Source organism: Nonomuraea sp. NPDC000554, assembly GCF_040300065.1.
Classification (GTDB): Bacteria; Actinomycetota; Actinomycetes; order Streptosporangiales; family Streptosporangiaceae; genus Nonomuraea.
The window spans coordinates 168,436-224,646 of sequence record NZ_JBEPDC010000003.1 but is presented as its reverse complement, the minus strand read 5'-3'; the positions used below and the strand labels follow the sequence as shown (position 1 = coordinate 224,646).

Genomic DNA, 56,211 nt, shown 5'->3' with positions numbered 1-56,211 from the left:
GCCGGTGCTGCAGCCCGTCCTGAACCGCACCGCCGACTCGGCGCACTTCCGCCGCAACAACTCCGGACTCGACCCCGAAACGCTGGTGGCCGAGGGACGCGCCCTGCTGCAGACCGGCCCGCTGCCAAGAAGGGATCTCGCCAGGCACCTCGCGACCCTCCACCCGGGCCGCGACAGCCGAATCCTGGCCGGTGAGATCGAGCTGCGCACCCCGCTCATCCACGATCCGGCCACCGCGTCCTGGGGCGGCTGGGGCACCCGCTCATCGGTCGCCGTCAGCGCCGCTCCTATCGACGCCCTTCACCCCGCCGCCCTCCGCGACTTGATTCGCCGCTACCTGGCCGCCTTCGGCCCCGCCACCGTGGCGGACGTCCAGGCGTGGTGCGGGTTGACCCGGCTGGACCAGATCATCTCGGAGATGGGCGCCGACCTGCGCCACTACACCGGCCCCGACGGCCAGCGCCTGCTCGACCTGCCCGACGCCCTGCTCCCCGACCCTGACACCCCCGCCCCGGTGCGGCTGCTGCCCGCCTACGACAACGCCCTCCTGGGCTACGCCGACCGCAGCCGCATCATCGCTGACGCCGACCGCAAGCATGTCGCCCCCGGCCAGGCCAGAGTCCTGCCCACCGTGCTCATCGACGGCTACGTCCGCGGCACCTGGTCTTTCACCGCAGGCGAGGTACGGCTGAGGCCGTTTCGAACCCTTTCGGCAGACGAACAGCAGGCGGTCGACCATGAGATCAGCCAGCTGCTGCCGTTCCTGTCGCGCCGCTGAACGATGATCAGTTCACCCGAGCAGAGCTCCTTGGCGCGCTGCTTCACAAAGCGCCGTCAGGGATGGCCGCCCTCGCCTTGCGCACTGGTAAGAGAGCGCAAGGGCCGGTAGCCGGTGGCATCCAGCTTGGCCAGTTCGGTGTCGATCTCGACGCTGATGGCGCCGAAGAAGTTGACGGTTTCGCAGCGGGCCGGGCTGATGTGGGCCGGCGCCTCGTCGTTGACGTAGCGGCCCTCGGCCCGCAGCGCGGCCACCGCCAGCCCCAGATAGTCGCTGGTCCAGGTCATGACCGCGTTGGTCAGCAGGGTGTCGAGCACGGCTTCGACCCGTCCTCGCCAGGCTGCGAGGTCGACGTGCTGAGATCCCGGCTGTGAGGCTGCACGAGCCCGACGGCCACGAGTGCCGTTCTGCCGCATTGAGCGGGACATCTCCTGAAGCGCGTCGTCTTCCGGACCGACGAGTCACGGTCCTCGAAGATCCCGGGCAGCCGGTCGGCGACATCGGAAGCCGACGCACGACTCGAGTCGAAGATGCGCCTCAGCTGAGGACCAGCAACTGCCTCGAATAGACCCAGGATGAAAAAGCCTCGTTGCATGGAGGGGCAACACCTTCACAGGAGGGAGCGTGGATCATCCTCACCTGCGTGCGCCGGGAGCACCTGGGCCCGGTAATGCCCGGGAGGACGGCGCAGGGAGCACTAGCGGCGCACCAGGGCGGCCGCGTGGCCGGTGGGACTATCCCGTGTGCGCGGGGAGCACCCGTCCTGGTCCTGCACGGTGCCCTTGCGGCGGGGACCATCCCCGCGCAGGGATGGTCCCGGGCAACACCTTCCTGGCGATCGAGATGGGGAGTGCTCCCCACGAGGCCGGCCAAGGTAGAGGCTTGTGCCCGTCTTCTGAAAGGGGCTGGCGTTTCCGTCAAGGAAGGGCGGGGGACCAGCCTGGCCCTGAACGAGTCTTCTGGCCCTTGCTACACGGGAAACTCCCTGCCGGTCTTGCTAGACCCGGCGCCGCGACGGGACACCGCCAGTTCGTAGCCGCGTGCCTCCGCCTTAACTCGACGGGAAGGCCGACATCCTTGTCACGGCCGTGCACTTCACGAGAGCTCGCGCCAGAAGCGATCCCGCGGGCCGCGGGATCGCCTCCTGGCGTCTGAGCGGGTGCGAGTGCTACACCTCTTCGGCCACCCCCAGGTACATCACATTCGGCTGCGCGGGGTTGAAGGCGATGGAGGTGACCCGGTCGTAGGAGTTGTGGTTGATGGTGACGCGGTTCTTACGGGATTCGTACTTGTAGATGTCGGTGCCGATCGACGACCATCCGGTCCCGAAGTCGAAGTAGAGGACGTCCGCGTCCTGCGGGTGCGGGGCGAGCAGCGGCCCGTTGGGAATCGTGACCGCCCGGTCCTGGTCCACGACGGGGGTGAAGTTCCTGCCTCCGTCGTCCGAGCGGTAGATGTGCCGGCCGCCGGACGGCAGGCCGGCATCCAGCTCCGCCAGGTTGAGCCCCATCGCCCAGACGACGTTCCCGGCGGCCGGGGAGATCGCGGCGCTGAACACGTTGACCCGGTCGCCGGGCTTGGTCATCCCTTCGGCCGAGGCCCAGGTGCGGCCGCCGTCGAAGGTGACGCGGGCACCGGTGTCCGAGGCGCCCAGCACCACGTGGTCCAGGTCGTGCGGGTCGAACACCGCGGTGTAGGACATGCGGGTGTTGCTCGGTGACCAGGCCGGCACCCCGACGGGCTGCCACGTGCGCCCGGCGTCCTGTGACTCGTACAGCTGGCCTTCGAGGTCGGACGTCCGCAGGCGGTCGCCGTTGCCCCGGTCCACGCCGAGCCCGATCAGGTCGCCGGCCGGCGCGGTGAGCGGCGTGATGCCCTCGGGCGTGGCGAGCGCGAGGTTGCCGTCGCGGTCCCAGGCGTAGGCCCGGCCGCCCCGGGCCGCGACCAGTTCGATGTGCGAGCCGCTCACCTCGCCGGTCACGGTCCAGGTGCAGCCCGCGTCGTTCGAGGCCAACAGCTGCTTGTTGGACATGGCCAGCAACTGGTTCGGACTGTCGAGCGCGACGAGACCCGTGGTGTAGACGATCGGCCGCGCCGGCTTGGTGGTGGGCGCGATCTGCTTGCCGTCGTTCCACGCGTACGTCACAGAACCATCGCCGGCGACCGTCTGGCAGGTCGGCCGGCTCCAACCGAAGCCGTCGAAGCCGTCGCCGGAGGGTTGGTCCCTCGCTATGGCGGGCGTGGCGGCCGACAGGACCGTCAGCGCGGTCGCGAGTCCGATGGTGAATGCCTTCTTCAACACTGCCTCCCCGACAGGTATGTCTTACGAGTCCGTTCCTATCGGTGAGTTCGATGCTCAGGCTAGATCTTGATGGTGGCTGATTTACGCCATTGCAGGTATCTGACACACTGATCGATCATGAACGCGGACGACAACGCGCTCGCGGCGGTCGGGGTGGATGCCGAGGACGAGCAGATCTACCGCGACCTGCTGCGCCGGCCGCGCGCCACGCTGCCCGAGCTGGCCGCGCACACCGGCCGCACCACGGTGGCCCTGCGCCGGGCGTGCTCGCGGCTCGAGTCGCTCGGCCTGGTCAGCCGCATGGCGGGGCGCCCGGTCCGGTACGTGCCGACCAGGCCCGACGTGGCGGTGGCCGCCCTCATCTCCCGCCGCGAGGAGGGGCTGGCCCAGGCCAGGCTGGCCGCGCTCGCGCTGCTGGCCGAGACGCCGCGAACGGAGAACCTGGCCCCCGAGGAACTGGTCGAGGTCGTGCAGGGGCAGGCGGCCGTGGTGCAGCGGTTCACGCAGTTGCAGCAGACCGCGACCGAGGAGCTCCTGGTGCTCGACCGGCCACCGTACGCGCAGGACCCCTCCCAGCAGAACGCCCCCGAGATGGAGCGTCTCGCGCACGGCCTCCTGGTGCGCGGCATCTACGACGCGTCGGCCCTGGAGATCCCCGGCAAGCTGCGCCTCGCCCAGGAGTCGGCAGCGGCCGGAGAGCAGGCCAGGGTCAGCCCCGAGGTGCCCATGAAGCTGGCCATCGCCGACCGGAGGACCGCCATCCTGCCGCTGAACGCCGACGCGTCCGCCCACTCGGACAGCGCGGTCATCGTGCACTCTTCGTCGCTGCTCGACGCGCTGGTCACCCTGTTCGAGGTCCTGTGGCGGTCGGCGCTGCCGCTGCCGATCTTCGACGCGCCCTCCCGCCCGGCGGACATGCCGGATCCCGAGCTGTTCGCGCTGCTCGCGGCCGGGCTCAAGGACGAGGCGGTCGCGCGCCAGCTGGGGGTGAGCCTGCGCACCGTGCACCGGAGGGTCAGCGAGCTGATGGACCGGCTCGGCGCCCGCACCCGCTTCCAGGCCGGCCTGCTCGCGGCGCGCCGCGGCTGGTGGGACGCGGATTCCTGACCGCCGTGGCGTGACCGGGCCGCCCGGCGTGCGCCGTGCTCCGTGGCGGAGAGAGAGCCGTTCGGGTGAGGGCCGGAGCCGGGCGCGGCACCGCCATCGTCGCGTTGTGCTCCCCGCGCACGCGGGGATGGTCCCCACAACGGCCCTTAGATCGCCGGAGGCGATCAGTGCTCCCCGCTATGCCCCAATCTTGGAGTAGGGCCAGGAGGTCAGCTTCGTCGGTGGCGACTGTGCGCTTGATCTCGTTGCTTCCAATGTCATAGTCCCAGCCGTCGAGGCACTCGACGACGTATTCGCAGTGTGTCAGCCGGAAGCTGCGCCTCTCGTGGTTACGTGTCCAGCCTTGTTGTTGGGCGGCATCGTCGGCGTCAGTTCGCAGTGGCCGGATCTCGATCCATGCTCGATACTCTGGCTGGCCCGCTTCAACTTCGGCTACGAGACACCTGCCAAGGCGAAGCGCGCTCAGCTTGTCCGTCGGGAAGACTGCCTCAGAGCGTCGAGCCACAGGACACAGCTGCTCAGGGGGCATCCGGGGAACCGTGCAATATATGTGTAATGATCTTGCTGTTTGTGACGGCATGACAAGTCGGCACCGCAGGTCAGAAACATGAAGCCGATAGGAGCGGTCACGCGCTGTAAAACCGCTGCAGGCTTCGCAGCGTAAGACTGCGACAGGGGAAAACCAGTACAGCGGGTGGGGTTACCGTCACCCAAAGCCGAGAACTTCGACCCCGTGACCGCAATGGCCGCCTCAGCGCAGGGTGGCGGCACGGGAAGAGGGACTCGACCATGCCCAAGTATCTGATTCAGGCGACCTACACCGCAGATGGCCTCAAAGGAGTGTTGCAAGATGGCGGCACCGGACGCCGGCAAGCGGTGGAGCGCATGGCGGAAAGCGTCGGCGGCCGGGTCGAGCAGATGTATTTCGCGTTCGGCGAGACAGACACGTATGTGCTCGTCGACCTGCCGAGCAATGCGGCTTCGGCCGCTGTGGGTCTCACAATATCGGCGTCTGGGGCGGTACGAACGAAGACGGCTGTCCTGCTGACGCCAGAGGAGATCGACGATGCCGCACGGATGGAGGTGGCATACCGGGCTCCTGGCGCGTGAGAGCTGGGTGATTGCGGAGCGGACACCAGCAGCCCGGTCCTTGCCGACGGTTCGACTGCCCGGCCGCTCGCAGTGGTGAAGACCAGGCCAGTCTCCTGCCAGTCGTCCCCTGCGGTTTCACGGCCCTCCGTGCCCGTCGACGGGCACGGAGCCGCCGCCCGTACGCTTCGGGCGCTTGCCCGCATGCCTCACGCATTCCTTCGGGCACGGTCGCTTGCAGCATCGATGAGAACGCTTCTTGCAATCGGGTTCGTGCCGGTGCTGTTGCAGCCTTTTCCTACGGGCTGTCCCGTGCCATTTCACTCCGCAGGCGCCGTTGGGATGATCGTGGGCATGTCGACGGATTGGTCACGCCTTGAGCACGCCTACGGTGCCGCGACCGACCTCCCGCAACTCTTCGAAGAGGTCGGGGATCCGGAGTTGGCTCCCAATGCCTGGCATGAACACTGACCTACTTGTTCGGGCGCACGACGTGCCCGGCCTGCGCCGCGGACTTCTCTGTGGCGGAGCAGATCGAATCCTTCTTTCATGGCAATCCGCAAACTGCCTGACGCTACACGTGGATCGGCTTGCGGCGGCCAGAAGCGCGCCGGTGACGGCTTCTCACGCGACTGGGTAGGCGCGTGACGATCGGCCGGAAGTAACACCTCCACCACGACCAGAGGTCGGCCAGGGGTGTCCCGAACACAGCCAGGCGCAGCAGCGAGAACGAGGCGATGCTCAGCTGCGTGCCATCCGCAGACGATCGGTGCGGGAGAATGACCCATGCTCTTTGGGGTGGACGCCCTCGAAACGTACGACTGGTCTCGTTTGGTTCACGCCTATGGCGAGGCCACCGATACTCCCGACCATCTCCGGCGGCTTGTGCGGGATGATGACGCGGCGTGGGAGGACGCGATCGTCCACCTTCACACAGCGGTCACTCACCAGGGCTCTGTCTATCCCGCCACGGCCCCAGTCGCGATCGTAGTCGCCGGGCTGCTTCAGGAACCGGGGTTCGATCGTCCGATCTCATACAGCTGGCGGGAGCCACAGCCGGTTCGGGCACACCTGCTCGACTTTCTCGCAACAGTGGCCGAGGGCACCGAGCCGGACCGAAGTGAGAGTGAACTCTGGTCGATCTACCACAATCCTCGGCAGCGGGACCCGGATGAACCGTGTGACATCGAAACGCCGGCCTGGGCGTACGACGCCGTCATGGGGTGCAGGAGCATCGCTCCCGCCCTGGTGGACCCAGTCCTGCGATGCTTGTCCGACGACGATCCACGTACGCGTGCTGCGGCGACCTCTGCAGCGGCTGCGCTGTGCTTGGTTCCCACGGTTTCGAGCCGGCGCGCCGAGATCGTCGCCGTCGTCGAGGATCGCGCTCGCGACGCCGCTACTTTTCACGAGCGCGTCGAGGCACTGGAGACACTCGACTGTTTCGGCGGTGTGAGCAGGTCATTCCTGTTCGATCGGCATCCCGGCATTCAGCTCGTCGCGGCGTTCTCCTCCAGCCTCGCGCACGATCCTGACAGCTCGTCGGCTGTGTGGGACGCGGTGACCGACCCCGAGCGGGCCGCAGTGTGGTATTCGGATTCGCGGGCGCTGCCCGCAACCATAGGTTGGCCGAACCATCTACTCCACCAGGCTGTCGGCCGGGTAGCGAACTTCGCCGACCTCTTGCCCACCGCCGTCGTCGTGGCAGCCACGCCGCTCCATCCCACAACGTACAAGGATCTGGAAGTTCTCCTGGAGAGGGCCTTTCCGGAGGCATTCTCGTCAGGCGACTCGCTCAACAATGAGCAGCGAATTTTCCTCCGAGTTCTTCTCGATAACAGTAGCCTCTGGGAGTCAGTGCCTCCGAGAGCGTCACGGGAATTGGATGTTTCCCTTGCTCTCGTGGGATTGCCGCCTGATCATCCATCTTTGTCGGTCATCGTCAGTTCCTGAAGGTTGCGAGCTCTTCGGAAGGGTGTATTCCAAAGGCATCAAAATTCCTTCAGAACCAGATCAGCGGCGCCGCCGCCACCACCGGCGATGACTCTCCGCTGGAACCTCGCACTTCTCCTGAGCACGCAGTTCAGGCACCGTCGCAAGCACCGCCTCGTACCGGGCTCTCTCGAACACGAACGGACGGATGCCTGCGAAATCCTCGTAGTCGACCCCATCGTCGTAATCCGTCTGCCAGCCCAGATCCCGCCAGACCACGCGACCGGAGGAGAACTCCACGACCGCGGTCAAGGCTCCACAGCCGAGATCACCGCACTCCGGACACACATACAGCGGCATCCGGCCGTCATCCAACGGCGACTCACGCTGCCCCAGCAGACGACGTACGTCATCACCGCCATCAAGAGCCGTGACCAACCACAAGACCGACGCCATATCCGCGTTTCCGGGATCGCGCTCAGCCACCAGATCCAGCAGCGACCTACCATCGATCACGAAGTCCAGGAAACGACACTCCGAGCGGTACGTCCCCCGCTGGCCCTTCTCATAGGGCCGTACCCGGCGCACCAGCGACAACGAACTGGCCATACCGCCAGTCTCCCAGCGGACACCCCACCGATCGAGGCAATAACCCAGGCTCCCGAGGGGCCTCCGGCTCCGGGAGCAGCATCACGAAGCCGCTGAGGTCCATAGGTGGCTGAGGTAAGGGCCTGCTCCCCCGCCCGCCATGGACCCGGGCAAAGCCGAGCCTTCGGGCGGGTCGACGGCAGACGGGATGATCTCAGTGTCACTCTTGTAGGGCCCGTTGGTGCGGGTTCAGGACGCTTGGTGACTCAGGGATGATCTGTCGGAACGTGCATGGCTTGTGCCTGACCTGTCCACGGCGACCTGGTCCTCGACATTGCCCGGGCCGGACGGCATTCCGTCGATGAAATCGGCCGCAAGAAGGGTGAACGCACCGTGCAGGCCCGTGACCACGGGCACGTCCAGCTGCTGGTCTGGGCCCGTAACTCGCGCCCGAAGAGCGTGTGTGGGCGGTGGAAGACGTCCGGCACCGACCTGCTGGCCGCCGGCGAGACGGTGGTCCCCGTGCCGCCCAACCGCACCGCAGCCGAGCGTCGTAGTGGCCGCGAGCGTGGCAAGTCCGACCCGATCGACGCCATGGCCATCGCCCGTCTGGCCCTGCGCGAGCCCGACCTGCCGACCGTGCGGCTGGATGAGCACACCAGGCCGATCCGGCTGCTCGTCGATCACCGTGAGGCACTCGTTGCCGAGCGCACCAGGCTGATCAACCGCGTGTTGTGGCTGGTTCACGACCAGAATCCGGACATGGCGGCCGCGGTGACCAAACTCAAGCAGGTCACCACCCGGCGCAAGCTCTCCGTGCAGCTCCAAGCACTGCCGGCCACCGCTGCCCGCCGCGTCGCGCTGGCACAGATCGCCCCGATCGACTCGCTCAGCATCGAGATCGACACGATCGAAAAGGAGCTCAAGCCGCTGGTTCAGGCCCGCCTTCCCCGCCTGATGGCGATCGTCGGCGTGAACGTGGTGACCGCGGCCGAACTCCTGGGAGAGGTCGGCGACATCACCCGCTTTCGCAGCTCGGCTGCGTTCGCCCGGCACAACGGCACCGCCCCGATCCCCGTCTGGAGCGGCAACGACGCCCGTCACCGACTCAACCGTGGCGGCAACCGGCAGCTCAACACCACCTTGCACCGCATCGCCATCACCCAGGCCCGCTGCCACGAAGGCGCCCGAGCCCTGCTGAAGCGACGCCAGGAAACCACCCGAGACACTGCCAAAGGCAGCTTCCGCGTCCTGAAACGGCACCTGTCAGATGTGACCTACCGGGCCCTCATCGCCGACCACCACGCCCACAAAAACGGGACATCGACAGGCCCCCAGTAGCTTGGCACCCGTGGAGGAAGCACATCCAGGCAAACAGCGGGTGCAGTGGCCAGAGCGACGCAACGACGTGCTGGAGGCACTACGAGCCCTGAGTAACCGCCACTACCAGGACCAACACTGGCGAACCGGGAAAGGATGGCCGGACCTCACCGCTGCGTACGGCAGGCGCTGCCCACGCAGCTTCGTCGTCCGACAAGCAGGACACATGACGACGGCTCCAAGACGACCAGAGCCACGACGAGATATCCACCCAGCCAACCCCTTGCACATAGGAGCGTCAGGCAGGCCCGGCATGCGCAAGTGCGCAACCCCATGCCATCCTGCAGCCATGCTGACCGTGCGCGCACTTCGCGACTACCTCGAAGGGCTTCCAGACACGACCCCCGTTGTGATCACGGCTGGACCATGAACGGCCACTCCAAGACGCTCTTCACCCTGGACGACATAGAAGAGTTGATCAGCGAACGCGATGCGCTCCGCCGGGAACTTGCAGACCTCCGAGCCGGCCTCTGCTTCTCTCTTCGCAAGTACCACAGCGAACCGGGGCCGCAGGTCTCCGGTAGATGGTTGGTCGACCAAGACAAACCCGAATACCGGAGACCTCGTGGCTACCTTGGCGGTGACGTGGTCCCCCCGTTCAGCGCGCGGTGACTCCGAAGGACATGTGCTCCCCGCGCACGCGAGGATGGTCCCTACCAGGAGCTCATCCGACGGCCAGCGGTTCCCCGTCCGCGGCAGAACCCTGACCGGCCGGACCATAGACCGGGTCGGACAGGTAACGGGCGGCGTGGATGGTCCGCCGCATTCGCCCCCACCCCTTCAACGCCGCCAGGGTGTTCTGCCGGGAAGCCGCCGACCATTTCCCGACGATCAGGAAGGCGGTCGCCTCCCCGAACTTTGAGCGATCCGGCCATGCGCAGTAGGTCCGGATAGCACTCGGTGATCAGGTCCTCGTCCCACCGGTCGGCCAGCGGCGGCCCTGCATGCGGGTAGATCCTTCCGCGTCAACCTGAAGAACCTGATCAACTCGTCCCTGCCGATGTCCGGATACGACCGCAGCCGCTCCATCTGCTCATCGGAGAAGAACTGAACCGCCAACGCCCACAACCTCCACGACCGCACCGACACCAGTACGAACCGTTGTAGCAAAGATCGTCAGAAGTCCCTCAAATCCGAATATGCCCCGGGAGAGGTTGGTTCGTTGGATTCTGCTCCGTTGCTACTGGGAGCGGCCTCCTCCAGCCCAGAACCCGCTGCCACAGATGCTTACCGCTTAACCTGCAGAAACAGGATCACGCGAAGATCCATACATACACCACGTCCGTGGACGTGACCGTCCTGCTTGTATTTAGCTGCCATTGCGTCGCGGCGCAGGCCTTCAGAACGGAACGCACGTCTCCGGCGTGGGCAGGAGCCGGGCGATGGCTTCGCGGGCACGCCGTTCCTCGCTCCGGTTGCTCAGCTCCACGGCCAGATCGAGAGCGGTGGTGTGCAGGCGTACGGCTTGGCCGGGGTCGCCCATGGTCGCTGCGATCTCGGCCAGGCTGTTGAGGGCCTTGGCCTCGCCTCGCCGGTAGCCGAAGTGCCGGTACAGCTCCAGCGCCTGCTCGTGGTGGTCGCGGGCCTCGGCGTGCCGGCCCAGCCGGGTGCAGGCCACCCCGAGGTTGTCCAGGGCGTCGGCCTCGCCGCCTCGGCTGCCGATCTCTCGGGACAGCTCCAAGGCCTGGCGGTGCAGGTCGGCCGCCTGCGCGTACTGGCCGAGCCGCTCGTGGACGATGCCGAGGTAGTCCAGCGTCACGGCCTCGCCGAACCGGTCGCCGATGTCGCGGAACAACTCCAGGGCGCGCAGGTTCGCCTCCTTGGCCCGCTCGTGGTCGCCTTCGTCCGTGCCCACTCTGCCCAAGCCGACCAGCGCGCGGGCCTGACCTCGTAGGTCTTCAGCCGTACGGCAGGCGGCCAGCGCCCGGTCGAAGTGCTCACGGGCGACGTCATGGCTTCCCTGCACCTGATGGACCCAGCCGAGATCGGTCAGCGCCCGCCCTTCACCGGCCAGATCCTCGCGGCATCGGGCGGCGCGCAGTGCCTTGCCGTACAGGGCGAGAGCATCGTCGTGGTGGGCGTGGTCGTAGAGATAGCGGTACAGCGTGGTGGCCAGCAGGCCGGTGTGCGTCAGGTTGCGATCGGCGGCCAGGACGAGGTTGGCGCGTTCGGCCTCCAGCCAGGCCAGCGCCCGCGGCGCGTCGTGGACAGGCACCGGCGAGGACGCGGATCGCTCGATGCGCGGCCGCCGGTGGGCGCTGTCGGGATAGAGCAGGTTCATGGCGTCCGACGCCGTGGTCAACTGGTGGCCGAGCAGCCGGGTCATCGCCGCCTCCCCGGCCTGTGGCGGCTCTTGCTCGGCCGCGAGCTGCGCGGCGTACTGACGGAGCAGGTCGTGGAAGACGTAGCGGCCGAAGGCGCGCTGCTGGAGCATGTGCGCGTCCAGCAGGTCCTCCAGCAGGTCCTCGGTGCGCTCCACGGGGAGATCGGCGAGTGCGGCGGCCGCGTGGGGTTCGATGTCGCGGCCGGGATGCAGCCCGAGCAGGCGGAACAACTGCTGCTGGTCGGCGGTGAGCTGGCGGTACGACAAGGTGAACGCCGCCGCCACGCCGCGTTCCGACCTGGCCAGCTCGGTGAGCCTGCGGCGCTCGTCACGCAGGCGTTCGGCCAGATGGGCCACGCTCCAGCGGGGGCGGTGCCGCAGGCGGGTGGCGGCGATGCGTACGGCCAGCGGCAGGAACCCGCACAGTAGCAGGACCTCCGCGACCGCCTCGGACTCGGCCGCCGCGCGCTCGCCCACGATGCCGGTGAAGAGCGCGAAGGCGTCGGGTAGGGGCAGCACGTCCATGGACACGGCCCGCGCGCCGTCCAGGTCGGTGAGCCGCTGGCGGCTGGTGATGAGCACCAGGCTGTTCGAAGTGCCCGGCAGCAGGGGCCGGACCCGGGCGGCGTCGGCGGCGTTGTCCAGCACCAGCAGCACCCGGCGGCCGGCCAGCTCGGCTCGCCACAGCGCAGCCCTTTCGGTGATGGACGCGGGGATGCGCTCGGTTGCCACACCGAGCTGCCGCAGCAGCATCTCCAGCGCTTCGGCGGGCTCAAGCGGCCGCTGGCCCGCCGTGTGGGCGTGCAGGTCGATGAAGAGCTGACCATCGGGGTACCGTTGGGCGAGGCGGTGCGCGGCATGGACGGCCAGAGCCGTCTTGCCGATGCCGGCCATGCCGTCGATCACGGAGATCGTCACCGTCTGGGAGGCGGGCCCGCACAGCTCCTCCACCTGGACGGAGCGGCCGGCGAAGTCGGCGACGTCGTAGGGCAGAAAGGCCGCCACCGGCCTGGCCGTGGCGGCGGCGGGCGGCTCGGCCTGCGCGGGCCGGATCAGGGCGGCCGCGGGCGGCTCGCCGCGCAGGACAGTCTCCTCGATGGCCAGGAAGCCGTGGCCCGGGTCCAGTCCCTGCTCATCGGCCAGTCTGCGGCGGTAGTCACGACCGACGGCCAGCGCGTCCGCCTGGCGCCCGGCGCGATGCAGGGCCAGCATCAGCTGCCCGGCCAGCCGTTCACGCAAGGGATGCGCGGTCAGCTCGGCGGCCAGCTGATCAATAAGCTCGGCGTGCCTTCCGGTGGCGAGTTCGAGCTCCACCAGTCGTTCGACTGCGGCCAGCCGCCGATCCTCCAGCCGCGCCCTGGCGCTCTCGGCGAAATGGGCCTGGACGCCGGCGAAGGCGGGCCCGCGCCACAGGGCGAGCGCTTGGCGCAGCGTCTGTACGGCCGGGGTCGGCTCGGACTGCGCTTCGGCCACGAGCGTGGCGAACTCCTGCAGGTCGAGCTGCCCCGCCGCCGGAGTGATCAGGTATCCGGCCGGCCGGGTCTGCACCAGGTGGGCCGCGTCGGCCGCGCGCAGCGTGCGCCGCATCGCGGTCAGCGCGGCGTGCACCTGTGCTCGGGCGGTGTCCGGCGGCGTCGGCCCCCACATCGCTTCGATCAGCCGCTCGACGCTCAGTACCGTGCCGGAATGTAGCAGCAGGTATCCCAGGAAGGCGCGGTGACGTGGGGCGAGAGGGGGAAGCTCGCGGCCCTCGGCCGACACCTCCACCGCCCCCAGGATCGCAAAGCGCACATTCCCGCCGAGCATGCGCAGGAGTCTATAGCCGCGGCGGATCATCGCATCGTCGATGCATCGCGGATGTATCTATCGCCCCCGTGATGCTGGTCGTACGGCGCGGCGGCTACCTCACCCCGCTCGCCTTCGTCACAGAGGTGACGACGATCGAAATCCTCAAAGGAGACAGACCATGCAAGCACGCATGAAGAACCCCGCCGTGGTTCTGCCCGGCGCGATGAAAGCGCTCATGGACCTGGCCAAGGCCATCGATCAGGCCGGACTGCCCAAGATCACGGCGGATCTGGTGCTGCTGCGGGCCAGCCAGATCAACGGCTGCAGCGTCTGCGTCGACATGCATGCCAAGGACCTGCGTAAGGCGGGCGAGAGCGACGAGCGGCTGTTCGCCGTGGCGGCGTGGCGCGAGGCGCCGTACTTCACCGAGGCCGAGCGCGCCGCGCTGGCACTGGCCGAGACGGTCACCCGGCTCGCCGACGGCGGCCAGATCAGCGATGAGGTGTGGGACGAGGTCGCCGACCACTATTCCGAGACCGAGCTGGCCGCGCTGATCATGACCATCTCCTCCGTCAACCTGTGGAACCGGCTGAACGCCACCACCCGGCAGATCGCGGGGGCGGCATGGTGACGGTCGCCCTCGTCACGGGCGCGAACAAGGGCATCGGGTTCGAGATCGCGCGCCAGCTCGGCGACCTGGGCATCACCGCGATCATCGGTGCCCGAGACGAGGAGCGGGGGCGCGAAGCGGCCGAGCGGCTCGGCCTGCCGCACGTGCGACTCGACGTCACCGATGCGGCCAGTATCCGGGCCGCGGCCACGTGGATCGAGCAGGAGTACGGCAGGCTCGACATCCTGGTCAACAACGCCGGGATCACCTTCCCGGACGGGCCGCCCAGCCAGAGCACGACCGAGGAGGCCCGCCAGGTCTACGAGACGAACGTGTTCGGCGTCATCGAGGTCACCAACGCGATGCTGCCGCTGCTGCGCCGCTCGCCGACGGGACGCATCGTGAACGTCTCCAGCGAACGTGGCTCACTCGGGCGCGCCGTGGACCAGGACCATCCGCTGTGGCCGATGCTCAACCTGGCCTACTGCTCCTCCAAGGCCGCCCTGAACATGATCACCGTGTCCTACGCCAAAGAGCTGTGGGACACCCCGATCAAGGTCAACACGGTCGATCCGGGCTGGGTCAAGACCGACATCAACCACAACCAAGGCATCAAGCCCCCCGAAGAAGGCGCCGCGCCGATCGTGGCCATGGCGGTGCTGGACGCCGACGGCCCCACCGCCACCTTCGTCCAGCACGAAGGCCCTCTTTCCTGGTAGTCCCCGAAGGAGACAACGGATATGGATCTGCGTAATACCGTCCGGGGGCGTGTCCTGCTTCCCGGCGAGGACGGGTTCGACGAGGCGGCCCGCCCGTGGGCGGTCGGCGTCCACCAGCCGGTGGCCGCCGTGGTGGAGGCGGAGAACGCCGAGGATGTGGCGGCGCTGGTGCGCTACGCCCGTGAAGCGGGGCTGACGGTCACCGCCCAGCCGTCGGGCCATGGCGCCTCGGGTGATGTGCAGGGCGTGATCCTGCTACGTACCGGCCGCCTGGACTGGGTGGAGGTCGACGCGCAGGCGCGCATCGCCCGGGTCGGCGCCGGAGCGCGGTGGGGCCGGGTGCTGGCCGAGACCGGCAAGCACGGCCTCACCGGGCCGGCCGGCAGCAGCCCGGTGGTGACAGTGGCCGGGTTCGTCGCCGGCGGCGGGATCTCGTGGTTCGGCCGCAGCTACGGCTGGGCCGCCGACTCGGTACGCGCCTTCGAGGTCGTCGACGCCGGCGGCGGGAAGGTTCGGGTCACCGCCGAGTCCGATGCCGAGCTGTTCTGGGCGCTGCGCGGCGGCGGCGGCGACTATGGGCTGATCACCTCGATCGAGCTGGCGCTGTACCCGGCGCCCAGCCTGTACGGCGGACGGATCGTCTGGCCGGCGGCCCGCACCGCCGAGGTGTTCGACGCCTTCCGTCAGATCACCGCGGACGCGCCGCGCGAGCTTTCGGTGTGGGTCAACCGGATGGCCCCGCCGCCGCCCGTGCCGCCGATGGTCACCATGGACGTGACCTACCTTGGCGACCAGGCCGAGGCCAAGGCTCTGCTGGCGCCGCTGGAGGAGCTCGGTGGGAGCCTGTCCGACAGCCGTGAACTGATGGACGTCGCCGACCTGGGCACGATCGCGGCCGAGCCGGTCGAGCCCAGCCCGATGCTGGCCCGCACCGAGCTGCTGACCGGCCTGGATGAGGCGACGCTGGAGACGCTCAGCGGCTCGGAGCTCGCGCCGCTGCTCAACCTCCAGGTCCGGCATCTGGGCGGGGCGCTGGCCGAGGCCGATCCCGCCGGCGGCGCGGGCGGCGCGCTGGCCGAACCGTACATGCTCTACCTGCTCGGCCTGCGGCTGCCCCACCTGGTCGATGCGGTGCAGGCCAAGCAGAGCGCCCTGGTCGAGGCGCTGGGCCAGGCGGTCAGCGGCCGCAAGCCGTACACCTTCCTCGCACCGGCGGAGAACGCCGCCCAAGCCTTCCCCGCCGGCACCCTGGCCCGGCTGCGCGAGATCAAGCGCCACCGCGACCCCTATGGCATCTTCCGCGCCAACTTCCCGGTCCTGGACTGAAAGAGCACCGACGTGTTGAAAATCGCGACCGCCGCCGTGCTGATCGCCGCCCTGACGACAGCACCGGCGTCCGCCGACGCGGAGACCGGCAGCTGGACGCCGGCCTGGGCGGCCGCCGCCCAGCAGCCGTCGCCCGACGTCTGGTCTCCCACCTGGGCGGAAAAGGGCTTCGCCAACCACTCCGTCCGCCAGGTGGTCCGGGTCACCACGGGAGGCTCCGCGCTCCAGATCCGGCTCTCCAACGCCTACGGCAGTCCTCTCCGGCTCACCGGCGCGAGCGTGGCCAAGGCCGGCGCGGGTGCGGCCGTGCAGTCGGGCACCCTCCGGCCGCTGACCTTCGCGCACGCCACCTCCGTGAACCTCCCCACCGGCCGGGAGGCCGTTAGCGATCCCCTCCGGCTCGCTGTCAAGGCCGGGGAACGGCTGACGGTGACGCTGTACTTTCAGGGCACCACCGGTCCCGCCACCTACCACAACCTCGCCCGGACCACCTCCTACCGGGCCGCCGGCGACCACACCCGCGACCTCGGCGGGGCCGCCTTCACCGAGACCAACAGCTCCTGGTTCTACCTGTCCGGAGTCGACGTGCACGGCGGTGGGCCCGCGGTGGCGACCTTCGGCGACTCCATCACCGACGGATACGGCGCCACCCTCGACGCCGACAACCGCTACCCGGACGCGCTGGCCCGTCGGCTGGGCGGCCGGCGGCCGGTGCTCAACCTCGGCATCGCCGGCAACCGCCTGCTCAGCGACTCGGCATGCCTGGGCGAGCGGGGACTGGCACGCTTCCGCTGGGACGTGCTCGACCAGCCTCGCGTCAAGACGGTGATCGTGCTGGAAGGCATCAACGACATCCTCCTGGGCCTGCAGGAGCCCACGCCCTGCACCACGCCCGCGACCAAGGTCAGCGCCGACGACCTGATCAGCGGCTACCGGCAGCTCATACGCGCCGCCCACGCCCGCGACGTCCGGATCATCGGCGGCACGCTCCTGCCGACCAAGGGGTACGCCTCCCACTCCGACGAGGTCGAGCGGATCCGCGACGCGGTCAACACGTGGATCCGGACCAGCGGCGAATTCGACGCGGCCGTGGACTTCGAGCGCGCCGTCGCCGACCCCGCCGACCCCGATCGAATCCGCCCGGCCTTCGACAGCGGCGACCACCTCCACCCCAACCCGGCCGGATACCAGGCGATGGCCGACGCCCTCGACCTGCACACCCTGTGAGCCTGGAACTCCTATAGCTTCGGTAGGCCGCAAGATAGGGGGTGATCCTGCGGTCTACCGGGGGTTTTGGGCGTTGTCGTGGTCGGCTGGGGCGCGGTAGAAGGGGAGCGGCCGATGGTCCTGGAGATGTTCCTGTGGACCAGTTCCCGGGCGAGAGCTGCCTTCGGCACGACGGAGGAGTTCGCGGACTCGACCAGGGGGCTCGCCGGCAACCAGGGCCTGTACAACGGCTTTCTCGCGGCCGGGCTTCTGTGGGGAGCCTTCGCTCCTGATCCGGTCGGCTTCCAAGTGCGGGTCTTCTTCCTTGTCTGCGTTACCGTAGCCGGGCTGTACGGTGCCGCGACGGCGTCGCGCAAGATCCTCTTTGTTCAGACCGTCCCGGCCCTGGCCGCGCTGGCGCTGGTACTCCTGGCCCGCTGAAGGCGGCCACACGGAGGGCGGCTGTCCGCCCAGCACGTCGCGCGGTGGCCCTACGCGGCCAGTGCGCCGAGGTGGGTGCGTACGACTTCCAGGCAGGCGGGTCCGCTCACCAGCTCGGGACGCAGTACGGCGTTCATGGCGAGGCCGTCGACGAGCGACGACAGCCGCTCGGTCTCCACGTCGAGCCGCAGCCCCGGGCGTAGGTCGCCCCTCGCCTCCAGGCGTTCGAGCACGTGGCGGACGAACTCGCGTGTGCCCACCGCGACCTGCGCGGCCAGGTCAACAGGAGCATCGCAGATCAAGGTCCGGGGAACCTCCGAGCAGAAGCGGGCTCCGTGCTCCCCGCGCACGCGGGGATGGTCCTACACGATCGCCAGTAACGGTGTTCTCTCCACGCACGTAGCCCATGACGTGCTGACCAGGGCGAACGCGCTCGCGTTCTCGACGTCTCCCGAGTCGCGTCCGCTTTGTTGTTGTTTGACGCCCGATCATGCAGCGCTTCCCGCATGATCATGCACGGCCTTGGGGAACATCGGTACAGCGGTTCTCGGTGAGAACGATCATGGCCGCACTGATCCACTCTGCCGCTGGGGTTCGGCGAAACGGTTCCGGGCGGGGTCGAGCCCTGACTACGGTCCGGCCGTGCCGGTGGAGTTTCTGGAGGGGCAGGTGACCTCCCAGGCCGCCTCGATCATCCGGAAGATCTCGTCCACCGCGGCCTCCGGATCGGCCGCCTCGCGGGCCAGCGAATGGGCGTCGATCACGAACCTCGCGATCGCCCGGCAGGCCGTTGAGGCCTGTGACAGGTCGAGATCGGCAGCGATGGCCGTTGCCAGCGACTCTGCATGGCGCAGCCTCATCGACTTCTCGTACCTCCGCAGGGCAGGTGATTCGTCGATCATGCGCCAGATCGGGGCGGCGCCGTCCGCCGTGCAATGTCGCACCAGGGCCTGGGTCTCGCGGTGCAGTGCAGGGACGAGCGGCTCGTGCGGTGCCCGGCCGGTGATCGCCTGCGTGAGGCGTTGCTCGAAGTCTTCGTCCTGCTCGAACACCAGGGCCTCTTTCGAGGCGAAGTGGGAGAAGAGCGTGGTGACGGCAACGTCGGCCTCAGCGGCCACGTCGCGGATGCCCACCGCGTCGTACCCGCGTTCCAGGAAGAGCCGCAGGGCGGCGTCAGCGATCTTCTGGCGGGTCGCGGCCTTCTTGCGCTCACGGCGCCCGGACGGCACGGTCATGCCCCAACGCTATCAGATACAAAAGCAGAGCAGTTTTAAAACGCTAACCGTTAGTGTTACGGTCGAGCACATGAAGAGAGGTGCGGTCAGCATTCGCCGAGCACGGCACGTCGATCGCGGCTCTCGCCCGTGCGCATGGAGTGAGCAGGGCCGCCATCCGGACCGTGGGCTGCGGGACGAACCCGACCTCGGCGCGTCGATGCCATGGGTGGCGCCGTGGGCGGCCACGCTGGTCTTGAAGCCTTGATCGACCAGGGCGGTTTGGACGCTGCCGGGCATGGTGGCGGCGGCGACCCGGTCCAGCGGCTCGGCGCCGATGGCGTTGTCGTGGATCGAGGCCGCCGCGACCACCACCGCGATGACCAGGCCCAGCACGTCCACGGCGAGTCCGCGCTTGCGGCCAGGCACCTTCTGGGCCGCGTCCTTGCCGGTCGTGGTGGCGGGGACTCCGGCCGCGGCACGCACGCTTTTGGGTGTCGAGCACCACCAGGCTCGGGTCGGCTGATCGTCCCTTCTTCTCCCGCATCTGGAAGCACAGCAGGTCATGGATGGTCTTGTCCGTGCCGTCCTCGCGCCACCTGCGGTAGTAGGAGAGCACCGCGCTCCGCCGTGGCAGGTCATGGGGCAGCAAGCTTCACTGGCAGCCGGTCCGGCTCTGGTACAGCAGCGCGTATTTGCCCTGGTGGCCGCTGACCGAGGGGTGAGCGGCCTTCCATGCCGTGATCACCGGCTCGATCAACGCCCACCGCTCATCGGATAAGTCGCTCGCGTACGGCTTGCGCCCATTCACCCGGCATATCCGCGCCCACCAGCCAGGCGTAACGCTACCGATTCGCTCGATCACACTGTGGCATCAGGGGTGTCAGCTCGCGAACCGCCCTCTCAGGGAGCTGTGGGATCAGCGGCGGGGGAGGGCGAGGGCGCAGAGGGCGAAGACGACGGCGAAGGCGGCCTGCACGGTCATGCACACGGCGAGCGCGGTTGTGTACGTGACGCCGACAGGTGCGACTGACCCGACAGTAACCGCGGCGAGTAGCCCGCCGGCCACGGCGACGCCGAGGCCCATTGCGGCTTGTTGTGTCGTCTGGAGCGCCCCTGACGCGGCCCCGGCGGAAGCCGGGGGGACGTCGGCGATCATCGCGCCAACGAGGGGACCGAACATGAGCGCTTGCCCGACGCCGACGCCGATCAGCAATGCGGCGAGAGTCCAGGAGTTCGGGTTGGTGCCTTGTAGGGACACCGATGTCGCGGTAATCGCAAGCAGTGCTGCCTGGATGACTCCGCCGATGATCAGAAGCCGGCGGAATCCGAAGCGCGGTGCGAGTTTTCCGGACCAGACGGAGACGACGAAGAAACAGAGGGCGAATGGGAGCAGCACGACAGCGGCGTGCATCGGGGTCCATCCCAGCCCGGTCTGTGTGGTGAGGGCGTAGAGGAAGGTGAATGCGCCGAAAGCTGACTGGAGCATGAGTGCCATCACGAGTCCGACGCGGTAGGAACCCAGGCGGAGGAGGGGCGGCGGAACCAGTGGGACGCGGTCGCCGCGGTGCAGTCGGAGTTGCCATCTCCAGAACGCGGCGAACAGGACGGGGACGGCGACAAGCAGTGCCCAGCACCATGCGGGCCAGCCGAGCGCGGCGCCCTGAGACAGCGGGACCAGCAACGAGAGGAGGGCGGAGCCCAGAAGCACGGTGCCGATCAGGTCGAGTGAGCGGTGGCCGGGGGAGTTGGTTGTGGGCACCCAGCGCAGGGCGGCGAGAAACGCGACGACGCCCATGATGACACTCACTGCGAACACCATGCGCCAGCCGGCGCCGAGGAGTGGGACGGCGAGCAGCACTCCGCCGAGGACCTGCCCGATCGCTGTTGCGCCGCCCGCGGTGGCTCCGAACAGCGCGACCGCTCTGGCGCGTTCGCGCCCCTGCGTCGACGCGGTGATCGTTGCGAGCACCTGGGGAACCATCGCCGCCGCGGAGATACCGGTGAGGGCGCGCGCGGCGATCAGGACGATGATGGTGGGGGAGAGGGCCGCCATCAGGGAGAAGAGGGTGAAGCCAGCCATGCCGAGGAGGAACAGGCGCCGCCGTCCGTAGAGGTCACCGAGGCGGCCGCCGAGCACCATCGGCACCGCGAAGCCGAGTGAGTACACCGAGACCACGAGCGATTGCTCAGCGGGGGAGGCGTGCAGTGACGCGCCGATGTCGGGGACGGCTATGCCCGCGGCGGCGAAGCTGACCACCGAGAGGAGCAGAGCGGAGAGGGTCGCGAGGAGTCCGGGAAGCCCGAGCGTTTGTGGTGGGGACGGGATAATTGGGGGTGAATCGGTGCGCGGGGTGGATGCTGTGGTCACGTGTCGATCCTGCGTGTTCGCGGATCCGGGTACCAGAAGCCTGTTTATGGGGGTAGTAGCCGAACCTGGCTGGGGAGCCGTGGGTGCAGCAGTATGGAGTCATGACCGACACGATCTCCCCGATCGCCCGGCGTGAGCTCGGGGACTTCCTCCGCACCCGACGCGAGCGGTTGAGTCCCGAGATGGTCGGGCTTCCGGCTACCGGACGACGCCGCACGCCGGGCCTACGGCGTGAGGAGGTCGCGGTGCTCGCAGGGGTGGGGGTTACGTGGTACACCTGGCTCGAACAGGGTCGGCCGATAAATGTCAGCATGCAAGTGCTCAGAGCGGTCGGCCGGGCGTTGCATTTGGATGAGGCAGAAACGCAACACTTGCGGAGGCTTGCCGGCGTGCGGACACCGCCCACCGATCCGGTCGTATGCGACCCGGCTCTGCTGACCGCCTTTCAGCCGGTGCTGGACAAACTGGATCCCTATCCCGCGTGTCTGCAAACGCCCCTGTTCGATGTGGTGGCGTACAACCGCGCCTACCGGCACCTCTTCACCGACATGGATCAGATCCCGCCCGGTGAACGGAACTGCGCCATGCAATTCTTCACGGACCCGGGCTGGCGCAGCCGGTACGTCGATGACGACATCGTCGCGACCAGGATGGTGGCGAGGATGCGTGCCGCGGCGAGTGCCGGTACGGCAGGATCGGATGCCTCGAGCGTGGTCGGGCGGTTGCTGGAGCAGTCGGACGAATTCGCGCAATTGTGGAGCCGTCACGATGTGCTTCTCCAGCACTACGAGGTGAAACGCCTCGAGAGTCCGCTTGTGGGGCTTCTCCAGTTGAACTTTGTTTCCACCGACGTCACGGAGACGGGCCACCGGCTGATGGTGATGACCCCCGACGATGAGGAGACATCGCGGAGGCTGGAAGGGTTGTCAGCCCTTGCCGCGAGTGTCGCGTAGTGGTGTCCTGACGTGCCTCCACCCGGCAACGACGGCGCGCAACCTGGCGTACGCGCCCGGACGCGACTCCGGCCCGGTTGTAGGCGCAAGGAGACTCTCCCGAAGCAGGGCTGTCATCGTCCCCGCCGGACTGGCGACGCTGCACCGAAGAAGGGCGTTCTTGGCAAGACGCTCAACTTCCGCGGTGCGCTGGACGGCGGCGGCAAGCTGCCTCCGGCAGGCACGCGGCTCACGGTCGAACGTACGGACGGCAGTTCACCAGTCAGGCTGCAGTCAGCGGTTCTGGCCGATGACGGATCGTTCAGCTTCACCGACACGCCCCCTGCAGGAGGCCGCCAGTACACGTACACCGTCACGTGGTCCGGCAACGACATCCTTCGGGACGGCGGGGCTCGGTATGTGCTTAGTTCGACCACGCGTAGGGCCCTGGCACGATGGGGGTGTGTCGCACTATCCCCTGCCCTCCGCTCCCGAGGGGCACGTCAGTCTATTTGTTGACCTCAGCCCGTCTGGGGAGCCCGTATTCGAGGTACTGCCTGCAGCAAGGCTCGATGATGATCGTTATGAACTGCTTGGAAGTCCTGGTCTCGCTCTCGGCTGCGCGGCAGGTGACATCATCCGGCGTTCGCCCGATGGCCGATTCGTCGTGGAACTCAAGGGCGGCAAGTACTGCGTTCAGACGGCCGCCATGGGGCCCTTGCCTGACGCCGGACTGCAGGCTCTCTCGAATCTGGCTCAGCGATTTAATGGTATAGCCGAATGGCCTCTAGACGGGCGCTTCGCTGTGCTGACGCTTCCGGAATCGACCTCCCTTCCGGAAATGGAATCGGCTCTCGATGCTTGGGCTAAAACAATCCCGGACGCTCAATGGTGGTTCGGTAATCAGGAATGATGCGTCTAGAGGCTGGGCGAAACCACGGTGGCCAGGCGACCTGCGAAAGCCCCCCGCTTAAGTGCGGGGGCTGCAGTGTCCTTGGGGTCAGCAGTTGATGTAGTCCGCCGGGTGCTGTTGTACGAGCAGGAGCCGATGAGCTTCCCGCTGGCGTTGCGCAGGTAGGCGGTGTCCTTGCCCTGGTTCCCGATGTAGGCGAAGGTGCACGTGGCGAGCTCAAGCCTGGGCCGCGGATCCCCTCGGAGTTGGACCTTGCGGAGCAGTACGGCGTAGCGAGGATGGACTTCCCACTGTTTCCAGGGACGTGGCCGATGCTCCATGGGATAATTCGGATATCCAATCTGGGAGCGAGCCGGCACGGGGGTGCGCATGGCCGACCGGTTCAAATCACTCGCCGACGACGACCCGAGGAGCGTCGGTGGATACGACTTACGCGCCCGACTCGGGGCTGGCGGCATGGGGCGCGTCTATCTGGCCTTCACCCCGGGAGGGAGGGCCCTCGCCGTCAAGGTCGTGCGGCCCGACTATGCCGAGGACGACGAGTTCCGGCGCCGCTTCCGCAAGGAGATCGACGCCGCGCAGCGCGTCCAGGGCCTCTACACCGCGCCCGTCGTGGACGCCGACAGCGAGGCGCCGTTGCCCTGGCTGGCCACCGTCTATGTGCCCGGGCCCTCCCTGCACCAGGCCGTCACCGAACACGGCCCGTTCCCGCTGACCACGGTGTTCCGGCTCCTTGCGGGCGTCGCCGAAGGGCTCACCGCGATCCATGCCTGCGAACTGATCCACCGTGACCTCAAGCCCGCCAACATCCTGCTTGCCCACGACGGTCCGCGCGTCATCGACTTCGGCATCGCGCACGCCGCCGACGCCACCACGCTCACCAGCACGCATGTGCGCGTCGGCACGCCCGCGTTCATGGCTCCCGAGCAGATCCGCGGACATTCCGCGAGCCTGGCCACGGATGTGTTCGCCCTCGGCAACCTCGCGGTGTTCGCCGCGACGGGACGGACCGCCTTCGGCGAGGGAAATCCGGAGGCCATGTTCTTCCGGATCATCAACGAGGAGCCGGAGCTGGGCGGTTGCGATCCCGAACTCCGCGCCGTCGTCGAGTGGTGCCTCGCCAAGGAGCAGGGGGAGCGGCCGTCCGTCGGCGAGGTCATGGAGTACGCGCGTGAGCAGATCCAGGGTGAGACGATGAGCCTCGCCGGGTCCTGGCTGCCGGACTCCGTGGCGACATCCCTTGCCGGGTACGGGACGGTCAAGTACACGAAGACCGGTGAGACCAAGAAGGAGGAGGACACCCCCCGGAAGGCCGACGAGGATAAGTCGCCCACGGGCGGCACCACACCACCCTCCCGGCAGGGCAATTCGGCCCTCGCTGGGCTCGGCTGGCTGGCCGCGCTCATCGTCATCGTGGTCGTCGCCATCGGCCCGCAGAAGGTGCTCGACTGGGTCAAGTCCGACGGTGAACCGTCCGGATCGCCGGGCTACTCGGCCCCCAGCTACACGCCGCCGACGGATTCGGAGCCCACCGAGGAGGACACGACCGACCCCGGCTGCGAGCAGGCGTCCCAGGCTATCTCCTCGAACCTCGACACCTTCGACAAAGCGTCGGCCGCCTCATTGAGCGCGCAGGCATCGAACCTCAACTCCGCCGCGGACGCGGCGGAGGACTCCGAGGTGGCCTCCGCGGTCCGCGCCCTCGCCAACGACGCCCGATCCATGAGTGACAGCGCGGCAGGAGCGTTCTCCGCGCGTGACCGCGGGGACTCCACTCAGCTGAAGGCCTACCAGGAGGCCTTTAGCGCCGGGTTCGACCAGTGGAAGAAGGACGCCGAGACGTACAAGTCCTTGTGCTAGTGAGGGGCTCCACCGAAGGGCGCCCGCTGTAGCCGGTTCACCCACCCACAGGTGCGACTCCAGGAAACGGTGTCGCCACTTGCCCGTCCCGTCTGCGACCAGATGCCGAGTTCGGCGGCCTGTAGGGCGTCAAACTCGCGCACGTGGTTTGAGTGTCGACGACGCGTGAATACTGGCTCTGGCACGAAATTTCGTGATCTCCAGCGGGCGACTCGGCCGACTTGGTGATCATCTCGGAGTTGCTCGCGATCTGCTTTCCCCATCTGGCCCGCGTTCATATCGACCGCGTCTTCCGTTCCGGCAGATCGGTACGGAACCCGCAGTTCGCAGACGTCTTGCCCTGCCTGCGGGGCGGCTTCCCGGCATGTGCACAGCCAATACGAGCGGCACCTGGCCGACCAGGAGGTGCTGATCCACGTCATTGTGGAGTTCTTCGATGGATTTCACGAACCCGGATTCGACATGCGCTGCCACTGAGTAGCGAAGTCTTATGTCATTGCTTCGGGCGTGCGACCCGAGTCGACTTGGATCGGCGCGAACGTTTCCACGCGATCAAGGATGTGCAGCATCCCAGATGCGTCTGCAGGCGGGTGAAAAGCTCAGTAGCCCATGACCCACCGGAGGTGCTTCGGATCGGTGGAATGCGGTCGTCGACAGGATGCGATCTCAGCGGGTACTACTGCGTGCTTGCTGCGGGTTGCGGGAGGTTGCGTCTGCTGATGAGGGTCAGCACCAGTGCGATGGTGATGACGGCCAGGCCCGCGGAGCTGAAGAGTACGGCCGATGCGCCGGAGGCGATGGCGTTGCTCAGGAGGTCTTCGACGGTGGCTCGGGCGGCGGCGGGAGTGAGGTCAAGGACGCGCTGGATGTCGCCGTCGGCGGCGAGAACGGCCTCGCGTGATGCGGCGGGTAGGGGCGGTCCGGCAGCGACGATGCCGGCGATGCGGGTGGTGTAGATGGCACCGAGAACGGCGGTGCCGATGCCGGCTCCGATGGAGGCCAGACTGGTGATCGTTCCGGCGACCATGCCGGCCCGCTGCTTGTCGGTGACGTTCATGGCGACGGCCATGACCGGTGCGCCGGCGATGCCGCCGCCGATGCCCCAGACGAGCAGGGGGACGGCCAGGAACCACGGTGAGATGGTCGGGGTGAAGGCCAGTGCTAGCGCGGTGGCGCCAACGGCCTTGCAGGTGTAGCCGCCGGCGATGACGTAGCCGGGGGCGAATCGGCTCAGGAGTTTGCCTCCAAGCATGCCCGCTGCCATCTGGGCGAGGAAGACAGGTGTCAGCAGCAGGCCACTCTGTGTGGGGTTCAGGTGCAGGGAGCCCTGGAAGTACTGCACGAAGTAGACCGTGCCGCCGACGGTCAGGACGCGGGAGATGAAGACCGCCAGGGCGGCGCCGGTGAAGGCGGGCTTGCGGAACAGGGCGATGTCCAGGGTGGGCGCGCCGACCCGGGATTGGAGCAGGAGGAAGGCGGTGAGCAGGGCGGCTGCGATCGTGAGCTGCGTCAGTGTCGCCGCCGATCCCCAGCCCTGGTCCTCGCCACGAAGCAGTGCCAGGTTGGCCAGGGCGAGTGAGGCGATCAGCAGCGCGGTGCCCGTCCAGTCGATCCGGCCGTGCCGGGCCTGATGGGAGGCGTCGGCGGGAAGGGTTCGCAGGCAGATCACAAAGGCCGCGACGCCGATCGGTACGTTGATCAGGAAGATCGCGCGCCAGCCGAGCGTGTCGACGAGGGTGCCGCCCAGCAGGGGGGCGATCAGACTGGCCGCGGTCGCCGCGCTGCCCCAGGTGGAGATGGCCATGTTACGTCGTTCCCCGTCCAGGTGCTCGGAGAGCAGGGGAAGCGCGTTGACCATCAGGATGGCGCCGCCGATGCCCTGCACCGCGCGGGCGAGGTCGAGCACCGTGCTGGTCGGCGCCGCGCCGCAGACGATCGACGCGGCGGTGAACAGGGCGATGCCGAGCAGGTACATGCGGCGTCGGCCGATGCGGTCGGAGAGGCTTCCCGTGACCTGGGTCATCGCGCCCATGGTGATCATGTAGCCGATGATCACCCATTGGATGCCGGCGAGTGTTTCGCCGAGGTCGGCCTGAATCGCAGGCAGGGCGACGGTCACGATCGTCATGTCGATCACGACCAGCGCGGTGCCGGCGATGACCAGGCCGAGAATGGCCCACCCCCGAGCGGCCGTCGGATGGTCGACGGTCGGCGGGGTCATCGGAGAACTCCGGGGAGATGCGTGTTGGTAAGGCTCACCTAAGAAGGGTGGCGCAGGCCAGGCATTAAAGTCAACGATGTGTGAAGTTTAACGGCGGTATGCTCGGATGGTGCTCCAAGATCCCGGCCAGCCCGACGCCTCCAGCACCGACGGCCCACGCCGCCGTCGGCGGCCGCTCACGCGCAAGGGCCGGCCGACCCTGACCAAGGACCTCATCGCCCAGACAATGCTCGACCTCGCCGGCGTTCACGGCTTCCGCGCGGTGACCATGCGGCTGCTCGCCGAGCATCTCGGCGTGACCGTCCGAGCCCTCTACAACTACGCCGATGACCGCAGTGAGATCGTGGAGCGCGCGGTTGCGCTGTTCATCGAGCAATGGCCGGCGCCTCGCCTGGATCCCGAGCACTGGGAACGCAGCATCCGGGAGTACGGCGCCGCCCTGCGCGCGGTCTACCGGCGCTACCCGCGGGCACTGCTGGTGTCACTGGACGAGCGGCTCGGTGACGTGGCGATCCACCAGGACCGTCTCATTCACACCGACGCCATTCTGGGCATGCTGCGCACCATCGGGCTGGGTGTCGCCGAGGCGCAGATCGTGCACCGCGATCTGACGCTGCGCGTCTTCGGGTTCGTTCTGCTCGTGGACTACCGTCATGACCAGGGTGAGCCGGTCATGGAGCACACTCCCGTCCCGCCGCTCTGGTTGCAGGCACACCCCGGCTTGGCCGTTCCACACCTGCGCGAAGCGGTCGCCGCCGCTCCCCTGATGACCGTGGACGAGGCGTTCGAGCATGTCATGCACGGGTGGATCGTCACCGTGCGCGACCTATTGGCCACCGCACAGAAAACGCACTAGCCAGGCGCTGTTTTCAACTTCCGCGTGGCTGACCGCATCCGCGCAGGGCTGATCAGGGCGTCAGTCCCAGCTCGCGCAGTTGCGCGGGCCGCAGCGGCCTGCCAGCGGCTGCGGCGGACGATCTGTAGTGCCGCATGATCTTGGGTTTGTCCCGGTCGTGCGCTCCGCGCTGAACCCCCCGGCCGGTTCCGCACGTCTCATGACCATGGACTCGAAGCCACGACGCCCGCTCTCCCTGAAGTGCGCCCTGGCCGCCCCGGTCCTGTATCGCCACGGTGCCGCCCGCTGACTTCACCACCGACCACCTCATGGGATGCGGTGTCTTCGGCCTGGGATATCTGCTGGCTCTCAGCGTGGCCGTTCTGGTCAACCCCACGACGCCGCCCGTCTCGGCCGACGACCCCAACCCCGTGGCCGGTATGGTCCCGGACTGGTATTCGCCCGCACTGACAGGCATCGGCGCTCTGACACTGATCGCACTGATTGTCTGGTTCACCGCCACGGCGAGAAGGTGTCAAGCGGCGGTCCGTGATCGCCGTTCTCCTGGGTGTGGAACCTCACCGAGAAGCAGTCCGAGGCCCGTCCTCGTCGTCGATCAGCAGGAAGTCGGGCCGGTTCTCGCGCCACTCGGGCACGTCCATCGAGTTGAGCACGGAGATCAGCTTCTTCTCCTCGTAGATGAAGTGCGTCTGCATGATCGCCGACAGCGCCTCCACCTCCTCGCGCACCTTGGAGGCCGTGGTTGGGTCCGGCTTCTCCGGGAGAGACTCGAGCAGTTTCTGCAGATTCCCCAGCAGCCAGTCCAGCTGGTTATGGTCCGTGCGCAGGTCGGAGAGCACTTTGCGCAGCTCAGGGAACTCCTCGGCGATCGCCGGGAACGCGCCCTTGTCCTCGCCGGTGTGATGGCGCGTCAACGCCGTGCAGAAGGAAAGGCAGTGGGCACGCAGGTCCCGTGGCGGAAGCCCCTTGCCGTCGAAATAGTCGTCGACGCTGTCCTGGAGGTCTTCCAGCATCTCGCGGAGCCAGATATGCACCTCGAGCAACTGTGTGCCCAGGGCGGTGAGGCGGCTGCCCGCCTCGGAACGTGCATTCATGCTCTTCCTTCGGATGGGTTGCTCCGCCCAGTGTCCTCGAAGTCCCGGGGGCGCGCGCAGCGAATGCCTGCCAACGGACATTCGTTGCGGTTCTGCCGCACCCCGCAGAGACCGCGCCGCCACCAGGATCGCGAAGGCAAGGACGAGCGGGCCGGTCGCCGCAGCCAGCACCAGCCCTCCAGCCGCGGCGAGGAACATGCCCGCGATGAACGCTGGCCCCTGCCCCAGTCGACGGGTCACCCGCGTCGCCACCGTCGCGCCCGCGACCCCCGCCACGCCGCGAGCGCGATCAGCAGCCCGATCAGCCCCGAGGAGACACCCGATCGGGACGGGGTCGTGGACGTGCATGACCGGCATGGGCCGCGGTAGGGCAGATGGGCTGCGTGTGGTCGGGCGGCGGCGTGCTGATCGCGTGGTCATCGCTGATCGCGGTGACCGGGTTCGCCCGCGTGCCGGTACTTGACCTGGCCAGGAAGGCGTTCGTGCCGATGATCGCTGGGCTGGTGGCGGCGACGCTGTTCGCCGTGGTCGTCTAGCGGATCGAGAGGATCCGCTTGCCGCTCAGGGCCCACACCCGCCCGCCGCCAGAGGCGAGCGCGGTGATGGGCCTCTGTGGCGTGTTGCGCAGCCATCTGCCACCGGTCTGGTTGGTCTGGCGCAGCAGATGCTTGCCGTCGGCCGCCCAGATCCGGTCGTGGTGGCGGATGAGCGAGGTGATCGGCTCGGTCCTGAGCACGGCCGCCGCCCAGCGCGTGCCGTCCCACCGGTAGAGCAGGGGACCGTTGTCGGTGGAGCCCGCGGCCCACACCTCGGTGGGCGAGACGGCGAGCACCGTGGTCAGGTCGTTGACGTCCTCGCCGGGGGCGGGCGGTACGGGCACGGCGGTCCAGGCGCGGCCGTCCCAGTGCGCGGCGGCGGGCTGGGTGTGGTCGCCGCCGGTGTAGCCGACCGCCCAGATGTCGTTCTCGGCGAGCGCGTCCGCCGCGTGCGCCTCGATAGGCACGTCGAAGCGCTGCCGCTTGGCGCCGTCGTACAGCCAGGCGTGCTTGTCGGTGAACGCCCACGCCCGCTGCCCGCCCAGGGCGACGGCCTCGTGCACCAGGGGCAGGCTGAGGAAGCGCCAGCGGCGGCCGTCGTAGTGGAGCAGCCCGTCGGCGCCCCCCTCGTAGTCCGTGCCGACGACCCACACGTTGTCGGGCCGGGAGGCGTCCACCTTCTCCAGATCCAGGTAGGCGCCCTTCTTCGGCAGGCTCTGCCGCCGCCAGCCGTAGCCGTTCCAGCGCACCAGCACCGAGTAGTGCCCGTCAGTGCCCCACTGGTTCTCCCCGACGGCCCAGGCGTGGCGGGCGTCGGTGGCCGTGATGTCCATGAACTGGGTGCCGTGGTCGAGGTCCAGCCAGGGATGGTGCGGCTCGGTGTAGACGACCTGCCACGACAGCAACAGCGCCAGCGCGATCATCGCTTCACCCTACTGGCGACCCCCATCACATAGCCTGAACACCCGCCTTCAGAGGGCCTCAGCGCCGCACACCCCCTCCCAGGGCGATGGCCACCCGAACGGCCCAGAATCACGACGTCCGGGCCGCCGCCGACCGGGCCTGGCCGGTGCGCGTGGTGGCCGCCCAGCAGCGAACCCGGCAGGACTGATGGGGGGCAGGAGTTTCCGGACTTTTGAGACCCGCCTACTGGCCGGCGAGACGGTGCGCCGCACGCGCGACGCCGGTTCCGTGTTCGCTGCCCGAGTCCTGACCCATCTGGAGTCCGTCGGCTACCCCCACGCGCCCCGCTACCTCGGCATCGACGACCACGGACGCGACATCCTCAGCTTCATCCCTGGCACCACCACCGACCACCCCACCCAGCGAACACGCCGGATGCTCCGCGAACTGCATGAGGCCACCACTGGCCGACGACCGGGAATGCGTGATCCACGGCGATCCCGGTCCGTTCAACACCATCTTCCAGCAGGGACTGCCAGTGGCCTTCATCGACTGGTCGTCCTGCCGGCCCGGCGACCTGGGCTATATGGCATGGACCTGGTGCATCCAGTCGCAGGGCCGGGTGGCGATCGCCGAACAAGCCCGGCACCTGCGGGAACTGCGCGCTGGTTACGGCACTATCGAACCGGCGCACCTCCTGGACGCGATGGTGCGCAGGCAGACGCAGATCGCGGATGCGGAGGCGGCGAACATCGAACGATCCCACGCTCACGCCCGCTCGCCGCCACGCGAAAGCGGCCGTCGTCTGGGCCATAGCTGATCGCGAACTCATCTACCGGCACCAGCCGCTCCTGCTGTCTGCCCTGCAAGGGACCGGCTGCCCTCCGCAGATCCGCACCCACGAGTTCTGAGCACTCCAGCGGCGCATGAAGGGCCAACGCCCCTCCCCGGCCACCGTCCTGCGCATGCTGCGTGAACACAGGCGATGGATCGCCCACGCTGGGGTTCGCGGGACTGCTGAAGCTCTTCGAGCTGGAAGGCCGGTTCCCCAGGCGCGTGGAGCAAAGGCTCAGGGGGAACGCCGGGCGAAGCCCTCACGTCGAAGATCGCATGGAGATTCCCCCACGAAGAATCAGACTGGTCATCGCCTTGATCCTTTCCCCGGTGCTGACCGGAACCGTGATCGCACTGATCACGATGCTTGCCTACGCGCAGAGCTCACTCACCGTGTCCGACTTCGATGACCCACGGAAGATCTCGGCGGCGATGTGGCGCTCCGCGGCAAGACAGGCCGACATCGACGTCCGTGACCAGCTACTCAGGCTTGGGATATTCGCCGCCGTGGCCGCCATCGCGTTCGGTGTGATCGCATGGAAGACACGGCATGGGACGCGCCGCCCCACGCTTCTCCTCGCGGGAGCCGCCGTACTGACCGCCGTCTGCGTGCCCTTGCTCTGGCAGGACTTCCTCACGCAGGCATCTACCTTCCTCGACGTGACTGACGGCGAACAGCCGTACTTCATCCACGTGACTCAGCCCGGCTGGTACTTCCCTCTCCGCAGCGTCCTCCTCGTGGCCGGGGCGGTCGCACAAGTATGCGGCCTCGTCCTGCTGACCGGCAGGCACGGGGTGTCATGGTTGGCCAGGCATCAAAAGAAGCAACCCTTCGAACAGGAAATCCCGCCCTTGTGGGCGAACCCGCCACGCCAGGCAATGACGTTGATGTTGCTCACCCCGGTCTTCCTCCTGATCTACGCCGGTGTGAACTACGCCGGTGTGAACTATGTCGGCTGCTGCTTCGACGGGTTGGACTCCCTCCCCAAACCCTTCCTCCACGACATGCGGGTCCACCTCCAGTACCTCGCGATCCCGGCCGTCCCCGTCGTGGTGGGCGGTCTTATCCTGCACCTCACCCACGGGCGCGGGCGGCTATGGGCCGGTCTGACAGCTGGGATCCTCGGACTGCCCTACATCGCAGCCTTGCTGGAGTCCGCCCTGCATTACAGCGACACCAGCATGTTCCACGAGCAGGTGGCCGAATCGATCGAAACACCGTGGTGGAACATGCCCGCTATAGCAACAGCAGGCATCGCCATCCTCCTCCTGCACCTCGCAAGCCTGGCCGCCCTCTTCCGCAACCCCCGCACTCTCAAACTGACAACACTGCCGGTCGGCTCCGAGTCCCCTTTGGAAGCCGGGATCCGACATGAGCACGGTCGAGAGGATCCGAACCCTGAACCTTCTGATCCGTAGCCGGGCCTGAGGAACATCGGAACTGTGATTCTTGACCTACGGCCCGGTTGGCCTGGCACTTGGTATGACCCGCATTCGGAACTGGCGCCTGGTACGGGGCTGCCTTGATTTCGAATTGTCTACCGGGTGCCGACGGTCGGCCTGGCCCACCCCGTTGGCTTGATCAGCAGTTCGTCCGCTGCCTGCGGCGTGACTCGTCACAGTTCTGCCACACGGTGATCCCATCCAGGCCGACGCCGACCGCAGTCGCCTCTGGAAGGCAAGCAACCGCATGTCCATGCTGACAGAACAGGTCGACGGCGAGGCCGCCGAGTAGCAACCGCAGGGCGCGTTCGAGTAGCCGGGGTTGAAGGCGGGCGTCGAGGTAGCCGCCGGCGCTGCAGTGCAGGCCGAGGCTCCAGTGCGGGGCGATGTCGCCGCTGGTGTGAGCGCGAGTAGGCCGTAGGTGACGGCGTCTGCGGTGGAGGTCGGGAAGGTGCTGGCCAGCGCGGCCGGGGCGACGGTGGTCATGGGGGTGCCACGGCCGGCGAGGATGGGCCCGAGCAGGGAGTCGCCGCCGATGCCGTAGATGCCGCCGACAGCGAGGCCGGTCACGGGCGGAGGGGCCGGGGTGTCATAGGAATTCCCTATGGCACCTGCTCACATTTCGTCTTTGCCTCTCGTTCTTTTCTGGACGTAGCGTGAAACAGCTCGACGAGGTGCTCGCCGCGATTTCTCCGAATAATTCGCGCTCTGTGCACGTCGATTCTTCTTTTGTCGAGCGGAAAAACACACGATGGAGAGGGCCGGTGGCATGACCACGATTGAGAACGGATCGGGAACGCGAGAACTCGCGGGAAAGCGGGCTCTGGTCACGGGTGGTTCTCGCGGAATCGGAGCGGCCATCGTGCGCCAACTCCTGGACGCGGGCGCCGAGGTGCTCACGACCGCCAGATCGGCGACGAGCACGGTGCCGGAGGGGGCCACCTTCGTGGAGGCCGACGTGCGGACACGGGCTGGAGCGGAGGTGCTCGCCGCGGCCGCGCAGGAGGTGCTCGGCGGGGTGGACGTCCTGGTCCACAACGTGGGTGGGGCGCGACCGTACAAGGACGCTTCGGCCATCCCCGACGAGGAGTGGCAGGACGCGCTGGACCTGAACTACCTGGCGTCGGTACGGCTGGACTCGCTGCTGACACCGGGGATGCGGGAACGGCGTTCGGGGATGATCGTGCACGTCTCCTCGGCCGCGGTCCGCACCACGGTAGCGCCGTTCCTGCACTACACGGCGGCGAAGGCGGCGCTGGAGAACTACAGCCGGGGACTGGCCTTGGAGCTGGCCCCCTTCGGAATTCGGGTCAACACCGTGACTCCTGGCAGAGTCGCCACCCCCGGCGGCGAAGCAACGCGGGAGCAGTGGGCGCGCCTGGACGCGGCGCCGGGCCAGATCAACGCCGCCGTGCCGCTGGGGCGCGATGGTCGGCCCGACGACATCGCCCACGCGGTGCTGTTCCTCGTGTCCGACCGGGCGAGCTGGCTGACCGGGAGCAATCTCGTCGTGGACGGCGGCGAGTTCCCCAGGGGTTGACGCCGACGGCATTCCAGAACGCCGGTTTCGACAGAAAGAATTCAGTGGCGCCCGCCTCCTTCTCGGCCGTCAGGACACCGATGAGAAGAAGGCGGACTCGCACCAGGTCTCCTGACGCAGGAGTTCGAGCAGGGCCGTCTCCGCCGGGCCTGCGCCCTGCCGGACCACGGCGATGACGGGCTGGGACACGACCGGGAACACCGGGCGCACGAGGTGCTCGTGACCGGGGGGCACCGCGGAGGCCGGGACGAGCGTCACCCCCAGCCCGTGGGCGGCCCAGCGCACGGCCGTCGCCGTCTGGGACACGCGGGCGACCGTGGTCGGGCTCAGCTTGTTGTCCCGCAGCGCGGCCAGCAGCACGCCGTCGAGCGCGCTGTCGCGGTCGAACCTTATCCACGGCTCCTGCTCCAGTTCGCGCAGCTCGACCCGGTCCGCGGCGAGCTGCCGGTGCCCGGCGCCCAGCACCACGACGAACTCCTCGTCGCCGAGGTGGTGGGCGTCGGCGGGGCTCTGCTCGCACGCCGCCATCAGGGCGAGGTCCAACACGCCCCGGCGTCCCAGCCGCTCCAGCTCGGCGGAGCTCGGCTCCTCGAAGACGGTGACCTCCAGCCGCGGGAAGCGGCGGCGCAGCGCGCCCAGCGCGCCCGGCAGCTGCCGCGTGCCAAAGCCCAGCTGCACCGCGACCACCAGCTCGCCCACCAGCTCGTCGGCACCGGCCCGCGCCGTCGCCCTCGCCCGCCGCGACGCGGTCACCGCGACCTCCGCCTCCCGCAGGAACGCGCGGCCGACCACGGTGGGCACCAGTCCGGTCGGTGTGCGGGCGAACAGTCTCACGCCGAGTTCCCGCTCCAGGGCGAGGATCTGCTGGGACACCGACGGTTGAGCGACGTGCAGCAGCTCCGCCGCCGCCGTCACCGAGCCCTCCTCGGCAACGGCCAGGGCGTACTCGTACTGACGAAGGCTCATCGGCTCCCATCCCCTCCCTGCGGTGGACCGCGATCCACGCCGCTGTAATCTTGTAATCACAAGACTACGCCACGGGAGGCGGCGCGTTTCCTCCACGTCCGTCACCGAGCATACGGACGTGACCGAAGGATCGACGGGCGGAGACGGACCTCTCCCCACCGCGGGTGCTGCAGGAATGGAAGCGCCGGCGGGAAGGTTCGGGTCTTAAGGTTCTGAAGGCCTGGGCAGGCTGGCAGAGGGGCGGTCTCGCTCTTCAGGATCTCCCTGATGTGCTTCCTGGCCTGCCGGACGCGGCGAGCGCGCCGATGGTGATGATCAGCTGTCGCGCCACCCGAGTGATCACCCCGTGCGATTCCCCGGACTGCTGGACCATCCGGACAGCACGCTGCTTCAGCTCCGGCGGATACCGGCACTGCGGGGGATGCGAGGAAGAAGAATGGGCTCCTCGGTCAGAGAACGAGAGCCGACGGGCGACCCGTCGGCTCTCATTCGATCTTTCTACCACCAGAAGAACCGGCGGCGGAATCCACAGCCGCCCCGGCGGAATCCGCAGCGGCGGCGTCCGCACCATGTCGAGAAACCGGCTGAGGCGTATGGAGTGACCATTGCTCCCTCCTCATGCGCGACTTTCGTACAAAACGGACGCTAGCACCGGATCTGCCATGAATCGTCGAATATTGCAGGGGTTGGATGAGACTTGACGCGGCGTGCCAGGCCGTCGATGGTGCCGTCATTGCGGGTAAAGGTGACGTGAAGCGGCGTCGAGGCCGCCGCTGCGCGGTTCGCCATTGGTCAACGGGACGGAAACCCGGACCCAATGCGGCCCCCACCCACCTCCGAATGGCCACTCTACGCACTTAGATAGATGCTTTCCGTTGCATATGAGCCCCTTGTCAGCCTCCGGGCCGAACACGGCGGTCGAGGTGGCCGAGGTCGGCCATCAGCCGCAGATTCTCCCGCCCGGTCAGCAACTCGTCCACGGCGGAGAACTGTCCGGTCACTCCGATCGACGCGCGCACCTGGTCGGCCTCGCGGCGTACGTCGTACCCGGCGACCCGTGCTTCACCCGCTGGCGGGGCTCGACCCCTCCCTGACCCGCCACCGCCGCGTCACGGGGATCCGGACAGGCCCCCCGTGACAGCCGCGCGGGTCGGCATGCCATCAAGCGGCGTCGAGGGCCTCGGTGATCTTGCGGGCCATCTCGGCCAGGGTGGGGCTGGGCTCGCCCTGGTGGGTCCGGGCCGCCGCTTCGATGGCGACGATGACGGTGCTGCGGAAGTTGTCGGCCTCTGCCTGGTCCTGCTGCTTGAGCAGGGTCATGGCTGCTGTCAGGGCCGGCAGTACCTGGTCGGCGAGTTCGGCTACGGTCTTGCCGTACTTCACGCCCTTGGGCGCCTTGGTGAGCACGTGCCCGACCAGGCCGGTCGCGGAGGTCAGGGCGATGGAGCCGTGGGTGGCGACCTTGTGCGCCGAGCCGGCGGCGCCGGCGGCGGACATCAGTGAGACGGCGCCCCACGCGGCGATCCGCAGGGTGAGCTTGTCCTGGTCGGTAAGGGTGACGGACATGGTGGTGTGCTCCTTTGAATCTGTGAACGGCGGATGGTGGGATGCGGTCCTGTTGGTGCCCGGGGTATCTAGATCGGGTGCCACCGGAATCCGGCAGAAGCGGGCTGCGGTACCGGGCCCGGTCAGCCTCGGCGGTGGGGGCCGCGGCGTTCTTGCCGGCGGGTGAGACGCGGGTGTAGCGGGCAAGGTCGGCGACGGAGGCGTGGCCTGAGCAGGCCAGCTGTTCTCGGCAGCGTGGGTGAGCGACGGAGGGCGGCGGGAGACTGTCGCCGCCATCGGCGGGACGCTGCGGCGCGGGGATGGGCGAAGGCGCGTTCCGCCAGGTCGGCCCGCGTGCCGCGGTCAGGATCCTGTTCACCGTACGGCATGGCGCAGCGGTGGCGGGTGGGCCGGGTGCGGGCTCACCCGTCACTGGCCGGCGGTCAGGCGTCCCAGGTGACCGGGAGGCTCTTGACGCCGTAGACGTCGGCGGTCTCGGGGCGCAGGGCGACTTCTTCTGCCGGTACGGCCAGGCGCAGCGTGGGGAAGCGGTTGATCAACGCGGGGAGCGCGACGCGCATCTCGATGCGGGCCAGCTGCTGGCCCAGGCACTGGTGGATGCCGTGGCTGAAGGCCAGGTGCCCGCCGTCCTGCCGGCGCAGGTCGAGCACGTGGGGGTCGGTGAAGCGCTCGGGGTCGCGGTTGGCGGTGTTGTAGGACAGGATGACCGTCGTGCCGGCCTTGATGGTCTGGCCGCCCAGCTCGACGTCCTCCAGCGCGACCCTCGCGAGCTGCTTGACGACGCTCAGATAGCGCAGCAGCTCCTCCATGGCCCCGTCGGTGAGCGCGGGCTCGGCGCGCAGCGCCGCCAGCTGCTCCGGATTCTGCAGCAGGGCGAAGGTGCCCAGCGCCAGCATGTTCGCGGTGGTGTCGAACCCGGCCGACAGCAGTATCAGGGCGATCCCCCGCAGCTCCTCATCGGTCAGATCGCTGTCGAGCAGGTCGCTGAGCACGTCGTCGGTGGGGTTGGCGCGCTTGGCGGCCACCAGCTCCGCGAGGTACTGCTGGGTCGCGGTGTAGGCCGCGATCAGTTCCTCGTCGCTGACCTCCCCGCCGAGGAACTTGTCGATCTGCTCCTGGAAGCGGCCCCGGTCCTCGTACGGCACGCCCAGCAGCTCACAGATGATCACGGAGGGGATGGGCTTGGCGAACGCGGTCACCAGGTCCGCCGACGGCCCAGCCTTCTCCATCGCGTCCAGGTGCTCGGCGGTGATCTGCTCGACGCGCTCGGTGAGCAGCCGCATCCGCCGTACGGTGAACTTGCCCACCAGCGGTTTGCGGTAGCGGCTGTGCTGCGGATCGTCCATCAGCAGGAACTCGCCGGGCGGCGCCGGGGGGACCTCGATGTCGCCGTAGTCGACCAGCGGGTGGTGGCGCATGAGCTCCTTGCGTGAGCTGAACCGCGGGTCGGCCAGGACCGACCGGACCAGGTCGTAGCCGGTGACCAGCCAGCCCTGGTGTCCGTCGGGGAAGGGGAAGCGGCTGATGGGGCCGTGCTCGCGGGCCTCGATCAGCTCCTTGGGCGGGTCGAAGGGACAGCCGGGCTGACGCGCCGTCGGCATCGTGGTGACGGTGTGGAGGGATTCTGAACCGTTCATGTCATCCACCATCGCCGACCGCTCTGATACCGGGCTGTTGCCGTGCTGACACGGCCGCTGACACGACACCGCATCAGACCTGATCGCCGCCGTGCGCTGCATCTGGAGCAGGCGCGGCCGTGATGGGAGACGGAGCCTGCCTACGCCGACGCGTACTTCGGGAACGTGCCACGGCCGAGGGATGGCTGGGTGAGATCGAGACCACGCCCAGCAAGGTCCCACACGGGTAGCGCGTCTCAACGCCGGTGTAGCTCGGGACGCTTCAGCGGCTGCCGATTCCTTGCTGCGGTGGCCGAGGTCTACATGGTCGACGGTGCGGCCCGCCGAAGAGGCAAGCCGAGAAAGAGAGCTGATTGCCGTGAGCATTCCCGCCACCATGCGCGCCCTGCAGCAGACCTCGCTGAAGGGCACGCAGGACATACGTTTGATCACCGACGCGCCGGTACCGAGCCCTGGCCAGGGCGAGGTCCTGATCCGGGTCGCCGCCGCCGGTGTCAACTTCGCCGACATCTCGAAGGCCAACGGCACGTTCCTGGGCGGCCCGCAGCCACCGTACCTGGCGGGTTTCGAGGCCGCCGGCGAGGTCGTGGCGGTGGGCGAGGCGGTGATCGGCCCACGACTGGGGACTCGCGTCATCGGCGTCGGAGACGGGGCTTTCGCCGAGTACATGGTCCTGCCCGCGGCCGCGGCGATGCCGGTGCCGGCCGGCTGGACAGCCGAGCAGTCGCTGGGCCTGGTCGTGAACTGGCCCACCGCACTTGCCGCGCTCAAGTCCTTGGGCCGCATCGCCACCGGGGAGACCGTGCTGGTCCACGCTGCGGCCGGCGCGACCGGCCAGGCCGCGGTGACCATGGCCAAGTACTACGGCGCGACGGTCATCGCCACCGCCTCGCCGAGCAAGCACGAGACAGTGCTGGCACTGGGCGCCGACCACGTCCTGGACTCCCTCGACGGCGACCTCGCCGCCGAGGTGCTGCGGCTGACCGGTGGCGCCGGTGCCGATGTGGTGCTGGAGTCGGCGGGCGGCGCCACCTTCAACGCCAGCCTGGCCGCGGCCAAGCCGGTCACCGGCCGGGTCATCGTCTACGGCGTGGCAGGCGGGGAAGCCGCGATCACCAACTGGGAGTTGGTATACAAGCACCAGATCCACATCATCGGCTTCAACATCGGCGTGCTGATCCAGGCCGCACCCCAGATCTTCGGTGAGCTCATGGGCGAGCTGTCCGCCCTCATCGCCGCCGGCGTCCTCACGCCCGCTCGCCCCACCGCCTACGACTTGGCCGACGGCCCAAAGGCCCTCGCGGAACTGGAAGCCAGGGCGACCGTCGGCAAACTGGCCCTGCGGCCCTGACAACCCGGCCACCGCCCGGATGTCCTTCGCAACGGCGTCCCGGTCGTCATGGGCGACGGTTCCGACCGGTCCGGACAAGGAGCAGCGCATGGCAAGCAAGCAAGCCGCGGCGGCAGTGGAGCCGTACCAGCGGTGGTTGACGGTTCCGGCGGCGGACCACCAGCGGACGCCGCCAGACAACCGCCCGTCGACGGACGACCGGGATGCTACCGCGCATCTGGCCGACTGGACGCGGCCTAAGCTCGCGGCATGACGGCGCACGTGCGAGCGGCAGCGAACCAGGACCAGTTCGCTGCCGAGACCGAGCGGTTCCGCCGTGAGCTGTTGGCGCACTGTTACCGCATGGTCGGCTCGGCGCATGACGCCGAGGACCTGGTGCAGGAGACGTATCTTCGAGCATGGCGTTCCTACGCCGGCTTCGAGGGACGTGCGTCGATTCGGTCATGGCTCTACAAGATCGCCACCAACGTCTGCCTGACTGCGTTGGAGCCGCGCCGGATCCGGGTGCTGCCCTCGGGTCTGACAGGCCCGTACGACGGACCCGATCGCCCGCCGAGTCCCGTTGCGCTGGGCGAGGTCTCGTGGCTTGAACCGCTGCCGGACCGATGGATCGCCCCGGCCGCCGACGATCCGGCCGCGGCGGTGATCGCGCGCGAATCGCTGCGGCTGGCGCTCATCGCGAGTCTGCAGCACCTGCCCGCCCGCCAGCGCGCCATCCTCATCCTGCGCGAGGTGCTGGCGTTCTCTACAGCCGAAACCGCGGAGCTCCTCGGCACCACTACGGCGGCGGTGAAGAGCGGTCTGCAGCGCGCCCGCGCCCGGCTGGACGAACTGGAGCCAGCGCCCGAGGAATTGCTCGAACCGACCGACCAGCGGGCGCGTGCGCTGCTCGACGGCTACATCGCAGCCTTCGAGCGCTCCGACGCGGGCCTGCTGGAACAAGTGCTGCGCACGGACGCCACGCTCGAGGCGACGCCGTTCCGAGATTGGCAGGTCGGCCGGGTGAAGTGCATCCACATGCTCGACGCGTACGTGCTGGGCGCGCCGGGCGACTGGCAGATGATCGCTACGACAGCGAACGGCCAGCCCGCCGCCGTCGTGTACTACCGGGAGGCGGACGGCGCGTTCCGGGCAAACGGCATTGTGGTGCTGGCCCCCACCGCCACCGGTGTCTCCCGCGTGATCGCGTTCCACCATTCGGCGCTGGTCGAGATGTTCGGCTTCCCGGACGTGCTCACAGACTGATCCCGACCGGGCGTGTCATGGGCACGCCGAGTGCCCTCAGGAGGCTTGCTCGGATCAGGTCATGTGGTGTGGCTAGCCGTGCGGTACCGCGCGCCCGGACGGGGACGCAAAGGACGCTGCGGTGGCCCGTCGACGTATGACATCTGTCATGCGTAAGTCGTGCGGAACGCCGGCGAAGTCATTACGGACGACACTGGGGAGCGAACCCGTGCGGCGGGAGTGTGGAGACATGACCCTCGCTCGAGGCTCCAGCGGCGCAATGAGAGGCATGGGAGAGTGGCCGGTGGTGAGCGCGCGCCGGTTCGAGAGCTTCGTGCGCTGGTCGACATACGCCGTCGTCTCCACCCCGATCTCCACTCTCCTCGGCGGCCTCGTCAGCGCCCAGCCGCTCACCAGGGAGAGCGTCGCCGTGGTGAGCGCGGTGGCGGTCGCCACGTTGGCACTGGTGTGTTGCAACATCGCGGTCAGTCGATGGAGTTTCAACGCCCTCGAAGGACGCGGCAAGCGCCTCCCGATCGCTCTCGCCGTCACATGGCTGCTCCTGGTCGCCGCCGTCCTGGCGGGGGCCGCCGTCCTCCCGATACCGGCCATGCGGGTGGCGGCGGCCGCTGCGATCGCCTCTGCGGCCGCGAGCATCGTCCCCATCCTCAACGCCCGCCGCACGCTCCTTCTGAACGTCGCGATCCTCGTGCTCGCCACGCCCCTCGTGGCCGTCTTCCAGGTCGCGTTGCTCGTGGTCTGCATGACGCTGGTCAGCGCCGTCCTGTGGATCTGCTGGTCCAGCGTGTGGATGCTGAGTGTCCTCCGCGAACTGCAGGACGCGCACGAGGACCGTGCTGCACTCACCCTCGCGGAGGAACGCCTGCGCATCTCCCGCGACCTCCACGACGTGTTCGGCCGCACGCTCACCGCGATCGCCGTGAAGAGCGAGCTCGCCTCCGAGCTCATCCGCCGCGGCCGAGACGACCGCGCGGCCGCGGAACTGAGGGAGGTGCGACGGCTGGCCGACGAGGCGGGCACGGAGGTCCGCAGGGTCGTCCGAGGCGACCTCCGGACGACGTGGGAAGGCGAGGTCTCCGGCGCCCGCGCACTCCTGGGTTCGGCCGGCATCACCTGCACGGTCACCGGCGAAGCAGTACCGACGCCCTGCGCAGAGGCGCTTGCGTGGGTCGTCCGCGAAGGCATCACGAACGTCCTGCGGCATTCCTCGGCGACGCAGGTGACACTCACCACAACGATCGACGCCGGCGAGGTCCTCCTCACGATCGCGAACGACGGGGTCAGCGACAGCGGACCCGCCCCATCCACCACGGATGATTCCGCACCTTCGGCCCCAAACATCGGCACAGGACTTCGGGCGATGTTCGACCGAATCCGCGCAATCGGAGGGCGCGCCGAGACCCGGCGGGACGGGAACCGGTTCCTGCTGGAAGCCGCCGTCCCCCTACCGAAAGAACGCGAATGATCCGCATCCTGATCGCCGACGACGAACACCTGATCCGCGAAGCGATCGCAGGTCTGCTCGAACTCGAGGACGACTTCGACATCGTCGGCCAGGTCGCCTCAGGCGACGAAGCGCTGAAGACCGCGCTGCGCCTGCGCCCCGACGTGGCTCTGCTCGATCTGCAGATGCCTTCACCCGACGGCATCGAGGTCGCCCGGCAGCTCTCCAGCAGGCTGCCGGAGTGCCGCAGCATCATCGTGACCTCCCACGGTCGACCCGGGTACCTGAAATCCGCGCTCTCGGCAGGCGTCCGCGGGTTCCTGCCGAAAACCACCTCATCGCGCAATCTCGCACAAGTCATCAGGAAGATCGCCGCGGGCGGGCGGCACGTGGATCCAGAACTCGCAGCCGAGGCGATCGGTGCGGGTGACTCGCCTCTGACTCCGCGCGAAGCCGACGTCCTCGCGCTCGCGCGCGACGGTGCGCCCGTGGATGAGATCGCGCAGCGGGTGTCCCTGTCACCGGGGACGGTGCGCAACTACCTTGCCGCGGCCATCGCGAAGCTCGGCGCTTCGAACAGGCACGAGGCCGCGCGCATCGCCGCCGAGCACGGCTGGATCTGACGGCCTCGAAGATCGCCCAACCTGGCGTCTCCTTCCGGCGTGCCTGTCAGTCGCCGTGGCCGACGATGGCGGTGACGCGGATCTCAACGCGCATCTTCGGGGCGCCAAGGGCGGGAACACCGGTCTCGGTCCAGATGGGTGCGCGGTCGCCCATGCGCTTGCGGAACTGCTCCACCATGACGCGGTTGTGGACCTCGCCGATGAAGTCGGCGGAATCGGGGATGTGGTAGGAGTTCACGGCGATGACGTCACGCCACGTGGCGCCGGCTGTGGCGAGGGTGCGCTCGACGTTCTCGAAGGCTTGAACGATCTCGTCTTCGAGGGTCTCGGGAAAGTTCCAGTCATCGTCCCACCCTCCCTGGCCCGAGGTCTCGACGCGGTCGCCGATGCGAACCGCCTGGTTGTAGTGCATGTTGGCGAGCTGTGTCGCGCCGTACCCGGGGGTGGCGAAGAACTCGGGCCTGCTCATGGTGATCCTTTCGAGACAACTTCACGCGTGAAGTGAATCTATCAGCCTTTTACTTCACGCGTGAAGTCGCGAGCGCTCGGTATCGTGTCCCCATGGCCATCACCGCGACCCCGAACCCCGGCGAGGACGCCCCCGACGAGCCGTTGTGGCTGGCCGCGGACGAGAAAGAGGCCTGGACCGGGCTGGTCTCGCTGGTCCTGCTGCTGCCGGGGCGGCTGGAGTCGCCACTGCAGCACGCGGCCGGCCTGACCCTGTTCGAGTACCTGACCCTCAGCCACATCTCGGAGGCCCCGGAACGCCGTCTGCGGATGAGTGACCTGGCCTACCTGGCCAACGGCTCCCTCTCCCGCCTGTCCAACGTCGTCAAGCGGTTCGAGCAGCGGGGCTGGGTGGAGCGTTCGCCCGACCCCGATGACGGCCGATACACCATCGCCGCCCTCACCGACATCGGCTACGAGGTGGTCGTCGCCGCCGCGCCCGCGCACGTACGCTCGGTCCGGCAGTTCGTGCTCGACCCGCTCACCGCCGCCGATCAGAAGGCGCTGGCCCGCATCGCCGCCAAGCTGCGGGTGCGGCCCGTCGACCTGGCCTAGATCAGCGACCCGTGATGGCCTCCGCCTCGGCGGCGTAGAGCTGGGCCGGGTCGAATCCCATGCCGGCGAATTGACCGGCGAGTTCGAGGGAAAGCACGCCGTGGAGGCGGGTCCAGAAGGTGAGGGCGCGATGCAGCGTCGACGGCGGCGCCGGGTGCTGCCCGGCCCAGGCCCGGTGCTCGTCCAGATGTGTTTCCACCGGTGACGGCGGCGTGACGGGGAGCTGTTCGGCGGCGCAGGCGTCGAGGAGGACGGCCATGATCTCCGAGGCGATCTGGGTGGTGTCTTCGGGGGCCTGGTAGCCAGGCACAGGGGTGCCGTAGATGAGGAAGTAGCGCTGGGGGTCGTCCAGGGCCCACCTGCGCAGGGCCTGTGCCAGGTCGCTGAGATCGGCGCCGGCCTCGGCGCGGGCGCGGATGGTGTCGGCCAGGCTGCGGTAGGCGTCCCTGATGAGCTCGGTGATCAGTTCGTCGCGGTTGACGAAGTACCGGTAGAGGGCCGGCCCGCTCATGCCGATCTGCTTGGCGATGGCGTTGAGGGACAGGGCGGAAGCCCCGGCGGTGGCGATCTGCTCCCAGGCGTGCTTCTTGATTTCCTCCCGCACCTGCGCGCGGTATCGGTCCCTGGGAGTCTTCGCATCCGGCTTGCTCACGACCTGTCTCCCGCTCTCTCGCCGTTCGGTTAGAGGCTATCACGAACACTATTGACCATCGCATGCGAGTGTTATAGCTTCTAACTAACGAGATATCTTCTAAAGAGAGGAGGGTGGTCGTGAACAGCGAGCGCCTCTTCCAGGTCGTTCTGCCAGGCATCGTGGCCCCGGAAGACCTGCAGATCCGACACGCGGCCATGCCGGATCCCGGCCCGGGACAGATCGTGATCGCCATGGAGGCGACCGGCGTCTCATTCGCCGAACAGCAGATGCGCCGCGGGCGGTACTACGATCAGCCGCCGTTCCCGTTCGTGCCCGGCTACGACCTGGTGGGCCGGGTGCTGTCGGCCGGCCAGGGAGTCGACCCGGACCTGCTGGGGCGGCGGGTCGCCGCGCTGGTCAAGGTCGGCGGCTGGGCCAGCCACGTGCTCGTCGACGCAAAGGACGCGGTCGAGGTCCCGGACGGCCTGACCGCGGCACAGGCCGAGACCGTCGTGGTCAACGGCATCACCGCCTGGCAGATGCTGCACCGCATCGCCCGAGTGCGCGCCGGTCAGACCGTCCTGGTGCACGGCGCCGGCGGCGGCGTGGGCGTCGTCCTGGTCCAGCTCGCCCGCGCAGCCGGTGTGAAGGTGATCGGCACGGCCTCCACCCGACACCACGACGCACTGCGGGAGCTGGGCGTCACGCCGATCGACTACCGTGCCGGAAACGTGACGGCCCGGGTCCGGGAGCTGGCCCCCCGTGGAGTGGACGCCGTCTTCGACCACGTCGGCGGACGCAGCGTCATCGACTCCTGGCACCTGCTCGCCCCCGGCGGCACCCTCGTCGCCTACGGCAGCGCCTCCACCCGCGACGACACCGGCTCCAAGCAGTGGCCCGTGCTGAAGATCCTCGCCCGCACCTGGTTCTGGAACACCCTGCCCAACGGGCGCCGCGCCCACTTCTACAACATTTGGGCCGGCCGGACGCTGAACAAGGACCGCTTCCGCGCCCGGCTGCGCAATGACCTCACCGAGGTCTTCACCGCAGTCCGCCGCGGCGACGTCACCGCCGGCATCGCCGCCCAACTGCCGCTCGCCAGGGCCGCCGAGGCCCTGCGCCTGGCGGAGTCCGGCACTGTCACCGGCAAGATCATCCTGACTCCCTGACCGCAGGGTCCCAGGCCGACGCCTCCGGGACCGGCCCTCACCCCCATCAGACGAAGGTGCAGGTCATTGACGGCAGAATGTGGTTTATGGGTGATTGGCCGGCGGTCAGCGCACGACGGTTCGAGACCTACGTGCGCTGGTCCACGTACGGCGCCGTTTCGACCCCGATCGTCACCCTCCTCAGTGGAGCGATAAGCGACAACCGACTCATCGGGCCGCACCTCATCGCGTTCTTCGTGGCCGTCGCGCTCGCGCTCGCCCTCGTCACCGGGAACATCCTCGTCAGCCAGTGGAGCTTCGACGTCCTCGGCGGCCGCGCCCGGCGGTTCGAAGCCGGCGGTGCCATCGCCTGGGGGCTCGTCCTCGTGGCGTTTGTCGCCGCGACCCTCACGATTCCGATCCCCGCGATGACCGTGACGGCCGCGACGGCGATCGGGTCAGTCGCCGCGAGCTTCGTGCCTGTGCTCGACGCGCGACGCACGCTTCACCTCAACGCGGCGATTCTCGTCCTGGCTGTCCCGCTCGCGGCCGTCGCGAACATCCCGCTCCTCATCGTCGGGGCGGCGGTGATCAGCGTCATCCTGTGGGCCTGCTGGTCGAGCGCGTGGATGCTGCGGGTCCTGCGGGAGTTGCAGAGAGCGCACCAGGATCGCGCCGCCCTCGCGCTCGCCAACGAACGCCTGCGCATCTCGCGCGACCTCCACGACGTGTTCGGCCGCACCCTCGCGACGATCGCGGTCAAGAGCGAACTCGCGTCGGAACTCGTTCGCCGCGGCAGCGACGAAAAGGCAGCCGATGAGATCACCGGCGTCCGGCGGCTCGCCGAGGAGGCGGGAAGCGAGGTCCGTCGCGTCGTGCGCGGCGAGCTCCGCGCGAGCTGGGACGGCGAGGTGTCGGGCGCGCGTTCGCTGCTCGACTCCGCCGGCATCCGCTGCACGGTGACCGGTGACCCCGTGCCCGAGGAGTGCGCCGAGGCGCTCGCGTGGGTCGTCCGCGAGGGCGTCACGAACGTGCTGCGCCACTCGGCGGCGACGCAGGTCACGCTCGCGACGACGCACCAGGACGGGCAGGTCCTCCTCACGATCGCGAACGACGGGGCCGACCCCGTCGACTTCGTGGAGAACGACGCGGCCGACGGACCCGCTGCGGCACGCCCCGACGCCGGAACAGGACTGCGTGCCATGTCCGAGAGGATCCGAGCGCTCGGAGGGCATGTCGCAACGCGCCGCGACGGAGACTGGTTCCTGCTCGAGGCCGTGATCCCGCTCCCGGAGGGAGACCGAGCATGATCCGCATCCTCCTCGCCGACGACGAACATCTCATCCGCGACGCCATCGCCGGACTGCTCGACCTTGTTGACGACTTCGAGGTCGTCGGGCAGGCGGCGTCAGGTGACGAGGCGATCGCGACGGCCCTCGGACTCCGTCCCGACGTGGCCCTGCTCGACCTGCAGATGCCCGGGCCCGACGGCATCGAGGTGGCCCGACGGCTCGCGACCGAGCTGCCGGACTGCCGCTGCGTCATCGTGACTTCGCACGGTCGTCCCGGCTACCTGAAGTCGGCACTCGCTGCGGGCGTGCGCGGCTTCCTGCCGAAGACCGTTTCCTCTCGCACCCTCGCACACGTCGTGCGAAAGGTCGCGAGTGGCGGCCGGTACGTCGACCCCGAGCTCGCGGCCGAGGCGATCGGCGCGGGCGACTCCCCGCTCACTCCGCGCGAGACCGATGTTCTCGCCCTTGCGCGCGACGGCGCGCCCATCGACGAGATCGCGCAACGCGTCTCGCTCTCCCGTGGCACCGTGCGGAACTACCTCGCAGCCGCCATCGCGAAGCTCGGCGCTGCGAACCGGCACGAGGCCGCGCGCATCGCCGCCAAGCACGGCTGGATCTGAACGACGCGCGCGGGTGCTCGCATCAGACAACCCCGGCAACCCTGCTCGTATGGCAAATGTCATGCCCATGCCGTGCAGATCACATGGGAACTCATGACCGACGGCACTGCTGCCGCCACGAGTGCCGGACAAGGGTGGAAGCATGCACTCCAACTCCCCGGCCTTCAACCCGGGCTCCCTTCCGCCCGACACTGCGCCGACCGTCCTCCACGACACGTCACAGCGTCGCCGCGGTCCGCGACCGATCCCGCCAGGCATTCCCTACCACCGCGTGCTGGCCGGTGAGAAGCGCCGTATTGGACGCGGCATTCTGGCGCTCGTGCTGCTCCTTGTCGGGCTGTTCGGCTTCGGCGGTGTCCTCAGCGCCCTCGGCTCCGCCATCGACCAGGCGCAGGGCAGGGTCAGCCCGATCGCGGGCGGTACGGAGTTCACGCCGATCTTCCACGCCGCGAACCTCATCTCGATCGCGCTGATGATCCCATGGAGCATGTTCATCCAGCGCTGGCTGTACGGGGTGAAGGGGGCGTCGCTGCATTCCGTGCTGTCTGCGTTCCGGCCCGCCGTGTTCGGTCGTGCAGTGCTGACGCTCGTGCCGATCTGGGTGCTCTACATGACCGTCTTCTTCCTCCTCTCGCCGTACACGAAAGGATCGTGGCGATTCTCCGACCTGATCGCCGTGTTGGTCATCACGCTCCTGCTGACGCCTCTGCAGTCGGCGGGCGAGGAGTACGGCTACCGTGGAGTGGCGTTCCGGGTGGCCGCGAGCTGGGGTCGCGGGCCCCGGACGGCGATGCTCCTCGGCCTGGCCGTGTCGAGCGTCCTGTTCGCGGCCATCCACATGTCGACCGACCCGTGGCTGAACGTCTACTACCTCACCCTCGGCGTCACCTTCGGCCTGATCACCTGGCGGACGGGCGGTCTGGAGACGTCGGTCGTCATCCACGCGGCCAACAATACGCTCGCGTACCTTCTAGGGATCGTCACGCACGCCGACCTTCTCGCGGGCTCCGATCGCTCTGCGGGGGTCGGGTCGATCGTGATGCTCATTCCCTGCGTCCTGCTTGTTGCGATCACCGCCGTCATATGGGCGCGCACGCGACGGACCGGACCGGCCCTGACGCCGCAGAACAGTCCGTCCGCCCGATGATCGGCCGCAACTAGCAGGCCGGGCTCGCTCGTTTGGCCGTGTTCACCGCCACCTCCCTCTGCTGCCCGCGCCGAAGCGGTCGGGTGAACCTGACCGGTCTGATCCGCATCCGGCCGTGCAGCGTACCCGGCTGACATATCACCTGGCGGCGTCGAGCACGGCGTTGAGAGACGCTTCGAGGATGTCCACGCCGGTGTGTAGTTCGTCGTCCCTGATCGTGAGAGGCGGGGCGATGCGGAAGATGCCGCCCATCCCAGGCAGCTGGACGACGTTCATGTGCAGGCCGCGTTCGAGACAGGCCGAGGTGATCGCGTTGCCCAGCGCATCGGCGGGCGCCTTGCTCTTCTTGTCCTTGACGAGCTCGACACCTTGGAGCAGGCCACGGCCGCGAACGTCACCGACGACTTCGTAGGTGTCGCGAAGCGCCAGCAGGCGGCCGGTGAGCTGATCGCCCAGCGTCGCAGCACGCTCTGTGAGGTTCTCGCGGTCGATGACGTCAAGGACCGTCAGCGCGACGGCAGCCGCCAAGGGGTCGGAGACGTGGGTGGTGTAGAAGAGGAAACCCCGGTCGTGGCAGACCTGCTCGATTTCGGCGGTCGTGACGACGGCCGCCACAGGCAATCCAGCTCCCAAGGTCTTCGACAATGTCAGGATGTCGGGTGCGACCCCGTCGCGCTCGAACGCGTACATCGCTCCGGTGCGGCCGAGACCGGTCTGCGCCTCGTCCAGGATGAGCAGCATCCCGCGTTCGTCACACATCTCTTTGAGGCGACGCAGATACCCGGGCGGCAGGTCGATGATCCCGCCTGAGGACAGGATGGGCTCGATGAGGCAGGCGGCGAGACTCCCGACGGATTGCTGGTCGACCAGGGCAAAGCCGTAGGCGAGCTCAGCCTCCCAGTCGTGTGACCCGTCGGAGGACCGGAACGGCGAACGATAGGCGTTCGGCGCGGGCAGCGCGAGGTTTCCCGGTGTCGGGGGACCGTAGCCGCGCCGCCCGGCGGAGAAGGTCGCGGCGGCGGCCCCTTGGGTCATGCCGTGCCAAGAGCGGTCGAAGGAGACGATCTCAAAGCGGCCGGTGGAGAGCTTGGCCATCTTGATCGCGGCCTCGTTCGCCTCGGCTCCCGTGGTGAGCAGCAACATCTTGCCGAGTGTTGGGGGCAGGGTCGCGGTGAGCCTGTGGGCGAGCTCCAGCACGGGAGTGCTGAGCATGCCGCTGAAGAGGTGGTCCAGCGACGCGACCGCGGACGAAACCGTTGCCACGATATCCGGGTGTGCATGGCCGAGGATGGAACTCATCTGTCCTGAGGTGAAGTCGAGAATCGGCGTGCCCTGGCGATCGAAGACATACGCACCAGAGGCGCGTTCGATGACCCGCGGGGTGAAACCGGCTCCGTAGCGGATCAGGAGGCGGTCCGCCTCGTCCCAAAACGTCGTGTCCATGGCCAACCCTCTCTCACCGCCACCGATCCTCTGTTCGATGCCATCTTCGATCGATGACAAAACCCGCAACAAGCGAACAAATACGACTCATCATTCGGCATCGCCTTACTATCGACGCATGCTCAACCCGCAACGCCTCGCGATCCTGCGCGCGGTCCTGGCAGCTGGGTCGATCAACAAAGCGGCGCGGAACCTCAACTACTCTCCCGCGACGATCAGCCAGCACATGACCACCCTGGCGAAGGAGACCGGACTGGTCCTTTTCGAGAAGCAAGGACGCGGTATCAGCCCCACCGACGCCGCACGGCACCTGGCAGATCAAGCTCAGTCGCTCCTCGCCGACTTCGGACGCCTTGAACGAGTCGTCGCAGACCTCCGGGGCGGTCAGGCGCAGCATCTGGCGATCGCCTGCTTCGCTTCTGCGGCCGAGCGCTGGATCCCAGAGGTCGTGCGGACCGTTCGCCGACACCAACCGAACCTCACCGTCGAGATCAGCCTCAACGAACCCGTCGACGGGCGTGGCCGCCGACGACCGGACCTCGACATCCGGACTGAGCCCGCCGACGGAGCCGAAGTACACCTTGACGGCTACCAGCGTCATGAACTCACCATCGAGGAGCTCGTCGCCGTGCTCCCCGGTGCCCACCCCCTCGCCGACGCCCGCGAACTCGCTTTCCGGGACCTCGAAGGTGAGCCCTGGATAGACCACGACATCTACGACAGCCCGATCGGACAGATCATCTTGACCGCGTGCAGGGCCGCCGGATTCACGCCGCGCTATGCCGCCCGCTTGGACGATCACCGGGCGGCGCTGCGACTGGTGGAGACGGGCATCGGCGTCACCGTCCTGCCGCGCCTGGCCGTCGCGGAGCTCCCCGACGGAGTCGTCGCCAGGCCCGTGGTTCACCCCACCGTCCAGCGGCGCATCGTCGTCCACGCCCGCCAGGATCGACGCCGCAGCGACCTCATCGCCCGCGCGGTGGCACAGCTTCGCGACAGCGCCCGCAAGGTAGTACCGGCGTAGCCTCAGCAGGCTGATGAGTCCCGCCCCGGCCTCGCCGACCTCGTCGTCTGCGCTGGATCAGCAGATGCCGGGCAGCTCACATACCTTGGCGGCCATCTTCCTGGCGTCTTTGGTCAGTCCGCCCGGCCTGTAGGGTCCCTCGTCGGTCGTGTAGATCATCAGTGCGCTGCCTCTGCGCGCGACGATTCCGGTGCCCGTCTGGTTCACGTCGCCGTCCTGCCGGGTCTGGTATCCCATGCCCATGGCCTCGTCACCCGCCTTGGCCTTGCTCGTCCGCCACTGGATCGTGAGTTCTGGCGTCGAGGGGTCGCCCTTGCGCGCGCACCGCTTGACCTCGGCACGCAGGCGGGCGAGCGCGGCATGGGCGGCGCGGGAGCTCGCGTAGAGGACGAGCTGTTCGGAGGAACTGCTAGGGGCGCTGGTCCCGAGCGTGATCGTGCGGGCTGCCACCCGGCCGCGGTCGACAGCGCGCCGGTACCCGCAGGGGTTCAGCTCCAACGGCCTGGTGAGCTTGTCGCTGATCTTGTACTCAAGTTCTTGCGCCTCCTCGGGGTCCAGGTGCCTGCGCGCGTCGTGTTCAGTGAGCAGGAAGTTCTTCGGAATCTCGGTCACAGCCGCCGGGGACAGGGCCAGCAGCAAGGAGAGTGCCACGCTGATCATGAAGTGTTGGACGGCGGGGGGCCAGGTTTGGTTCTCAACCGGCGGCGCCCACCAGCCGAAGCACCCCCGCCAGAGATCTTCTGACGGGGGTCCCGTGTCATCCGGAGCGATGATCCTTCGCGGTGCTTCACCCGCCCCTGCGGGCTTCTCGTCCGCTGTATCGCTCAGCTTCGGACATGCTCGGCTTCGCTCAGACGGTGACGCTCCACGTGTCGAGGAAGCCGGTGTCGAACTGGTAGTTGTCGGTCACCTGCAGCGTCCAGGTTCCGGAGGCCTGCTGGGTGACCGGGACCGAGTAGGTACGGGTGCCGTAGGAGGTGCAGGACGTGCCGCCGCTGCTGTCGATGGTGTAGTACGTCCCGCTCGGGCCGCGCAGGCGGATCTGCAGGTCCTCGGCGCAGGTGTGCGAGATCGTCACGCTCACCTGGACCGGCGACACGGCGCTGCCGGTCGCGGTCGAGGTGACCGAGCTGTTGATCGTCGCAAAGTCGTTGATCGTGAAGTTGGTGTCGTTGGTGAAGGTCCGGTTTCCGCCGGTGCCGTTGACCGTCAGCGTCCATGTCGTGGCATGGCTCGCGGTCTCACCGGCGCCTGTGATGGTGATGGCGTAGGTGCCGCTCGGTGTCGACGTCGAGGTGGAGAGCGTGAGCGTCGAGGAGCCGCCCGAAGTCACCGAGGCCGGGTTGAAGTTCGCCGTGGTGCCGCTCGGCAGCCCGGACGCCGTCGTAAGGTTCACCGTCTGCGCGGCGCCCGACGTCGTCGTGGTGTTGATCGTGGTCGTGGCCGTCTGGCCCGCCTGCACGGAGCCCGACGCGGGGTTGGCGTTGATCGAGAAGTCCCTGCCCGTGGGGGTGCCCACGGCCTGGGTCCAGATCGCGTACGCCAGGGCGTCACCCGCCCGGTCCAGGATGGTGTCGTTGATGTTGGCCGTGGTGTCGCACGACCGGTGATAGCAGGAGTCGTACGCCCGTCCCGCCGTGCCGCCCCACTTGGCGGCCTGCGCCGAGGTCTTGGTGTCGCTGGCGCCGGCCGCGACACCGGAGGTGGCGATGCCCGCGTTGCGGAAGGAGGCGTCGTCAGAGCGGTTGGCGCCCTCGGTGTTCTCCTCCGGCTGCAGGCCGAGGTTGTTGTAGAACGCGCGCAGGTCGGCGGCGGCCGCGGTGGTGATGTTGTTGATGAAGTAGCCGCCGTTGGGAGAGCCGACCATGTCGAAGTTGAGGTACTGCTTGATCTTTGATCGATCGGCCGAGCTGAGCGAGTTGACGTAGGCGCGAGAGCCGAGAAGTCCCTGCTCCTCGTCGCTCCACCACCCGAATCGCACGTGCTTGGTCATCGTCGGGTGCTGCGCGGCCAGGGTCAGCGCGACCTCCAGCAGCATCGACGATCCTGAGCCGTTGTCGTTGATGCCGGGACCGGCCGAGACGCTGTCCAGGTGGGCGCCGGACATGATGACCTGGTTCTCGTCCCCGCCAGGCCAGTCGGCGATCAGATCGGGCCCGGCGCCGCTGCTGCAACCCGGCGTGCAGTTCGCGCGCCGGGTGGTGTAGCCCGCGGCCTGCAGTTTCTGCTCGACGTAGGAGACCGATGCGGTGTAGCCGGCGCCGGTCGACCTGCGGGTGCCGCCGTTGGAGTTGGCGATGCTCTGCAGCTGGTCCAGGTGGGCCTTGATGTTCTGCAGGCTGATGTCGGGGGGCGCCAAGGCGGTGAGGGGCGCAGTGGGGGACGAGTTGTGCCAGGTGCTTCGCGGTGGTGCCTGCGCGGTCGCGGGGGTCGCGGACGCTACCAGGCCCATCAGGGCCATGGCGACGGTCGCTGTGAGGACAGCTGTGCGCCTCATGTGCGTTTTCCTCTCTCGGCATCCCACTGCTGCGCCTTCGCGATGGACGCGGGCAGCGCTGATCGCGCCGTCACGATTCGCTGGACAGCGCGATCGGTGTGGGAATGGGGGGTGGAGAACTGAATGCTCACATGCCGGATACGCCGACCGGTGGCCGAGACTCGTCCGGCACCATGACTCCCGGGGCTGGGAGTGGCGTCACACCGTCAGGGCGGGTACGACATGGCATGGCGCTCCTGACCCGGTCGGGATGGGCGAATCGACTTGTGCGTGACGGTAGGGCCGACGGAAGGCGCTGTACATACGTAGCGGCATCCGTACATGTACCGAAAAATCGTGAGACCCGGTGCTCTTCGAGCCTCACCGCCTCGCCGGCCCGGCGAGGAGATCATCGACCATGTCGAAGGCGATCACGCTGTCGAGCGGGTTGGAGTAGTTGCGCGACCAGGTGATCAGCCCATCGCGCACTCGGGCGACCATGATGATCTGATGGGTGAACTGCTTTCCCGTCGCGGTGACCCGGCTGTGGAGCCGGTACTCGAGCACCACCACGTCCGGATCGGTCGTCTCGCGGATCTCGACGTTGTCCACCGACTCGAAGCGCTGAATCAGGGCACCCACCTTGAGGTGGGTGCGGAAGGTCGCACGGTTCTGCTCCTCCTGCGGCATGCCCGGCGGCAGAAACGGAAACTCGAAGACGGCGTCCTCGGCGAACAGGTCGGCCATCTCCTCACGAGGTCCGGTGGCGGTCAGGTGGAGGAGCTGGGTGACGACTTGACGTGGCGTGGCAACGGACATGGCATACTCCTCAAATATCCGGGGCGATTGCCCCGGTTAATATACGGGGCAGTCGCCCCGGTTGTCTATCGCGAGGAGAGACGAGCATGCGGGCCGATGCGCGAAGGAACAGAGCACGGGTCTTGGAAGCGGCAAGCCAAGCCTTCGCCGCCGAAGGTCTCGGCGTGTCACTCGACGAGATAGCGCGCCGAGCCGGAGTCGGTCCGGGCACCGTTCACCGGCACTTCCCCACCAAGGAGGCGCTCTACGAGGCTGTCGTCGCCGACCATCTGGAGCAACTGACTGTTCAGGCGCGCGAGGCGCTCCTGGCCGACCAGGCCGGATCGGCGCTCTTCCCCTTCCTGCATCAGCTGGTCCGCGAGGCGACCACCAAACAGGACCTCACAGACGCGCTCGCCAGGGCAGGCGCCGTCCTGACGGACTCCACCCAGCAGGCCGCCGTCCAGCTACAGCAGATCTTCGCCGAGCTGCTGGCACACGCTCAGGACGCAGGCGTGGTGCGAATCGACGTGGACAGTGAAGACGTGCAAGCCATCGTCCTGGCCGCTGTCGCCGGCGAACGCCGCCGCGCCGACCCCACCCGGCCCGGTCGACTTGCGAACCTCGTGCTCGACAGCCTGCGTCCCTAGCCGTTCCTGCCCGGAGCGCCGCTTCAAAAGCTGCGACCACGAATCCGATCACTGGCGAGCGGCCGCGAGGGCTGTTGTGCTGCATTGCCCATCAGGGCGTTGTTCGTATTAGGTTTCAACTGTGACGGCTAGGACGACGCGCATCGGCTGGATGCTGACCGCTGTCGTTCTGGCAGTCGCGGCTGTCGCGATCACCGTTGAAGTGCTGCCCACGCTACGAGTCGGGTGGTGCAAGCTTTTCCCCGAAAAGCGGTCCACTGTCGCCGTTCCGCCTGCGAACGCCGGTCCACAACAGGTTGTCGTGGCATATCTCAACGCCGTGGCGGCCAGGGACGACGACACCCTGCGCATGCTGGCGGCGCCCTCCTTCCTGGACAGGCACGGCGGCAACGGCATCGGCTGCTACTACCGCCGTCTCGACCTGACCTGGGTGGGCGAGCCCCATGCCGACAGTTCCGCCTACGCCCGCCAGGTGTTCGCCGTCCCCGCCCGATACACGGTCGAGATGGAGGAATCGGGACCAGAATCGGACGGGGAACGCCGTTACGACGTCCTGGTCGGTAGAAACGCCCCTTCGGAACGGTGGCGGATAATCGACTACGGAAACGGATAAGAAGACGCCGACCCCGACTCCTGAAATGCTGGAGACTCGATTTCCTTAAGGAACCCTCGCAGGCATCATGGACGCCATGCTGAGGTTCATCGATCCGGCCGCCCAGTTGCGAACGTCGTTTCTGGCCGCGGTGGCCGAGTTCCGCGCCGACCCTGACTATCCGGTC

General features: G+C 68.2%; 55 protein-coding genes and 1 pseudogene (2 of these 56 cut by a window edge). 33 read left to right on the top strand and 23 right to left on the bottom strand.

The genetic code is table 11. The features are described from left to right. On the top strand, positions 1-778 hold the 3' portion of the coding sequence (locus tag ABT294_RS07485; protein ID WP_350804238.1) for a winged helix DNA-binding domain-containing protein. Its footprint begins 275 nt before the window's first position; only the last 778 of its 1,053 coding nucleotides appear in the window; its start codon lies off the left edge, out of view; it ends in the stop codon at positions 776-778. 56 nt (positions 779-834) lie between these two features. On the opposite strand, the gene ABT294_RS07480 is transcribed toward ABT294_RS07485, so the two are convergent. After that, positions 835-1,095 carry a Tn3 family transposase gene (locus ABT294_RS07480; RefSeq protein ID WP_350804235.1) on the bottom strand — a complete coding sequence of 87 codons (261 nt, stop codon included), beginning with the start codon at positions 1,093-1,095 and terminating at the stop codon, positions 835-837. A gap of 851 nt (positions 1,096-1,946) precedes the next feature. Further along, positions 1,947-3,077: a WD40/YVTN/BNR-like repeat-containing protein gene (locus ABT294_RS07475; protein ID WP_350804234.1), complete on the bottom strand. Its 1,131-nt coding sequence runs from the start codon at positions 3,075-3,077 to the stop codon at positions 1,947-1,949. A 120-nt stretch (positions 3,078-3,197) separates the two neighbouring features. Here ABT294_RS07475 and ABT294_RS07470 point away from each other — a divergent pair, with 120 nt between their 5' ends. The 3 genes from ABT294_RS07470 (at position 3,198) to ABT294_RS07460 (ending at position 7,229) form a co-directional block, all read left to right on the top strand. Then, positions 3,198-4,187 (top strand): helix-turn-helix transcriptional regulator, encoded by a 990-nt coding sequence (locus tag ABT294_RS07470; RefSeq protein ID WP_350804232.1) that lies wholly within the window; start codon positions 3,198-3,200, stop codon positions 4,185-4,187. A 789-nt stretch (positions 4,188-4,976) separates the two neighbouring features. Further along, positions 4,977-5,297, top strand: coding sequence for a GYD domain-containing protein (locus tag ABT294_RS07465; RefSeq protein WP_350804231.1), 321 nt, complete (start codon positions 4,977-4,979; stop codon positions 5,295-5,297). 777 nt (positions 5,298-6,074) lie between these two features. Next, on the top strand, positions 6,075-7,229 hold the full coding sequence (locus tag ABT294_RS07460) for a hypothetical protein (protein ID WP_350804230.1): 1,155 nt from the start codon (positions 6,075-6,077) through the stop codon (positions 7,227-7,229). A 60-nt stretch (positions 7,230-7,289) separates the two neighbouring features. On the opposite strand, the gene ABT294_RS07455 is transcribed toward ABT294_RS07460, so the two are convergent. Then, on the bottom strand, positions 7,290-7,817 hold the full coding sequence (locus ABT294_RS07455) for a hypothetical protein (RefSeq protein WP_350804229.1): 528 nt from the start codon (positions 7,815-7,817) through the stop codon (positions 7,290-7,292). Between the two features lie 300 nt (positions 7,818-8,117). Between ABT294_RS07455 and ABT294_RS07450 the strand changes: the two genes are divergently transcribed. Then, positions 8,118-9,137, top strand: a complete 1,020-nt coding sequence (locus ABT294_RS07450; protein ID WP_350804584.1) for an IS110 family RNA-guided transposase — start codon at positions 8,118-8,120, stop codon at positions 9,135-9,137. A 1,378-nt stretch (positions 9,138-10,515) separates the two neighbouring features. Here the strand turns inward: ABT294_RS07450 and ABT294_RS07445 are convergent. Beyond that, complete coding sequence (locus ABT294_RS07445; protein ID WP_350804228.1) at positions 10,516-13,305, bottom strand: AfsR/SARP family transcriptional regulator; 2,790 nt, start codon at positions 13,303-13,305, stop codon at positions 10,516-10,518. A gap of 160 nt (positions 13,306-13,465) precedes the next feature. Between ABT294_RS07445 and ABT294_RS07440 the strand changes: the two genes are divergently transcribed. From ABT294_RS07440 to ABT294_RS07420, 5 genes are all read left to right on the top strand, one after another. Then, positions 13,466-13,918 (top strand): carboxymuconolactone decarboxylase family protein, encoded by a 453-nt coding sequence (locus ABT294_RS07440; RefSeq protein WP_350804226.1) that lies wholly within the window; start codon positions 13,466-13,468, stop codon positions 13,916-13,918. After that, on the top strand, positions 13,912-14,616 hold the full coding sequence (locus ABT294_RS07435; RefSeq protein WP_350804225.1) for an SDR family oxidoreductase: 705 nt from the start codon (positions 13,912-13,914) through the stop codon (positions 14,614-14,616). Before ABT294_RS07440 ends, ABT294_RS07435 begins: the two co-directional genes overlap by 7 nt. Positions 14,617-14,637: 21 nt before the next feature. Then, positions 14,638-15,942: an FAD-binding oxidoreductase gene (locus ABT294_RS07430; RefSeq protein ID WP_350804224.1), complete on the top strand. Its 1,305-nt coding sequence runs from the start codon at positions 14,638-14,640 to the stop codon at positions 15,940-15,942. A 12-nt stretch (positions 15,943-15,954) separates the two neighbouring features. Then, complete coding sequence (locus ABT294_RS07425) at positions 15,955-17,169, top strand: SGNH/GDSL hydrolase family protein (RefSeq protein ID WP_350804223.1); 1,215 nt, start codon at positions 15,955-15,957, stop codon at positions 17,167-17,169. Between the two features lie 114 nt (positions 17,170-17,283). Next, positions 17,284-17,589, top strand: a complete 306-nt coding sequence (locus tag ABT294_RS07420; protein ID WP_350804222.1) for a DUF1304 domain-containing protein — start codon at positions 17,284-17,286, stop codon at positions 17,587-17,589. Between the two features lie 50 nt (positions 17,590-17,639). Here the strand turns inward: ABT294_RS07420 and ABT294_RS07415 are convergent, their stop codons facing one another. The 5 genes from ABT294_RS07415 to ABT294_RS07395 all read right to left on the bottom strand — a co-directional run bounded on the left by ABT294_RS07415 (position 17,640) and on the right by ABT294_RS07395 (position 21,174). Next, on the bottom strand, positions 17,640-17,939 hold the full coding sequence (locus ABT294_RS07415) for a TetR family transcriptional regulator C-terminal domain-containing protein (RefSeq protein WP_350804220.1): 300 nt from the start codon (positions 17,937-17,939) through the stop codon (positions 17,640-17,642). Between the two features lie 279 nt (positions 17,940-18,218). After that, on the bottom strand, positions 18,219-18,824 hold the full coding sequence (locus ABT294_RS07410) for a TetR/AcrR family transcriptional regulator (RefSeq protein ID WP_350804219.1): 606 nt from the start codon (positions 18,822-18,824) through the stop codon (positions 18,219-18,221). A 12-nt stretch (positions 18,825-18,836) separates the two neighbouring features. Next, positions 18,837-19,289 carry a transposase gene (locus tag ABT294_RS07405; RefSeq protein WP_350804218.1) on the bottom strand — a complete coding sequence of 151 codons (453 nt, stop codon included), beginning with the start codon at positions 19,287-19,289 and terminating at the stop codon, positions 18,837-18,839. A gap of 169 nt (positions 19,290-19,458) precedes the next feature. After that, complete coding sequence (locus ABT294_RS07400) at positions 19,459-19,614, bottom strand: hypothetical protein (protein ID WP_350804217.1); 156 nt, start codon at positions 19,612-19,614, stop codon at positions 19,459-19,461. Between the two features lie 108 nt (positions 19,615-19,722). Continuing rightward, positions 19,723-21,174 carry an MFS transporter gene (locus tag ABT294_RS07395; RefSeq protein ID WP_350804216.1) on the bottom strand — a complete coding sequence of 484 codons (1,452 nt, stop codon included), beginning with the start codon at positions 21,172-21,174 and terminating at the stop codon, positions 19,723-19,725. A 101-nt stretch (positions 21,175-21,275) separates the two neighbouring features. Here ABT294_RS07395 and ABT294_RS07390 point away from each other — a divergent pair, with 101 nt between their 5' ends. The 3 genes from ABT294_RS07390 to ABT294_RS07380 all read left to right on the top strand — a co-directional run bounded on the left by ABT294_RS07390 (position 21,276) and on the right by ABT294_RS07380 (position 24,879). Then, positions 21,276-22,127 carry a helix-turn-helix transcriptional regulator gene (locus ABT294_RS07390; RefSeq protein ID WP_350804215.1) on the top strand — a complete coding sequence of 284 codons (852 nt, stop codon included), beginning with the start codon at positions 21,276-21,278 and terminating at the stop codon, positions 22,125-22,127. A gap of 442 nt (positions 22,128-22,569) precedes the next feature. Then, positions 22,570-23,019, top strand: a complete 450-nt coding sequence (locus ABT294_RS07385; RefSeq protein WP_350804214.1) for a DUF4265 domain-containing protein — start codon at positions 22,570-22,572, stop codon at positions 23,017-23,019. 369 nt (positions 23,020-23,388) lie between these two features. Then, the gene (locus tag ABT294_RS07380) at positions 23,389-24,879 is read left to right on the top strand and encodes a serine/threonine protein kinase (protein WP_350804212.1); all 1,491 of its coding nucleotides are present in this window, start codon (positions 23,389-23,391) and stop codon (positions 24,877-24,879) included. A 676-nt stretch (positions 24,880-25,555) separates the two neighbouring features. Here the strand turns inward: ABT294_RS07380 and ABT294_RS07375 are convergent. Next, positions 25,556-27,100 (bottom strand): MFS transporter, encoded by a 1,545-nt coding sequence (locus ABT294_RS07375; RefSeq protein WP_350804211.1) that lies wholly within the window; start codon positions 27,098-27,100, stop codon positions 25,556-25,558. 226 nt (positions 27,101-27,326) lie between these two features. Here ABT294_RS07375 and ABT294_RS07370 point away from each other — a divergent pair, with 226 nt between their 5' ends. Next, positions 27,327-27,956, top strand: coding sequence for a TetR/AcrR family transcriptional regulator (locus ABT294_RS07370; RefSeq protein ID WP_350804209.1), 630 nt, complete (start codon positions 27,327-27,329; stop codon positions 27,954-27,956). A gap of 557 nt (positions 27,957-28,513) precedes the next feature. On the opposite strand, the gene ABT294_RS07365 is transcribed toward ABT294_RS07370, so the two are convergent. Continuing rightward, positions 28,514-29,326 (bottom strand): hemerythrin domain-containing protein, encoded by an 813-nt coding sequence (locus ABT294_RS07365; RefSeq protein WP_350804208.1) that lies wholly within the window; start codon positions 29,324-29,326, stop codon positions 28,514-28,516. Between the two features lie 98 nt (positions 29,327-29,424). On the opposite strand from ABT294_RS07365, the gene ABT294_RS07360 reads away from it, so the two are divergent. Then, entirely contained in the window at positions 29,425-29,586 is a 162-nt protein-coding gene (locus ABT294_RS07360) for a hypothetical protein (RefSeq protein ID WP_350804207.1), read from the top strand. On the opposite strand, the gene ABT294_RS07355 is transcribed toward ABT294_RS07360, so the two are convergent. Both ABT294_RS07355 and ABT294_RS07350 read right to left on the bottom strand, forming a co-directional pair. Then, positions 29,583-30,509 (bottom strand): hypothetical protein, encoded by a 927-nt coding sequence (locus tag ABT294_RS07355; RefSeq protein WP_350804206.1) that lies wholly within the window; start codon positions 30,507-30,509, stop codon positions 29,583-29,585. The two genes, ABT294_RS07360 and ABT294_RS07355, sit on opposite strands and share 4 nt — an antisense overlap. 223 nt (positions 30,510-30,732) lie before the next feature. Next, positions 30,733-30,942 carry a hypothetical protein gene (locus ABT294_RS07350; protein WP_350804204.1) on the bottom strand — a complete coding sequence of 70 codons (210 nt, stop codon included), beginning with the start codon at positions 30,940-30,942 and terminating at the stop codon, positions 30,733-30,735. On the opposite strand from ABT294_RS07350, the gene ABT294_RS07345 reads away from it, so the two are divergent. From ABT294_RS07345 to ABT294_RS07330, 4 genes are all read left to right on the top strand, one after another. After that, complete coding sequence (locus ABT294_RS07345; protein ID WP_350804203.1) at positions 30,941-31,309, top strand: phosphotransferase; 369 nt, start codon at positions 30,941-30,943, stop codon at positions 31,307-31,309. The genes ABT294_RS07350 and ABT294_RS07345 overlap by 2 nt on opposite strands. Positions 31,310-31,653: 344 nt before the next feature. Continuing rightward, positions 31,654-32,742, top strand: coding sequence for a hypothetical protein (locus ABT294_RS07340; RefSeq protein WP_350804202.1), 1,089 nt, complete (start codon positions 31,654-31,656; stop codon positions 32,740-32,742). Between the two features lie 445 nt (positions 32,743-33,187). Beyond that, complete coding sequence (locus tag ABT294_RS07335) at positions 33,188-33,310, top strand: hypothetical protein (protein ID WP_350804200.1); 123 nt, start codon at positions 33,188-33,190, stop codon at positions 33,308-33,310. 207 nt (positions 33,311-33,517) lie between these two features. Beyond that, on the top strand, positions 33,518-34,306 hold the full coding sequence (locus tag ABT294_RS07330; RefSeq protein WP_350804199.1) for an SDR family oxidoreductase: 789 nt from the start codon (positions 33,518-33,520) through the stop codon (positions 34,304-34,306). Between the two features lie 69 nt (positions 34,307-34,375). Here the strand turns inward: ABT294_RS07330 and ABT294_RS07325 are convergent, their stop codons facing one another. The 4 genes and pseudogenes from ABT294_RS07325 to ABT294_RS07310 form a co-directional block, all read right to left on the bottom strand. Further along, complete coding sequence (locus ABT294_RS07325) at positions 34,376-35,272, bottom strand: LysR family transcriptional regulator (protein ID WP_350804198.1); 897 nt, start codon at positions 35,270-35,272, stop codon at positions 34,376-34,378. Between the two features lie 911 nt (positions 35,273-36,183). Next, a pseudogene (locus tag ABT294_RS07320) lies at positions 36,184-36,339 on the bottom strand (ABC transporter); the annotation flags it as partial. Positions 36,340-36,433: 94 nt separating this feature from the next. Beyond that, positions 36,434-36,838 (bottom strand): hypothetical protein, encoded by a 405-nt coding sequence (locus ABT294_RS07315; RefSeq protein ID WP_350804196.1) that lies wholly within the window; start codon positions 36,836-36,838, stop codon positions 36,434-36,436. 422 nt (positions 36,839-37,260) lie between these two features. Next, positions 37,261-38,475 carry a cytochrome P450 gene (locus ABT294_RS07310; RefSeq protein WP_350804194.1) on the bottom strand — a complete coding sequence of 405 codons (1,215 nt, stop codon included), beginning with the start codon at positions 38,473-38,475 and terminating at the stop codon, positions 37,261-37,263. A gap of 358 nt (positions 38,476-38,833) precedes the next feature. Here ABT294_RS07310 and ABT294_RS07305 point away from each other — a divergent pair, with 358 nt between their 5' ends. From ABT294_RS07305 to ABT294_RS07285, 5 genes are all read left to right on the top strand, one after another. Then, positions 38,834-39,826, top strand: coding sequence for a zinc-binding dehydrogenase (locus ABT294_RS07305; RefSeq protein ID WP_350804193.1), 993 nt, complete (start codon positions 38,834-38,836; stop codon positions 39,824-39,826). Between the two features lie 88 nt (positions 39,827-39,914). After that, positions 39,915-40,079 (top strand): hypothetical protein, encoded by a 165-nt coding sequence (locus ABT294_RS07300; protein ID WP_350804192.1) that lies wholly within the window; start codon positions 39,915-39,917, stop codon positions 40,077-40,079. Then, the gene (locus tag ABT294_RS07295) at positions 40,076-41,071 is read left to right on the top strand and encodes an RNA polymerase subunit sigma-70 (RefSeq protein ID WP_350804190.1); all 996 of its coding nucleotides are present in this window, start codon (positions 40,076-40,078) and stop codon (positions 41,069-41,071) included. The genes ABT294_RS07300 and ABT294_RS07295 overlap by 4 nt, the downstream gene beginning before the upstream one ends. Before the next feature lie 268 nt (positions 41,072-41,339). Next, positions 41,340-42,536 carry a sensor histidine kinase gene (locus ABT294_RS07290; RefSeq protein ID WP_350804189.1) on the top strand — a complete coding sequence of 399 codons (1,197 nt, stop codon included), beginning with the start codon at positions 41,340-41,342 and terminating at the stop codon, positions 42,534-42,536. Next, the gene (locus tag ABT294_RS07285; RefSeq protein ID WP_350804188.1) at positions 42,533-43,138 is read left to right on the top strand and encodes a response regulator transcription factor; all 606 of its coding nucleotides are present in this window, start codon (positions 42,533-42,535) and stop codon (positions 43,136-43,138) included. Before ABT294_RS07290 ends, ABT294_RS07285 begins: the two co-directional genes overlap by 4 nt. 46 nt (positions 43,139-43,184) lie before the next feature. Here the strand turns inward: ABT294_RS07285 and ABT294_RS07280 are convergent, their stop codons facing one another. Beyond that, entirely contained in the window at positions 43,185-43,607 is a 423-nt protein-coding gene (locus ABT294_RS07280) for a RidA family protein (RefSeq protein WP_350804187.1), read from the bottom strand. A gap of 92 nt (positions 43,608-43,699) precedes the next feature. On the opposite strand from ABT294_RS07280, the gene ABT294_RS07275 reads away from it, so the two are divergent. Then, entirely contained in the window at positions 43,700-44,200 is a 501-nt protein-coding gene (locus ABT294_RS07275) for a MarR family winged helix-turn-helix transcriptional regulator (protein ID WP_350804186.1), read from the top strand. Between the two features lies 1 nt (position 44,201). Here the strand turns inward: ABT294_RS07275 and ABT294_RS07270 are convergent, their stop codons facing one another. Further along, a complete protein-coding gene (locus tag ABT294_RS07270) occupies positions 44,202-44,852 on the bottom strand; it encodes a TetR/AcrR family transcriptional regulator (RefSeq protein WP_350804185.1) in 651 nt (216 codons plus the stop codon). Positions 44,853-44,971: 119 nt separating this feature from the next. Between ABT294_RS07270 and ABT294_RS07265 the strand changes: the two genes are divergently transcribed. The 4 genes from ABT294_RS07265 to ABT294_RS07250 all read left to right on the top strand — a co-directional run bounded on the left by ABT294_RS07265 (position 44,972) and on the right by ABT294_RS07250 (position 49,041). Then, positions 44,972-46,003, top strand: a complete 1,032-nt coding sequence (locus tag ABT294_RS07265) for a medium chain dehydrogenase/reductase family protein (protein WP_350804184.1) — start codon at positions 44,972-44,974, stop codon at positions 46,001-46,003. Between the two features lie 236 nt (positions 46,004-46,239). Further along, positions 46,240-47,292, top strand: a complete 1,053-nt coding sequence (locus ABT294_RS07260) for a sensor histidine kinase (RefSeq protein WP_350804183.1) — start codon at positions 46,240-46,242, stop codon at positions 47,290-47,292. Next, positions 47,289-47,894 carry a response regulator transcription factor gene (locus ABT294_RS07255; RefSeq protein ID WP_350804182.1) on the top strand — a complete coding sequence of 202 codons (606 nt, stop codon included), beginning with the start codon at positions 47,289-47,291 and terminating at the stop codon, positions 47,892-47,894. The genes ABT294_RS07260 and ABT294_RS07255 overlap by 4 nt, the downstream gene beginning before the upstream one ends. Before the next feature lie 142 nt (positions 47,895-48,036). Next, positions 48,037-49,041 (top strand): CPBP family intramembrane glutamic endopeptidase, encoded by a 1,005-nt coding sequence (locus tag ABT294_RS07250; protein ID WP_350804181.1) that lies wholly within the window; start codon positions 48,037-48,039, stop codon positions 49,039-49,041. A gap of 138 nt (positions 49,042-49,179) precedes the next feature. On the opposite strand, the gene ABT294_RS07245 is transcribed toward ABT294_RS07250, so the two are convergent. Further along, on the bottom strand, positions 49,180-50,484 hold the full coding sequence (locus ABT294_RS07245) for an aspartate aminotransferase family protein (protein WP_350804180.1): 1,305 nt from the start codon (positions 50,482-50,484) through the stop codon (positions 49,180-49,182). Positions 50,485-50,521: 37 nt separating this feature from the next. On the opposite strand from ABT294_RS07245, the gene ABT294_RS07240 reads away from it, so the two are divergent. After that, positions 50,522-51,508, top strand: coding sequence for a LysR family transcriptional regulator (locus ABT294_RS07240; RefSeq protein WP_350804179.1), 987 nt, complete (start codon positions 50,522-50,524; stop codon positions 51,506-51,508). A 57-nt stretch (positions 51,509-51,565) separates the two neighbouring features. On the opposite strand, the gene ABT294_RS07235 is transcribed toward ABT294_RS07240, so the two are convergent. The 3 genes from ABT294_RS07235 to ABT294_RS07225 all read right to left on the bottom strand — a co-directional run bounded on the left by ABT294_RS07235 (position 51,566) and on the right by ABT294_RS07225 (position 54,803). Next, on the bottom strand, positions 51,566-52,159 hold the full coding sequence (locus ABT294_RS07235) for a hypothetical protein (RefSeq protein WP_350804178.1): 594 nt from the start codon (positions 52,157-52,159) through the stop codon (positions 51,566-51,568). Between the two features lie 199 nt (positions 52,160-52,358). Then, on the bottom strand, positions 52,359-54,005 hold the full coding sequence (locus tag ABT294_RS07230) for a M28 family peptidase (protein WP_350804177.1): 1,647 nt from the start codon (positions 54,003-54,005) through the stop codon (positions 52,359-52,361). A 360-nt stretch (positions 54,006-54,365) separates the two neighbouring features. After that, the gene (locus ABT294_RS07225) at positions 54,366-54,803 is read right to left on the bottom strand and encodes a nuclear transport factor 2 family protein (protein WP_350804176.1); all 438 of its coding nucleotides are present in this window, start codon (positions 54,801-54,803) and stop codon (positions 54,366-54,368) included. A gap of 86 nt (positions 54,804-54,889) precedes the next feature. Here ABT294_RS07225 and ABT294_RS07220 point away from each other — a divergent pair, with 86 nt between their 5' ends. The 3 genes from ABT294_RS07220 to ABT294_RS07210 all read left to right on the top strand — a co-directional run. Further along, positions 54,890-55,432 carry a TetR/AcrR family transcriptional regulator gene (locus ABT294_RS07220; RefSeq protein WP_350804175.1) on the top strand — a complete coding sequence of 181 codons (543 nt, stop codon included), beginning with the start codon at positions 54,890-54,892 and terminating at the stop codon, positions 55,430-55,432. Between the two features lie 301 nt (positions 55,433-55,733). Beyond that, on the top strand, positions 55,734-56,045 hold the full coding sequence (locus ABT294_RS07215; protein ID WP_350804172.1) for a hypothetical protein: 312 nt from the start codon (positions 55,734-55,736) through the stop codon (positions 56,043-56,045). Positions 56,046-56,121: 76 nt separating this feature from the next. Further along, positions 56,122-56,211, top strand: the beginning of a protein-coding gene (locus tag ABT294_RS07210) for a hypothetical protein (protein WP_350804170.1). It continues 270 nt past the right edge of the window; the window shows 90 of its 360 coding nt (coding positions 1-90); its start codon is at positions 56,122-56,124; its stop codon lies beyond the right edge, outside the window.

Coding starts and splice junctions, on each gene's coding strand:
- ABT294_RS07470 (WP_350804232.1), top strand. CDS start 3,198: ATGAACGCGGACGACAACGCGCTCGCGGCGGTCGGGGTGGATGCCGAG.
- ABT294_RS07465 (WP_350804231.1), top strand. CDS start 4,977: ATGCCCAAGTATCTGATTCAGGCGACCTACACCGCAGATGGCCTCAAA.
- ABT294_RS07455 (WP_350804229.1), bottom strand. CDS start 7,817: ATGGCCAGTTCGTTGTCGCTGGTGCGCCGGGTACGGCCCTATGAGAAG.
- ABT294_RS07445 (WP_350804228.1), bottom strand. CDS start 13,305: ATGCTCGGCGGGAATGTGCGCTTTGCGATCCTGGGGGCGGTGGAGGTG.
- ABT294_RS07440 (WP_350804226.1), top strand. CDS start 13,466: ATGCAAGCACGCATGAAGAACCCCGCCGTGGTTCTGCCCGGCGCGATG.
- ABT294_RS07435 (WP_350804225.1), top strand. CDS start 13,912: ATGGTGACGGTCGCCCTCGTCACGGGCGCGAACAAGGGCATCGGGTTC.
- ABT294_RS07430 (WP_350804224.1), top strand. CDS start 14,638: ATGGATCTGCGTAATACCGTCCGGGGGCGTGTCCTGCTTCCCGGCGAG.
- ABT294_RS07420 (WP_350804222.1), top strand. CDS start 17,284: ATGGTCCTGGAGATGTTCCTGTGGACCAGTTCCCGGGCGAGAGCTGCC.
- ABT294_RS07410 (WP_350804219.1), bottom strand. CDS start 18,824: ATGACCGTGCCGTCCGGGCGCCGTGAGCGCAAGAAGGCCGCGACCCGC.
- ABT294_RS07390 (WP_350804215.1), top strand. CDS start 21,276: ATGACCGACACGATCTCCCCGATCGCCCGGCGTGAGCTCGGGGACTTC.
- ABT294_RS07380 (WP_350804212.1), top strand. CDS start 23,389: ATGGCCGACCGGTTCAAATCACTCGCCGACGACGACCCGAGGAGCGTC.
- ABT294_RS07375 (WP_350804211.1), bottom strand. CDS start 27,100: ATGACCCCGCCGACCGTCGACCATCCGACGGCCGCTCGGGGGTGGGCC.
- ABT294_RS07370 (WP_350804209.1), top strand. CDS start 27,327: ATGCTCGACCTCGCCGGCGTTCACGGCTTCCGCGCGGTGACCATGCGG.
- ABT294_RS07360 (WP_350804207.1), top strand. CDS start 29,425: ATGGGCTGCGTGTGGTCGGGCGGCGGCGTGCTGATCGCGTGGTCATCG.
- ABT294_RS07355 (WP_350804206.1), bottom strand. CDS start 30,509: ATGATCGCGCTGGCGCTGTTGCTGTCGTGGCAGGTCGTCTACACCGAG.
- ABT294_RS07345 (WP_350804203.1), top strand. CDS start 30,941: ATGAGGCCACCACTGGCCGACGACCGGGAATGCGTGATCCACGGCGAT.
- ABT294_RS07350 (WP_350804204.1), bottom strand. CDS start 30,942: ATGCAGTTCGCGGAGCATCCGGCGTGTTCGCTGGGTGGGGTGGTCGGT.
- ABT294_RS07330 (WP_350804199.1), top strand. CDS start 33,518: ATGGAGAGGGCCGGTGGCATGACCACGATTGAGAACGGATCGGGAACG.
- ABT294_RS07325 (WP_350804198.1), bottom strand. CDS start 35,272: ATGAGCCTTCGTCAGTACGAGTACGCCCTGGCCGTTGCCGAGGAGGGC.
- ABT294_RS07315 (WP_350804196.1), bottom strand. CDS start 36,838: ATGTCCGTCACCCTTACCGACCAGGACAAGCTCACCCTGCGGATCGCC.
- ABT294_RS07310 (WP_350804194.1), bottom strand. CDS start 38,475: ATGAACGGTTCAGAATCCCTCCACACCGTCACCACGATGCCGACGGCG.
- ABT294_RS07300 (WP_350804192.1), top strand. CDS start 39,915: ATGGCAAGCAAGCAAGCCGCGGCGGCAGTGGAGCCGTACCAGCGGTGG.
- ABT294_RS07295 (WP_350804190.1), top strand. CDS start 40,076: ATGACGGCGCACGTGCGAGCGGCAGCGAACCAGGACCAGTTCGCTGCC.
- ABT294_RS07290 (WP_350804189.1), top strand. CDS start 41,340: ATGGGAGAGTGGCCGGTGGTGAGCGCGCGCCGGTTCGAGAGCTTCGTG.
- ABT294_RS07285 (WP_350804188.1), top strand. CDS start 42,533: ATGATCCGCATCCTGATCGCCGACGACGAACACCTGATCCGCGAAGCG.
- ABT294_RS07280 (WP_350804187.1), bottom strand. CDS start 43,607: ATGAGCAGGCCCGAGTTCTTCGCCACCCCCGGGTACGGCGCGACACAG.
- ABT294_RS07275 (WP_350804186.1), top strand. CDS start 43,700: ATGGCCATCACCGCGACCCCGAACCCCGGCGAGGACGCCCCCGACGAG.
- ABT294_RS07255 (WP_350804182.1), top strand. CDS start 47,289: ATGATCCGCATCCTCCTCGCCGACGACGAACATCTCATCCGCGACGCC.
- ABT294_RS07250 (WP_350804181.1), top strand. CDS start 48,037: ATGCACTCCAACTCCCCGGCCTTCAACCCGGGCTCCCTTCCGCCCGAC.
- ABT294_RS07245 (WP_350804180.1), bottom strand. CDS start 50,484: ATGGACACGACGTTTTGGGACGAGGCGGACCGCCTCCTGATCCGCTAC.
- ABT294_RS07240 (WP_350804179.1), top strand. CDS start 50,522: ATGCCATCTTCGATCGATGACAAAACCCGCAACAAGCGAACAAATACG.
- ABT294_RS07230 (WP_350804177.1), bottom strand. CDS start 54,005: ATGAGGCGCACAGCTGTCCTCACAGCGACCGTCGCCATGGCCCTGATG.
- ABT294_RS07225 (WP_350804176.1), bottom strand. CDS start 54,803: ATGTCCGTTGCCACGCCACGTCAAGTCGTCACCCAGCTCCTCCACCTG.
- ABT294_RS07220 (WP_350804175.1), top strand. CDS start 54,890: ATGCGGGCCGATGCGCGAAGGAACAGAGCACGGGTCTTGGAAGCGGCA.